The organism is Amycolatopsis nivea (assembly GCF_004522235.1).
Classification (GTDB): Bacteria; Actinomycetota; Actinomycetes; order Mycobacteriales; family Pseudonocardiaceae; genus Amycolatopsis; species Amycolatopsis nivea.
In genome coordinates this window covers 115344-171308 of record NZ_SDLT01000013.1, presented here as the reverse complement: position 1 = coordinate 171308, position 55965 = coordinate 115344, and the positions used below count along the sequence as shown (strand labels likewise).

Genomic DNA, 55965 nt, shown 5'->3' with positions numbered 1-55965 from the left:
ACTCGACACGATAGGGTAATCGCAGGCACATCCTGTAGAAGGTGAAGGAACGCGAATCATGGCGCAAAAAGTCCATGTCGAGATGGTGGACGACATCGACGGCAGCATCGCCGAACAGACCGTCCCGTTCAGTCTTGACGGCGTGAGCTACGAGATCGACCTGTCCGAAGACAACGCTGCCGCACTTCGGGAAGAGCTGGCCCGCTACGTCGCCGCCTCGCGCCGGGTCGGCGGCCGCAAGGTCCGGATGGCCGCCGGGCAGTCCCCGCGGCCGGCTTCGACCGCCGCGGACCGCGAGCGCAACAAGGCGATGCGCGAGTGGGCCGAGAACAACGGTTTCACCGTGTCCGACCGGGGCCGGCTCCCGGCGGAGATCGTGAAGGCGTACGAGGAGCGCGACACCGAGGCTCCGGCCAAGCCGGCTCGCAAGCGCGCGACGCGCAAGAAGGCCAGCGCCTGAGCGTTCTTTTCGGCAGCTGTGCCGCGGGGGCCGCGGCAGTTGATCAGCGGTGCGGGCGCCGCCGGGAATCCCGGCGGCGCCCTTCTGGCTGCCAGGGGGAAATAGCGCGTTCTCCCGGCCTCGACGCGATACCGAGGTCCGTGAAGGGCTCCTTGAAGGAATCAGATTCCCGCAAGGAGCCCTTCACGGACCACTTCGGGAACGGAGCCGGTGCCGGGAAAGAGCCGTGTCGACCGCTTCGGGGAATCGATTTCCCGGCGTTAAGACTTGCCGAGTCCGAGCAGCGTGTCCAGATCGATCTTGCCGCCCGCGGCGTCGCGGATCGCGCGCATCGCTTCGGCCGACGGGAGCTGTTCCCCGTGCTGGTCGGCGTGCGCGCGCAGCAGATTCCCGATGTGCCGTTCCGGGACTGTCCACGTGGGCCAGCGGCGGCGGGCGATCGTGGCGAGTTCGGCGAAGTCCGGCGTGCCCGCGCTCGCGGTCGCGTCGAGCAGCCAATGCAGATACGTGCGCAGCACCGCGACCGGGAAACTGCCCGGATGGCTGAGCCCGCCGTGTCCGGGCACGAAGGTGCGGACGTCCGGGAACATTTTGTCGAGCCAGTCCAATGCGGTCAGCCAGCCCGGGACCGAACCGTGCACGGCGAACGGCGTCGACCCGACCGACAGCAGGTCGCCGGTGAAGAGCGTGCCGGTGCGCGGTTCGAACAGCACGAGGTCGCCGTCGGTGTGCGCGGTCCCAGGAAATGGGACGACCTCCACGACGACGCCGCCGAGGTCCACCTCGACCGGTTCGATCACCGCGTGCACCGCCTCGGGCCGCGGCGCCTCGAGCTTGCCCCAGTTCGCGCAGGCGAAGATCTCCTCGTCGCACTGCGGTCCGGACCGGATGATCGGCACCGCGGTGGGCGCGGCGAGGATCCGGCCGCCGTTGCGCAGCGCGACCCCGGCCCCGTTGTGGTGGGTGCCGTGCGCGTGGGTCAGCACGAGCGTGAGCGGCATTTCGACGGTCGAGTACTTGCGGACGTCGCTGACCAGGTCGAGCGTGTCGCGTTCGGTACCGCAGGTGTCGACGAGCAGAACGCCTTCCCGGCCCCGGATCCAGCCGCAATTGGACACCATCCAGTCGCTCGGGCTGCGCACGTAAGCGACGACGCTCGGGTCGGAATACCGGAGCGGGACGATATTGCGCCTGATGACGGGCATGGGATCCCCTCGTTGGCCACCGGACGGGAAATGATCACCGGAATGGTATAGACCAAGTCACCTGCTGTCAGCGGGGTGGAGACCACGCTCACGCGCGGGGTCTCTCGCCTGTCCCGTTCCGTCCAGCTTCGCGCGCATCGTTGCCCCCGGCTCCGTCGGTGCCCGACAGCGTATACCCCGAGGCCACGGTTTTCTCGATGGTCCACAGAGGACTGGTTTAGGGGTTGCTCACGTCCGGTAGCCGGTGAATACCGGCAGTGAGGCCGGCCGCGCCCAGCGCCACGGATTTCGCCCCGTGCCGGGAGAGCCGGATCGCCACCGGTTCCCCGGACAGCAGCGGCTGTTCCGCCAGCGCTTCCCGCAGCGGTTTCTCCAGGAGCGCCCAGGACCGGACCACCGAGCCGCCGAGCACGCAGGTCGCGAGGCCGAGCAGTCCGGCCGCGTGCGCGATCGCCTGGCCGAGGAACCGGCCCGCGTCGGTGAACACCGCTTGAGCGGCTCGATCCCCGGCGAGCGCTTCCCCGGCGATCGCTTCCGCGGTGCGGGTCCGGCCGGTCGCTTCGGCATAACGGCGGGCCAAGGCGCGTCCGGACGCGTACGCCTCGAGATGTCCGATCTGCCCGCAGGTGCAGAGTTCCTCCCCGTAGCGGCCGACGTGCCCGATCTCGCCGGCCCCGGTCGCGCCGCCGTACAGCAGCCGCCCGTCGACGAACAGCGCGCCGCCGACCCCGGTGCCGACCGCGACGCCGAGCACGTTCCGCTCGCCCGGCAGCAACTCGCCGAGCAGGAATCCGTCCACGTCGTTGACGGTGCGCACCGGCACCCCGCCGAGCCGGGCGGACAGCTCGGCGTTGACCGGCGTGCCCGCCCATCCGGTGAACGAATCCCCGGTGACCAGCACTGTTCCGGTCACTGGGTCGACAACGCCCGCCGCTCCGACGCCGACCCCGGCGAGCGCCGCGTGGTCCGGCACCAACGAGCTGATCAGCTCCGCCGCGCGGTCGAGGATCGCCGCGCCGCCCCGGTGCGACTGCGACGGGGCGGACGCCGAACCCAGTTCCCTTCCTTCCTCGTCGCACACCACCACCAGGGTTTTCGTCCCGCCGATGTCGACTCCGGCCCGCAATCCGGTCACGCTGCGGGGTCCGCGCCGGCCAGCGCCTCGCGCCGGCTCCGCTGCAACTGCGGATCCGGCACCGGCGAGGACAGCAGCAACGCCTGCGTGTACGGATGTTCCGGCGTGCGCAGCACCGTTTCCGCCGGGCCTTCCTCCACCAGTTCGCCCGCGCGGAGCACCGCAACCCGGTCGCACAGGCTGTCCACCACCGCGAGGTCGTGGCTCACGAACAGGCAGCCGAAGCCGAACTCGCGATGCAGCCGCCGGAACACCTCCAGCACCGCTGCCTGCACGGATACGTCCAGCGCGCTCGTCGGTTCGTCGGCGATCAGCAGCTTCGGGCCCAGCACGAGGGCGCGGGCGAGGCTCACGCGCTGCCGTTGCCCGCCGGACAGCTCGTGCCCGTACCTGCCCAGCAAGCTTTCCGGCAGCTCCACCGCGTCGAGGAGTTCGCGCACCCGCCGCTGCCGCTCGGCGCGACCGGCCGAGGTGTGGACCACCAGCGGTTCGGCGACGGTCTGCGCGACCGTCATCCGCGGGTCGAGCGACGACGCCGGGTCCTGGAACACCGCGCCGATCTGCCGCCGGACCGCCCGCGCCGAGCGGCCGGTGCCTTTCGGCAGCGGTCCGCCGAGCACTTCGACGGTGCCGGATTTCGGCGTGACCAGGCCCAGCGCACAGTTCCCGAGCGTCGTTTTCCCGGAACCGGATTCGCCGACGAGCCCGACAATCTCACCGGCTGAGACGGACAGGGAAACGTCGTTCACCACCTGGCGTCCGCCGTACTCGACCGCCACATTCGACAGCGCGAGCACCGGCTTCGGGGTTTCCCCGGCCGCCGGTTCGTGCGCGAACGAACCCAGTTGCGGAACCGCGGCCAGCAGTTCCCGGGTGTAATCCGCCTTCGGCGACGAGAACAGTTCCGTCGCCGGGGCTTCTTCCACGAGCTTGCCGTTCCGCAGGACCGCGACGCGATCTGCGACGTCGGCGACGACCCCCATGTTGTGCGTGATCAGCAGCGTCGCGGTGCCCTCGTGTTCGCGGATGTCGCGCAGCAGGTCGAGAATCTGCTGCTGCACCGTGACGTCGAGCGCCGTGGTCGGCTCGTCCGCGATGATCAATTGAGGCCCGGCCGCGAGTGCGATCGCGATCATCACGCGCTGCCGCAGACCGCCGGACAGTTCATGCGGGTACTGCTTCAGCCGCGCGGCCGGTTCCGGGACGCCGACGCGGTCGAGCAGTTCGGCGCACCGGTCGTAGTAGCGGCGGTGGCGCAGCTTCTCCGGGTCGTGGTTGCGGATCGCCTCGGCCAGCTGGAAACCGATGGTCCGCAACGGGTTCAGCGCGGTCATCGGTTCCTGGAACACCATCCCGGCGGCCGGGCCGCGCAGTTTCCGCAGGTCCTCGCCGCGCAGATCGAGGACGTTCTGCCCGGCCAGCTCGATCGACCCGGTGACCCGCGCCGAATCCGGCAGCAGCCCGAGCACCGCGAGCGCGGCCGTGCTCTTGCCGGAACCGGACTCGCCGACCACCGCCACGATCTCGCCGGGCGCGACCGAAAGGCTCAGCCCGTCGACCGCCGCCGTACCGCCGGAATACGACACCCGCAGGTCGCGGATGTCCAGCACTGCTTCGCTCATCGTCGCCCCTTCACCGCGAACGCGTCGCGCAGCCCGTCGCCGAGGAAGTTGATCGCGCACACCACCACGACGATCGCGATGCCCGGCGGCAGGATCAGCCACCACGCGCCGTCGAAGGTGTAGGTAATTCCTTTGGAGAGCATGGCTCCCCAGTCGGTGTCCGGCGCCGGAACGCCGAGGCCGAGGAAGCTGACGTACGCCACGAGCAGGATCGCGTCGGCGATCTGGAACGTCGCGTTCACCACCACGGTGCCGATCGCGTTCGGGATGATGTGCCGGAACACCACGCGCGTGCGGCTCGCGCCGAGCACGGTGATCGCCCGGATGTAATCGCGTTCGCGCAGGCTCACCGTTTCCGCGCGCATCAGCCGCGCGGGCACCAGCCACGACACCGCGCCGATCAGCAGTGCCAGCACGCCGACGCTCGGCGTCACCAGCGTCGCGGCCACCAGGAGCAGGAACAGCGCCGGGATCGCGACGCCAGTGTCGACGATCCGCATCAGCACGGTGTCCAGCCAGCCGCCGGTGTACCCGGCGACCGCGCCCCACACCGCGCCGATCGCGGTCGCGATGAGCCCGGCGAGCACGCCGATGATCAGCGACGTCCGTCCGGCGACCATGAGCCTGCCGAGCACGTCGTACCCGAGGTCGTCGGTGCCGAGCAGATGTCCGCCGCCCGGTCCGAGGCGCGCCGAGGCGAGGTCGGTGTGCGACTGGTCGGTGCCGTAGAACACCGGTCCGAGGAAACAGAACGCCACGACGAGCAGCAGCAGGACCGCGCCCACGACCGCGGATTTGCGGGCAAACAGCCGCGAAAGGACAGTCACGACCGCGCTCCCTTCACCCGCACCCGCGGGTCGATCGCCAGCTGGACCAGGTCCGCGAGCAGGGAGCCGAGCACGGTCGCCACGGCGATCACGAGCACGACGCCCAGCAGCACCGGGAAATCGGCGGTGCGGGTCGCGGTCCAGAACAGCAGGCCGATGCCGGGGTAGTTGAACATCGATTCGACGACCAGCGAACCGCCGAACACCACCGGCACGTAATAACCGAGCATGGAGACCACCGAGGTCAGCGAGTTCGGCCAGACGTGCCGCCAGATGATCGTGCGCTCCGGCGTTCCCTTGGCCCGCGCGGTGCGCACGAAGTCCTCGGACAGGCTGTCCAGAGTGGACGCTCGCATGTACCGGCTGAACGCGGCGAGCGCGGCTCCGGTCCCGGCGAGCACCGGCAGCACCAGCGCACCTGGCTGGGACAGCAGTTCGCCGATCGTCTCGCCCTGTGCGGCCTGTGCCGGGAACCACGGCAGGACCTGCGCGAACAGGATGATCAGCACCAGGGACAGGAAGAACACCGGCGTCGCGTAGAGCACGAAGGTGATCGCCGTGGTGAGGACGTCCGCGGTGCGGCCGCGGCGGACCGCTTGCCACACGCCGAGCGGCAGCGCGACGAGGATCGCGAGCGCGGTGGACAACACGGTGAGCAGCAGGGTTTTCGGCATCCGCTCGGCGAGCAGGGTGCTCACCGGCGAGTTCTGCGTGTACGACTCGCCGAGGTCGCCCTGGAGCAACCGCAGCAGGTAATCCCAGTACTGCACCGGAAGCGGCTGGTCGAAGCCCTGTGCGTGGTTGAACGCGGCGATCTGCGCCTCGGTGGCCTTCACGCCGAGTACGCCGCGGGCCGGTCCGCCGGGCAGCAAATGCAGCAGCACGAACGTCACCACGGTGACCAGCAGCACGACCACGACGGCCAGTACGAGCCGGCGGAGGATGTAGCGCGTCATGTCCTCACCTCGTCCAGAACCAGCGTTGCGGGAGCAGCCCGGCCATCGGGTCCTGGGTCACGCCGTGCAGCGCGGTGTCGATCGCCGACACCTGGTACGGCGGATTCGGCAGCCACAGCACCGGAAGCTGCTCGGCCAGATAAGCGCTGTACTCGAGCATCGCCCGGTTGTCCGACGCCAGGTTGGTGGCCGCGATCAGCTTGTCCGCCTTCGGATCGGTGTAGCCGCCGAAGTTCGTGCCCGCGCCGGTCGCGAACAGCTCCTCGCCGCTCGGGTTCGCCGGGAAGTACCAGCTGCCCTGCGTGCCGAAGTAGGACAGCTGCCAGCTGCACGACGGGTCCTCCGGTTTGCACGTGGTTCCGTTGGCCAGCACGGTGTTCAGCGGCTGCGCGTTGATCTTCATCTCGATGCCGGCCTTCGACAGCTGCGAGCGCAGTTCCTGCATGGTGCCGTCGGTTTCGTCGGAACCGGACTCGGTCAGCATGGTCAGCGACAGCCGGGTGCCTTCGGCGATGCCCTCGCCGCATTTCGCCGGGTCCGCGCAGAGGAGGACGCCGTCGGAACCGGGTTTCCAGCCGTGGTCGGCGAGCAGTTGCCTCGATTTGTTCAGGTCGAACGGGTACGGATTGGTCTTTTGCTTGGGCGACAGGTACTTCGTGTCGTTGTCCTGCGGGACCGGGCCGTAGCCGACGCGTGCGGCGCCACGCCAGATCACCGAGGTGATGGCGTCCTGGTCCACCGCGTGCTGGATCGCCTGCCGCACGTACAGATGGGAGAACACCTTGCCCAGCTTCGGATTGTTGAAGTTGTACGGCGAATACGTGATGGACCAGCCGTTCCACGGTTCGACCCGGTAGCCCTGCTCCTCCAGCTTCGAGCGCTGGCCGAGGTTCGACGTCGGCAGGTACCCGTAGTCGAGGCCGCCGGCGCGGAGCACGTTGTACTCCGCCGACGGACTGGTGAAGGTCAGGAACCGGACAGTGTCGAGCTTCGCCGGATCCGGTCCGGTGTACTTCGGGTTCTTCCGCAGCGTCACCTCGCCGGACGTGCTGAACCCGGCCAGCGTGAACTGTCCGTTCACGACCTTCCACAGTGGATTCGTCGCGTACGTGCCGAGCTGTTTCGCTTGGCTGACCAGGAAATCGAAGACCTGTTTCGCACCGTCCGGGGTGCGGTCGTGGTCGCCGACCGGACCCGCGGCGCTCGTGCGGTCCCACGCGTGCGGCATCGGGACGATCAGGCTGAGCTGATTGGCGGTGAACCAGTCCGGGTTGTACGCCTTGTCCAGGGTGAACGTGAAGGTGCGGTCGTCCACGGCGTGGAAGCCGACGATGCTGTCCGGGATCGAGCCCTTCGAGTACTTGCCCCACTTGTCCTTGCCCGCCCGGGCGAGGTTGAGCCAGAACTCGACGTCGCGGCTGGTCAGCGGCTCGCCGGTGGACCAGGTCAGCGGCTTGAGCGTGATGGTCACGGTCTTGCCGTCGGGGGAGTAGCTCGGCACGTTCGCGGCGCTCGCGGCGTCGTCGAGGGTGACCGAGCCGGAACTGCCGTCGTAGCTGTACAGCGGCACGTACATGGTCGACCGGATCATGCCGTTGTACGACCCGCCGTAGCCGGGGAGCGAAAGCGGCATGATCCAGTTCGGCGTCGCCGACGGGGGCAGCGCGAACCGCACGGTCCCGCCGGTTTTCGGGGTGCCGGAACCGCCGCCGTGCGGTTCCCGGCTCGCCGCGCAGCCGGACAGCGCCAGCGCGGCGGCGAGCGTGACCCCGAGCGCGGCGCGCCACGGGCGTCGAGCCATTCGCATCACTTCCAACAACTCTGATGAAAGACCAGTGCCAGGTGCTATGCCGCGTCCTGACTGTCGGGTAATCTTGCACGCGAGACGGGAATTGCCAAGAGTCCTTTCGCACAGTTTAGTTACATCAATCGTGATGAAAGAGGTGACGCGGTGGATCCGGCCGGACCGCTGCGGGTGTTTTGGCTGGTCGCGCACGGCCACGCGAGGTCGCGCATGGACCTGGCGCGTGCGCTGGGCCTGCCGCAATCGACGGTGTCGGTGCGCACGCAGGCGCTGATGTCCGCCGGCGTGCTGAGCGAATCCGGCGAGGGCCGGTCCGCGGGCGGGCGGCGGCCGAAGCTGCTGTCGGTCAACACGGAGTTCGGTCATGTCTGGGGCGCTGACGTCGGCTCCCGGCACGTGCGGATCGGCGCGCTCGACATCGCGGGCAACCTCCTGGAAGTGCACGAGCGTCCGCTGGACATCAGCCAGGAGCCGCGCGAACTGGTCGCCGGGCTCGCCGCCGCGGTGCGCGATGTGATGGCGGGCGCGGATTGCCCGGGCCGCGCGCTCGGTCTCGGCGTCGCGTTCCCGGGTCCGGTGGATGTCGACGCGGGCACCATCACGCTGCCGTCGCGGATGCCCGGCTGGCGCGGGTTCGCGGTCCGGGACGCGCTGGCGGAGCACTTCGACCTGCCGGTGTTCGTGGACAACGACGCGAACCTGCTGGCGTTGGGCGAATCCGTGGCGGGCGCGCCCGGCCGGACGCTGCTGGTGGTGAAGGCCGGTACCGGCATCGGGTCCGGAATAGTGCTGGGCGGCGAGCTTTACCGCGGCCGGGCCGGAGTCGCGGGCGACATCAGCCACGTGCGCGTGCCCGCCGCCGAGGACCGGCCGTGCACCTGCGGGAACCGTGGCTGTCTGGAAGTGGTGGCCAGCGGCGCCGCGCTCGTCGCGCAGTTGCGGGCGCAGGGTTTGGAGCTGGAGACCACCGCGCAGGTGATGGCCACCGCGGAAGACGGACATCCCGAAGCGACCACGGCCGTGCGGCGCGCCGGGCTGCGGCTCGGCGAGGTGCTGGCCACGGTGGTCAACTTCAGCAACCCGGACGAGGTGCTGCTCGGCGGCGCGCTGTCCGGTTCGGAAGCGTTCGTCGCGGCCGTGCGCGGTGCGTTGTACGAACGGTGCCTTCCCTTGGCTACCAGGGAACTGCGGATCGACCGGGTGCGGTTCGGTGCGGACGCGGGACTTTGCGGCGCGGGCGCGCTCGCGCTGGACGCGGTGTTCGAGCAAGCGATCAAACGGAGTGGACGATGAAGAAGCTGCGGGTCGGGATCACCGGAATCGCCATCGAATCGAGCACCTTCTCGCCGCATCGGTCCACAGTGGACGATTTCCGGGTGTTGCGCGGGGACGAGCTGCTTGGCCGCTATGACTTTCTCGACGCGGACTGGGCGGCCGAGGTGGAATGGGTCCCGCTGATGGACGCGCGGTCGCTCCCAGGCGGTGCGGTCACCGAGGAGGCGTACGCCGAGCTGTCCGGGGAAATCCTGGACCGGCTGCGTTCGGCGGGTGAGCTGGACGGGCTGTTCTTCGACATCCACGGCGCGATGAGTGTCGTCGGACGGTCCGATGTGGAGGCTTCGCTCGCACAGGAGATCCGTTCGATCCTCGGTCCGGACGTGCTGGTGTCGGCGTCGATGGACTTGCACGGCAACGTTTCGCGCGAACTCGTCACCGCGCTGGACCTGATCACCTGCTACCGGATGGCTCCGCACGAGGACGCGTGGGAGACCCGCGAACGTGCCGCGCGGAACCTGGTGTCGCGGTTGCGGTCCGGCGATCGGCCGAAGAAGGCTTGGGTGCAGGTTCCGGTTCTGCTGCCGGGGGAGAAGACCAGCACCCGGCTCGAACCGGCGAAGAGCGTTTACGCGGCAGTGGATTCCGTCGAAGCGCTGGACGGAGTTCTGGACGCGGCGATTTGGGTCGGCTACGCGTGGGCGGACGAACCGCGCTGCCAGGCCGCGGTGGTAGTGATGGGCGACGACGTTCCGTTGATCACGAAGGAAGCCGAGCGACTGGCTCAGTCCTATTGGGACGCTCGCCACGACTTCGCTTTCGTCGCCCCGACCGGCACCCTGCAGGAATGCCTCACGCAGGCGGTCGCTTCGACCTCGAGGCCGTTCTTCATCAGTGATTCCGGGGACAACCCGACCGCCGGCGGTGCCGGGGACACGTCGTGGAGTCTCGACGTCCTGCTGAACACACCGGCCATTGTGGACTCTTCGCTGACCACTTTGTACGCGGCCATTGTGGACCCGGAAGCCGTCGCTACGACGGTCGAAGTCGGCATCGGCGCGACGATTTCTGTTGAACTGGGCGGAAAAGTCGACTCCGGTCCGCACGGTCCGGTCTCGCTCACCGCACAGGTGGCCGCGATCGACGTCGACGACCCGGTCGCCGGAACCGCGGTGGCGCTGGCTGTCGGCGGCCTGCGGGTGATCGTGACCGCGCGCCGCAAGCCGTACCACCTCGAATCCGACTTCCACGCGCTCGGCCTGCGCCCGCGCGAGGCGGACGTGGTGATCGTGAAGATCGGCTACCTCGAACCGGAGCTGTACGACATGGCCGCGGACTGGCTGCTGGCCCTCACCCCCGGCGGCGTCGACCAGGACCTGCTCCGGCTCGGCCACTCCGGCATCGTCCGCCCGATGTTCCCCTTCGACGCCGACATGGCGGCCCCCTCGCTCACCCCAGAGGTCTTCTAAACACTCTCCGTAGCAAGCGCCGAGGCGGTCTGTAACTCGCCTCGGCGCTGACCTGTGTTTCCTGCTGCAGGCTTGACAGGCAGGCATTTGCCTGCCTTACTGTAAGTGTGCAACCTGACCTGGACAAAGTGTTCAAGGCGCTGGCGGATCCGACCCGCCGGTACCTGCTCGACCAGCTGCGCGAGGACAACGGGCAGACGCTGGGCGAGCTGTGCCGCCGGCTGGAGATGACGCGGCAGTCCGCGACCCAGCACCTCGCCGTGCTGGAGGCGGCGAACCTGGTGAGCAGCGTGCGCCGCGGCCGGGAAAAGCTGCACTACCTGAATCCGGTGCCGCTGCACGAGATGCAGGAGCGGTGGGTGGACCGGTTCGAGCAGCCGCGGCTGCGGATGCTCAGTGCCGTCAAACGTCGAGCAGAGGAAGCCATGAAGCCGAGTTTTGTGTATGTAACCTACATTCAGAGCACGCCGGAGCAGGTGTGGCACGCGCTCACCGACCCCGACCTGACCGGGCAGTACTGGGGCCACCGCAACGAATCCGATTTCAAGCAGGGTTCGCGCTGGGCGCACGTGCGGACCGACGGGTCCGGGATCGCCGACGTCGAGGGCGAGGTGCTCGAGTCGGTCCCGCCGAAGCGCCTGGTCACCACCTGGTACGACCCGAACGGCCCGAAGGACCAGGAGCCGTCCCGCGCGACGTTCGACATCGAACAGCACGAGGGCATCGTCCGGCTGACCGTGACGCACGAGGACCTGCCCGACGAGAAGGCGCACCAGGACGTGTCCGGCGGATGGGCGGCCGTGCTGTCGAACCTGAAGTCGCTGCTGGAGACCGGGCACGTGCTGCCGCAGGCTCCGTGGGAGATGCCCTGACCGACGCGCGGGAATAGACCAGGGGCGAGGTGCGTTGGGGTCTCGTGAGTGGCAATGCCGGTTCTAACCGGGATAAACGCTCACGAGGCCCCTTTCGCTTGTGCGGCCGGAACCGATGCGCTACTCTCGGCGCATACCCCAGGAAGTCGGCCCCGCCGCCCCGGGGTTCCGCCCTCTCCGTCAGCGTGAGTCAACGCGACGGGAATCGGCGTCTTTCCCGAAGCCCGTCGCCTGACCCGCTTCGTCTCATCCGGCGGTCCGCTTTCCGCGTCGACTGTCACTGCTCAAGGAGCCATAAACCATGACACAGCAAGGAATTCTCGATATCCACGGCAAGACCGCCACCCTGGGCTACGCCCCCGGCGGCCCGTCCGTGCCGCTGTCCCTGATCCGCACGCACGGCCTGCGCCGCGGCGACGAACTCGTCCTCGACGACGGCGAACTCGTCTCGGTCAACGGCCGTCCGCCCGGAGAACGCCGTCCCGATTTCGACCGGCTCACCCCCGTTCACCCGGATCAGCGACTGGTCCTCGAAACCAGCAGGCACCAGCTCACCACGCGCGTCCTGGACCTGGTCGCCCCGCTGGGCAAAGGCCAGCGCGCGTTGATCGTCGCCCCGCCGCGCACCGGCAAAACCACTGTGCTGCAAGCGATCGCGCAAGCGGTCGCGGTCAACCACCCCGAGGCACACCTCATGGTGCTGCTCGCCGACGAACGCCCCGAAGAAGTCACGGACATGACCCGCTCGGTGCGCGGCGAGGTCGTAGCGTCCACTTTCGACCGCAAGCCCGCCGAACACACCGCTGTCGCCGAACTGGCTCTGGAACGCGCGAAACGCCTGGTCGAAACCGGCCGCAACGTCGTGCTGCTGCTGGATTCCCTGACCCGCCTGGGCCGCGCGTACAACCTGGCAGCCCGCACCTCAGGTCGAATCCTGTCCGGCGGCGTCGACGCCAGCGCACTGCACCCGATGAAGAAAATCCTAGGCGCGGCAAGGAACATCGAAGGCGGCGGCTCGCTCACCATCATCGCCACCGCACTGGTCGGCACGGGTTCTTTGGCGGACACCGTGTTCTTCGAGGAACTGAAAAGCACCGGCAACTCGGAACTCCGCCTGGACCGCATGCTCGCCGACCACCGCGTTTTCCCCGCGGTAGATTTCTTCGGCTCCGGCACCCGCCGCGACGAGCTGATCGTCCCGCCGCAGGAACTGGCCGTGATGAACGAGGTCCGCCGCGCACTGTCCACTCAGGACCCGAAGCGGGCCGCGGAACAGTTTCTGGAACAGGTCCGCACGACGAAGTCCAACGCGGAATTCATCGCCCGGGTGAACGCTTCCCTGGCTGTTCCGACTGCCGCGGCCGCCTGAGTTGGAGACCGAACGCCTCCGGCTCACCCCGATCGGTCCGGCTCTTGCCGACGAGCTGTACCGGCTTCACTTGGACCCTGGCATCGCCCGCTGGTACGGCCAATGGACCCGCGCCGACGCGGAAGCCCACGCCGCGGAGATCGGCCGAAGCTGGCAACGCGACGGCGTAGGCAAATGGCTGGCATACCACCGAGAATCGGGAGAACTCCTCGGCCGAGGCGGACTGTCCTATCAGGACGTCGACGGCGCGCGACGGCTGGAAATCGGCTGGGCGGTGCGCGAGGAGCGCTGGGGAAACGGCTATGCGACCGAGATCGGCCTCGCTGGCCTGGCCCGCGCACGAGACCTCGGCGCAGCGGAAGTCGTCGCCTTCACCGAGGTGTACAACGCCCGTTCCCGCGCGGTGATGGAACGGCTCGGCTTCGCTTACCGCCACGATTTCCCGCACCGAGGCGAGCCCTTCGCGCTCTACGCAATCTCCTTCGGCAGCCCCGCCTAGAAAACGGCGAACCATCCTCAGTCGTGAGCAGATGGCCGCCCCTCCCGCGCGACCATCTCCTCGAGCCGACCGAAGCACTGCGCCCGACCAACCTGTCCGTCCTCACCAGAGCACAGGTCAGGGAATTGTCACCAGCCACCGATCCGACCGCCGGCGCAGGTAGCCCCACCAGTACGCGGCCGAAACCACCAGCACCCCGGCCGTGATCGCCAGGTCCAGCAGGCTCTGCGACACCAGCACGTAGCCGAGCGCCAGCACCGCGACCACGGGCACCACCGGCCACCCCGGCATTCGCCATACCTGCGGACGCCGGTGCGCCGGTCGCCGCGCCCACAGCACGCTCACCGAGATCGCCAGGTACAGCGCGACCACAGCCACCCCGGTCACGCCGCTCAGCGTTTCCACCGGCACGAAGCACAGCACCGCTTCCGAGACGCCGACCACGAGCGTCGCCACCCAAGGCGCGCCGAACCGCGGGCTCACCACGCTCAACGCGCGATTCACCGGCTCCGGCCAAGCGCGATCCCGGCCCGACGCGTACAGCACGCGCGAGTTCTGGATCACCATCACGATCACCGCGTTCACGATGGCCGCCGCGATGCACAGGCTGATGATCGTGCCGAACGTCGAACTGCTCCAGCTCACCACGAGCGCGGTCAGGTCGAGGTCCTGCAGCGTCGCGAGATCCGGCACGCCCAGCGTGATCGCGATGACCGGCACCAGGATCACGACCGCGCTGACGCCGAGCGTCCAGAACACGGTCCGCGACACCGTCCTGTGCGGCTCCCGCATCTCCTCCGCCAGATACACCGCGGTCGAGAAGCCCTGCACCACGAACAACGCCACCGCCAGTCCGGCGATCACCGAGACCAGCGCGATCGGATGCACGCCGTCCATGCTAGGCCGCACGAGCACCGCGGCCGGCCGGTCGGTGTGCGCGAAGCCGAGCACGGACACCACCACGATCGCGACGATCTCGATCACCAGGAAGATCCCAGTCAGCCAGGCATTCGACCGCAGGTTCACGAGGCCCATCCCGGTGGACGCCAGCATCACCAGCGCGCCGGCCACCGACGGATCGACGTGCACGATCACCGACAGGTAGTCGGCCACCCCGATCGCGATGATCGGCGGCACCACCAGGATCACGATGAACGACAGCATGAAGGTGATCCACCCGGCGAACCGGCTGACCACGGTGGACACCATGGCGTACTCGCCGCCCGAACTGGGCACGAGCGTGCCGAGTTCGGAGTAGCAGAACGCGATGCCCACGCACAGCAGCACGGCGAGCCCGATGGCCAGCGCGGTGCCGGTGCCGAGCGAGCCGAACAACGGCGGGACGAGAACGAACAGGGACGACGCGGGAGTCACGCAACTCAGCGTCAGCAAGGTACCGCCGCCGACGCCGATCGATCTGGTGAGCGAGCGGGGCGCGGGCGAACCGGCGGCAGTGTCGGTCTGGACGGGGACCGGATGAGGCGGCATGGGGATCCCTCCGTCGGCGGCGCTGGAATTCGACGGATGGAACAGGACGGGTTTGCCGTTGTCAACGTCGGAAAGACGACGAAATCCGTTGTCGGGCACCCCGGGCGACGGGCCATCTGGACACTCAGGGCGACGATGTGCCACGCCCCCGGTTGCCCGCGGGAGGGTCGACCCGAGATGATCCCGGGATGCAGACCCAGGACCCGAACCGGCCGGTGCCGCCGGTGGTCGACGACATTTCGAAGCAGATCATCGCCCAGTTGCAAGAGGACGGACGGCGGCCGTACGCCACGATCGGCAAGGCGGTCGGGCTGTCCGAGGCGGCGGTCCGCCAGCGGGTGCAGCGGCTGTCCGATTCGGGCGTCATCCAGATCGTCGCGGTGTCGGATCCCTTGCAGGTCGGGCTTTTCCGGCAGGCGATGGTCGCGATCACCGTGGACGGACCGCTCGACCCGGTCGCCGACGCACTGGCCGAAATGGACGAGATCGACTACGTCGTGCTCTGCGCCGGCCGCTTCGACGTGCTGTGCGAGGTGCTCTGCGCCGACGACGAGGCGCTGCTCGACGTGATCTCCAACCGCATCCGGACGCTGCCCGGGGTGCGCACCGCGGAGACGCTCGTGTACCTCAAGCTGCGGAAACAGTCGTACCAGTGGGGCACGCACCGCCGGTGACGACGGAATCCGAAGGTCTGTCCCGATGAGACTGCTGAAATTAGTCGTTGTGGGTGGTAGCGACGACTGATCCGCTTGCCAAGTGACCTCGGCTCGTGCGATAACCGAGAAGTCCGGCCGGTGCGCCACGGTGCGTGCCGGCAGCTTCGAGGCCCGTTTCGAGGAGCCATGACCACGACCGCCGAACCCGCCGGGATCGCCACCGTCCAGGGCGCCGCCGCACACGACAACCTCTGGCTGCACTTCACGCGGCACAGCCAGGCCGAGCACTTCCCGGTGATCGTGCGCGGCGAGGGTGCCTACATCTGGGACGACACCGGCAAGCGTTACCTTGACGGGCTCGCCGGACTGTTCGCGGTGCAGGTCGGCCACGGTCGCGAGGAACTGGCCGAAGCCGCTGCGCGGCAAACGAAACAGCTCGCGTATTTCCCGCTGTGGGGCCACGCGCATCCGCCCGCGCTCGAACTGGCCGAACGCCTTGCCGCCGCGTCGCCGGGCGACCTCAATCGCGTGTTCTTCACCGTCAGCGGCGGCGAATCGGTGGAAACGGCGTGGAAACTCGCCAAGCAGTACTTCAAGCTGACCGGAAAACCCACCAAGCACAAGGTGATCAGCCGCGCGCTCGCGTATCACGGCACGTCGCAGGGCGCGCTGTCCATCACCGGAATCCCCGGCGCGAAGGCCGATTTCGAGCCGCTCGTGCCGAGTACGCTGCGGGTGCCGAACACCAACTTCTACCGCGCGCCCGAGCACGCCGACGATTACGAGGCTTACGGACGCTGGGCCGCCGACCAAATCGAGCAGGCGATCGAATTCGAAGGCGCGGACACGGTCGCCGCGGTATTCCTGGAACCCGTGCAAAACACCGGCGGCTGCTTTGTCCCGCCGCCCGGCTATTTCGAGCGGGTCCGCGAGATTTGCGACAAACACGACGTGCTGCTGGTGTCCGACGAGGTGATCTGCGCCTTCGGCCGGGTCGGCTACGACTTCGCCGCCAAGCGATACGGCTACCAGCCGGACATCATCACCACCGCCAAGGGCCTGACCTCCGGGTACGCCCCGCTCGGCGCGGTGCTCGCGAGCGACCGCCTGATGGAGCCGTTCGCCGGCGGCGAGGCGACCTTCATGCACGGCTCGACCTACGGCGGACACCCGGTTTCGTGCGCGGTCGCGCTGGCCAACCTCGACCTCATCGAGCGCGAGAACCTTTACGGCCACGTGCTGGACAAGGAAACCGCCTTCCGGGCGACCCTCGACCGGCTGACCGATCTGCCGATCGTCGGCGACGTGCGCGGCACCGGTTTCTTCTACGGCATCGAACTCGTCAAGGACAAAGCGACCAAGGAGACGTTCACCGCCGAGGAATCGGAACGCATTCTGCGCGGCTATCTCTCGAACGCACTGTTCGAGGGCGGTCTCTACTGCCGCGCCGACGACCGCGCCGAGCCGGTGGTCCAGCTGTCGCCGCCGCTGATCTGCGACCAGCCGCAGTTCGACGAGATGGAGCAGATCCTGCGCGAGGCGCTCACCGGAGCGTGGAAATTGCTCTGACGCCCGCTGCCGCCCGGGTTGTCCCGCTACGCTGATCTTCGTTGCCTACCAACGGGAGGAAGCGCGTGGCGCAGTGGAATGACCTGGTCGCCTACATCAGGCAGACCTACCGGGTGATCCGGGACGACCCGGGCGAAATCCGGATCCGGGTCCTGTTCGGCGACGACGCGGAGACGACGGGGCGCGCGCAGGTCGTGGTGATCGCCAGGGAGATTTTCGACCAGCGCGAGGACTGGGTGCAGATCGCCACCCCGTTCGCCCGCGTGGACGAGGTCGATCTGCACACCGTGCTCACGGAGGTAGGCCAGACGCTGGTGGTCGGCGGGCTCGTGGTGATGGGCGAGCACCTCGTGTTGCGGCATTCGCTGCCGCTGCTGAACCTCGACCTCAACGAGTTCACCGATCCGCTCGAACTCGTCGCCGGTTCGGCCGAGCTGCTGGAGCAGCAGTTCACCGGGCGTGACGACTACTGAGCGGCGGCAGCCACGAAAATGCGGGGCCCTGATCCGATCGGGGCCCCGCTTTTCGTTGGCTCAGTACGGTTGCGTGGCCGGCGGCCGCACACCGTCCATCCTGGACTGAACGCTCGGCTCGACCGCCGGGCAGTGCTTGCCGCGACCCGGGCTCGTGCCGTCGATCAGGAAGGCGTCCGCGGCGTCGATGACGCACTGGCTCTTCTTGAAGTACGCGCCATGGCCCCAGCCCTCGTAGGTGAGCAGCGGCGCACCCGACTGCTGCGACACGCGCACCGCCCAGCTGTACGGCGTGGCCGGGTCGTAACGGCTGTTCAGCATCAACAGCGGCACGCCGGCCCGGACCGACAGCGGATGCTGCGGGTTGCGCACCGGGCTCGGCCAGCCGGCGCAGCCCGTCGCCGCGCTCCAGCCCAGCGGCGAGAAGTGCAGGTCAGGCGACACCCTGGCGAGCGCGCGCCGGTAGCTGTCGAGCTGCGGGTAGCTGGTGACCGGCAGCCGCCAGTCGGAGCAGAAGATGCTGTTGAACGGGTTCGGAATGGGAATGTCGTCCTTGCCGAACGACGCCTCGGCCGGTTTCCCGTCGCGCAGGTCGACGAGGCTCTTCGCGAGCTTGTCCCAGGTGGGGCCGTAGAAGTTCTGCGAGATCAGCCCGACGAACGCCATCGGGTCGAGCCGGTCGTCCGGGGTGCCGAGCTCGCCGCGTTCGGCGCGGGCGTACAGGTCCGCCACCACCGCGCTGACGTCCTGCCCGTGCAGCGCGCACGACGTCGTCCGGTCGCACCAGTCGGCGAACTGCTCGAACAACTCTTGCGTGGCCTCGGTTTCCGTCCTCAGGAACTCCCAGGTGCTGCGGATCGAGTGGTCCATGTTGCTGTCGAGCACGAGCGCGCGCACCCGGTCCGGATACGCCTCGGCGTACTGCTGGCCCATCAGCGTGCCGTACGAAACGCCGTAGTAGGTGAGCTTTTCGTCGCCGAGCGCGGCACGGATCGCGTCCATGTCGCGCACGACGCTGCGGGTGTCCGAACGGCTGGCGAGCGGCCCGGTGATCCGGTCGCAGCTGCGCCCGAGCGCGCGGTTGTACGCGAGCAGCTGCTGGAATTCGCCGGAATCCTTCGGCAGCACCGGGTTTTTCGCGGTGAGCTCGTCGAGACCGCACTGGATCGCGGTGCTTTCCCCGACCCCGCGCGGATCGAACCCGACCGTGTCGAACTGCGCGGTGACCTTCGGCGACAGCGTCCAGCCGCTCTGCACCTCGCCCGCACCGGCACCGCCCGGCCCGCCGGGATCCATGAGCACCGAACCGATCCGGTGCGCGGGATCAGTGGCCTTGCGCCGCGCGAGCGCGAGCTGGATCGTGCCGTCGCCGGGACGGTCCCAGTCGAGCGGCACGGTGAGCTTGCCGCATTCGGCCCCTTGCCCGGTAGGACACGGTTTCCAGTCGATGGCCGCGGGAGCGGCGGTCGCCGGTGCCGCGGTGAACAACGCCGTCGCCGCGGTGACCGCGGTGATGGCGGCGGCCAGTTTCCTGCCCAGACCCAATGCCCTGCCCCTTCGGCGTGAACTGGAGACGTCGGAGCCCTCGATCTTGCCAGAAGGTGACAGGAGCCACTAGTGCGGGTTTACCGTCCTTTGTGGACGGTTCGGGTGCTGGCCAGGTGCACGGTGAAGTCGAGCGGGATCAGCCCGTCGGGCCGCGCCAGCGCCGGAGCCTGGGAGAGAAAGGCGGTTTCCAGCGCCTGGCAAGCGGGTTCGCCGAGCGGGAAGAGGTTGTAGACGGTCGAGACGAACTCCCAGACCTGATCCAGCGGACCGCTGAAGTCGATCTTCTCGGTGCGCCACTGAACGGGAGCGAACCCGGCCGGGACGAGGATGTCGTCCAGCCCGGCCTGAGTGCGGGTGCGCTTGTCGCCGAGCGGAGGCAACCGCTGCTCGGCCGGGACGTCGGCGAGGATTTCCCGCAGCAGCTTGCCGAACAGGGCGCGGGCCCCGCCTTCGGCCGCCCCGCCGCTGAGGACGAGCGAGAGCTGTCCGCCCGGCCGGAGCACGCGGGCCAGTTCCGCGGCCACCTCGTCGATGTCAGTCATCAGCATGAACGCCATGTGCGACACGCAGGAATCGAAAGAGCGGTCCGCGAACGGAAGTTGCTGTGCCAGGCCTTCCGCGACCGTTGCCGGACGCTGCCGGGCGAGGGCCAGGTCCACCCTCGACAGGTCGACTCCGATCGCCTGATGTCCCGCCGCGGCAAGGAGTTCGAGCAGGAATCCGTCGCCGCAAGCCAGGTCGAGTACGCGTCCCGGAGAAGCGAGCTCGTCCCGGAGAAGCTCGTAACTCGACCGCCCGTCGCCGCTTCGGCCGTCGCCGAACGCGCGCGACGTAACCGCCGGATGGCTTGCGTGGAAGGCACGAAAGAAGGTTTCTTGCGCGGACCTGGTCACTCTCCCAACTTACGCACCGGCGCGAAATCCCGCCCTCTGTTTGTAGAATCAGCGGATGGCGGACGTGGTGCCCGATCGGCGCGAGGCTGAGGTCTGGTGTTCCTACCAGCGCGTGCAGCGGGCGCTCGGCAGCGCGCTCGACCGGCAGCTGGAGCGCGACGCCGGGATCTCCGGAGCCGACTACGCCCTCCTCGTCCCGCTCGCGAACGAACCGGACGGCGTGCTGCGGATGCGCGAACTCGGCGCGACCGTCGAATGGGACCGCAGCCGGCTGTCGCATCACGTGAGCCGGATGTGCAAGCGCGGGCTGGTCACGCGGGAGAACTGCACCGAGGACGCGCGCGGGGCGAACGTCCGGCTCACCGAGGCCGGTCGCGCGGCGGTCGCGGCGGCCAGGGAGCAGCACGGCGAACTCGTGCGCCGGTATTTCTTCGACCAGGTCAGCGGCCCCGAGCTGGAGCTGCTCGGCCGCGTTTTCTCCCGGATGCTCACCCGGCTGGCGCAGGACTGACGGAGATCGTCAGCGCTCCGTGCGGGCGCGGTAAGCGGTGCGCCGCAGTCTTGCCGCATCGCCTACCGATCCAGGGGAGCAGAGATGACCAGCAAGACAGTTCTCGTGTCCGGCGCCAGCGTCGCGGGTCCGTCCGCCGCCTACTGGCTGCACCGTTACGGCTATTCGGTGACCGTCGTCGAGGCCGCGCCGCAGCTGCGGCCGGGCGGACAGGCCGTCGACTTCCGCGGCGAGCAGATGAAGCTCGTCGAAGCGATGGGCCTGCTCGACGACCTGCGGGAGCACGAGACCGCACTGCGCGAGCAGGTGCAGCTCGACCCGTCCGGACAGCCCGCCTTCACCCTGCCGAGCGGGTTCACCAACGGCGAGCTGGAGGTCCTGCGCGGCGACCTCGCCCGCGTCCTCTACGACCACACCAGGGACTACACCGAGTACGTCTTCGGCGACCGCGTCACCTCGCTGACCGAGACCTCCGACGGCGTCGACGTCACCTTCCGCCACGGCGCCCCGCGCCGGTTCGACCTGGTGGTCGGCGCGGACGGGATCCACTCCGGCGTGCGGACGGCCGCGTTCGGCCCGGAGGCGAAATTCCGCACCGACCTCGGCTACCACGTCGCCGGGTTCACCGCGCCCAACCACCTGCGCCTCGACCACGCGGGCCTGCTCTACAACGAACCCGGCCTCGGCGCGATCGTCACCAGCCACCGCGATCCGGAGACCGTGACTGTCGGCCTCACTTTCCGCGGCGACCCGGACGGATACGGCCGTCCCGACCTGGCCCGGCAGAAGGACATCGTCACCGAGGTCTTCGCCGGCGCCGGATGGGAACTCCCGCAGCTGCTCACCGCGGTCGCCGACGCACCTGACCTGTACTTCGACACCGTCGGCCAGATCAAGCTCGACAGCTGGTCGCGCGGCCGGGTCGTGCTGCTCGGCGACGCGGCCTGGTGCGCCGGGCCGGGCGGATCCGGCACCGGTCTCGCGATGATGGGCGCGCAGGTGCTGGCCGGTGAGCTGGCCGCGGCGGGCGGCGACCACGTGACCGCGTTCGCCCGCTACGAGCAGCGGCTGCGCAAGCCCGCCCGGGTGGGGCAGCGCAACGGAGCCGGTTCGGGCGATTTCCTGGTCCCGGCCACTGAGGAGAAGCTGCGCAAGCGCAACCGGATGTACCGCAAGCTGACCGGCCCGATCGGCCGCCGCCTCTTCGAGTACATGGGCAACCGCGCGGCGAACGCGGTCAAATACCGCGAATACCCCCAGCCCCACGCGCACGCCTTGCCTTGACGCTGACGACAACGTTTAACGTCGCAGGCATGCGCATCGGCGAACTGGCTCAGCGGACCGGGACCACCACGCGGGCCCTGCGCTTCTACGAGGCACAGGGCCTGCTCCTGGCGGCGCGCGCGGCGAACGGCTATCGGGAGTACGACGAGGACCACCTGCGGCTCGTCAAGGAAATCCAGACCCTGCGCACGGTCGGATTCAGCCTCGACGACACCCGCCCGTTCGTCGATTGCCTCCGCACCGGCCACGACGCGGGCGACGCGTGCCCGGCGTCGGTCGAGGTGTACCGGCGGAAGCTGGACGAGGTCGAGGCCTGCATGCGCGACCTCGCCGCGGTCCGGGCCGCTTTGCTCGACAAGCTCGCCGCCGCCACCGCGCATCCGGCCGACCCGTGCACTGCCGAACCCGAGGAGTCCTGATGACCACCGACGCCACCTTCGCCGCCGACGTCCTGGACCACGACCAGCCCGTCCTGGTCGATTTCACCGCCGACTGGTGCCCGCCGTGCCGGATGATCGCGCCGGTGCTCGCCGAGATCTCCGCGGAACGGCCCGGCCTCACCGTGCGCGAGCTCAACACCGACGAAAACCCCGAAACGATGCGCGCGTACCAGGTGATGGCCCTGCCGACGCTGATGCTGTTCCGCGACGGAACCCCGGTCGCGTCGTTCGTCGGGGCCCGGCCGAAGGCGAAACTGCTCGCCGAACTGGACAAGCTGCTGGGCTGAACCGGTGTCCTTCCCGGTTTGCCCGGTGCGCGGGTGACGGAGCAGGTACAAAGAGTGCACGACTTTCGGGGAGGCCGTGCCATGACCGCTTTCGTGCGCTCTTACCTGTTCCTTCGCCGCGCCATCGGGGTGCTCGGGATCCTGCTGCCGATCGTCGTGATCGTCGGGAAGGAACTGCTCGAGGGCGGCGGCCTGCTCGGTTCGCTGAGCGGCTATTACTACAGCGATCTCCGGAACGTCTTCGTCGGCACGTTGTGCGCGATCGGCGTCTTCCTGATCGCCTACCGCGGTTACGGCCGCGTCGACGACATCGCGGCCAACGTCGCCGCGATCGCCGGCATCGGCGTCGCGCTGTTCCCGACCCAGCCGGTCTCGCCGACGCCCACCGAGCACGCGATCGGCATCGCGCATCTGGTGTTCGCCGCGATCTTCTTCCTCACCCTCGCGTTCTTCTGTCTCTTCCTGTTCACGAAGGACGACGGCGCGCCGACCAAACGCAAACGTTCGCGCAATGCGATCTACCGGACGTGCGGCATCGTGATGCTCGCCTGTCTGGTGCTGATCGTGGTGAACGGCCTGTTCTTCAGCGCCGCCACCGCGGCCCTGCACCCGACCCTCTGGCTGGAGTCGCTCGCGGTGTTCGCGTTCGGTTTCGCGTGGCTGACGAAGGGCCAGACGCTGCTGGGCGACCAGCCGCAGCCGCGGCCCGCGGCTCAGGCCAGCTTGCCGTAAGCCTCCGACACCTGGGTGAGCCAGGCGACCTCGGCGGCGAACGTCTTCGCGTCGTGGTCGTCGAACGCGCCGTTGTCCTGGCTCTCCGCCGGGGCCAGGCCCGAGGTCTTCGCCTCCAGCGCCTGGCGGATCTTGCGGGCCTCGGCCATCGCCTGGTCGCTGTCCGGGGCGTCGGCGCGGTCCATGTACGGGCGCAGCGCGCGCCAGCCGTCGCGGATCTCGATCACCCGGCGATGCAGCCGGTAGTGCAGGTCCGACCAGCGCCGGTCGGTGTCTCCCTCGGCCGGCGGTTCCAGCGCGATTCCCGGCGACGATTCGTACAGCGAATGCCACAGCGGGTAGAGCGCGCGATAGGAACGGTAATTGCGCTGCCATCGGGCGACCGACGAGACGTGCTCGCCCCACGACGGCATGGTCAGCCCGAACGACACGATCACGATGCCCAGCGCGCTGAACACCGACGGGGCGACCGCCCACGCACCGAGATGCCAGCCGAGCGCCGGGCTCACGATGTTCACCGCGCGCGTGGCGCAGTAGCAGAACAGCACGACCGCGCCGACCGCGAGCGTCCGCAGCGTCCGGCGCAGCCACACGCGCGACGTGCTGCGCGCGTACGGAAGACATTGCAGGTAGATCGTCACGCACGGCACGGCCTGCGAAATGATGAACAGCAGCAGGTAGGTGAGGATCACCGGGTCGCTGCTGCCCACCGCGAAAGCGGTGCCGGGGGTGCCCGGTTTGTTGCCGATGAAGAACAGCACGGTCAGCACGACGAACAGCACCGCGCCGGAAACGATCCACGCCCGGATCCGCGTGCGGATTTCCGCCAGGGGATTGGCCCACAGCATCAGCAGGAGCTGCGCGCTGATGCAGTAGGCGACCGCGGCCAGGTGCAAGATCAAGATCGCCAGATTGGGGATCCCGAACAGCGAGCCGATGCTGAGCGAGAGGGCGCCGAGGGTGAAGGTGACGCACTGCAGGATCAGCGTCGTCATCAGCACGATGTAGGCCGGGTCGCGCCACGAACGACGCATCGAGAAAAGCTTGTACAGCAAAGCCGCGTACGAGGAGACCGCCGACAGCGAGAATAAGATGATCTTCAGAGTGTTCACTCGCGCCCCCGGAACGGCCTCAGCGCCCGGTGGGCGGAACGGTGTGCGCGGCACTCTTGGCGGAATTGTTCACGATCGGCGACCATACACCACCGCAAGTGCCGGAACTAGGGCCGGAAAACTGGTTCTGGCCTGGGCGAATTCCGGATGGATCCCGGGTGTCGGCCGCCTGCTCGAGCGCTGCCGCGGGTGATCTTCCGGTGAACGGCGGGCGACCGGGTCGTGAGCGGCCGCAACGGGGTGCGCCCGTCGCTAGGGTGTCGCCATGAGTCTCCAGGTGGTGATCGGGTACGGACCGGCGGGGGCGGCCACCGCCGCGCTGCTGGCTGAACAAGGGGAGCGGGTCCGGGTGGTCGGCCGGTCGCCCCGGGAGCCCGAACCGGGGCTGGAGCACGTCTCCCTCGACGCCGCTGACCAGGCCGCGCTCATCGAAGCGACCAAGGGCGCGACGGCGATCTACAGTTGCGCGAGCCCGCCGTATCACCGGTGGGCGGCCGATTGGCCGCCGTTGCAGGCCGCGATCTGTGCCGCGGCCGAAGCGAACGACGCGCTGCTGGTGTCGCTGGGGAATTTGTACGGTTACGGTCCGGTCGATGGTCCGCTCACCGAGAATCTGCCGCTCGCGGCCACCGGAACCAAGGGCCGGATCCGGGCATTGCTGTCCGAACAACTGCACGCATTGCACGACGAGGGCCGCATCCGCGCGGTCGAGGTGCGGGCTTCCGATTTCTTCGGCCCCGGAGTGACCGACGGCGGCCATCTCGCCGCTCGCGTGGTGCCGAACGTGCTGCGCGGGCAGAAGGTGCAGGTACTCGGCGATCCGGACGCCTCGCACAGTTGGACGTACATTTCCGATGTCGCGCGCACGCTGGTCGCGGCCGCGCGGAAAGAAAACGCGTGGGGCAAGGCCTGGCACGTGCCGACTGGTCCGCCGCGGTCCGCCCGGGTGATGGTCGCGCTGTTGTGCGAGGCGGCGGGAGTGCCTCCGGTGCCTGTGCAACGGCTTTCCCCGATGTTACTGAACGCGGCCGCGCTCGTTTCGCCGATGCTGCGCGAGCTGCGGGAGGTCCGTTACCAGTTCGACCGCCCGTTTGTCCTCGATTCCGGTGCGGCACAGGAATTTTTCGAGATCGCGCCGACGCCCGAGAAAGATCAATTCCCGGCCACTGTGCGCTGGTGGCGTGATCGGTTGGCTACCGTGAGTTGAGATGCCTGTGCATTCCTCCGCACCTTGCCCAATGCCCTTGAAAAACTGGGTAAGAACGGGCAATCTCGGTGTCGACTGGGTGGGAATCGGCACGAGGAAGTCATGCCATGGGGTCCGTAAGATCTGGGTGGGAAGAATCCGAAAATAGCCAGGACATCGCCGTTGTCGGAATGGGATGCCGTTTTCCGGGGGCGCGCAACGTCAACGAGTACTGGGATCTGCTGAGCGAGCCCAAACCGCAGTTTCGGCGGGTGCCGGATTCGCGGTGGCGGCGGGAGGCGTTCTACAACGAGGATTTCCGGGACAGCGGCGCGGTCTACTCCGACCGCATGGCGCTGCTGGAGGACGTCGGCGACTTCGACGCCGGGCACTACAAGATCCCGCCGCGGCGGGCCAAATCGCTCGATCCGCAGCACCGGCTGCTGGTCGACCTGACCCGCGAGGCGCTGCAGGACGCGGGATGGGAAGCCGAGGGCTTCGACCGCGAAGACACGTCGGTGATCATGTCGCTCAGCGACAGCGGCTACCGCGACATGAGCACACTGCACCTGCGGATGAAACAGCTGATCGGCGGCGAGTTCGGCCGGGCGGGCGATCCGGCGATGGCCGAGGCGGCGTCCGCGGTCAGCGGCCTGCACGCCACCGCGATGGCCGGGCTGCTGCTCAACATGGGTCCGAGTTCGATCAGCAACGTCTTCGACCTGCACGGAGAGAGCTACGCGCTCGATTCGGCCTGCTCCGGCGGGCTGACCGCGGTGGCGAACGCGGTGTTCGCCCTGCGCGCGGGCCGCTGCCGGATCGCCGTCGCCGGCGGCGCGCAGCTGGTACTGGCCCCGGACCTGTTCGTGGGCCTGTGCCGGATCGGCGCGATCTCGCGCGCAGGCGAATGCCGTCCGTTCGACCGCCGGGCGGACGGATTCGTGCTCGGCGAGGGGGCCGGCGTCCTGGTGCTGCGCCCGCTCGCGGACGCACGGGCGGCGGGCGACCGGGTGTACGCGGTGATCCGCGGCGTCGGGCTGTCCAACGACGGCACGGTCAAGGGCGGCATGATGCCGCAGGAGTCCGGGCAGCTGCGGGCGCTGCGGCGGGCGTACCAGGACGCGGGGGTCGACCCGGCGTCGGTCGGGTACCTGGAAGCGCACGGCACCGCGACCGCGGTCGGCGACGACGTGGAGATCAGCGCGCTGAGCGAGCTGCGCCGCGGCGCGGAGAACCCGGCGTACCTCGGGGCGGCGAAGTCGGTCGTCGGGCATTCCCTTGGCACCGCGGGAATCGCCGGTTTGATCAAGTCCATTTTGTCCGTCCACAAGGGACAGATCCTGCCGCAGCCGGATTTCGAACCGGCCGATCATCTGCCGCTGCGGGACGCCGGGCTCCAGGTGGCGGGCCAGGCCACGCCGTGGGACAGCGACGGACCGCGCCGGGCCGGGGTGAGCGCGTTCGGCTTCGGCGGCTCGAACGTGCACGTGGTCGTCGAGGAAGCGGCGCAGGAACCGCCGCCCGCCGAGACGCCGCGGCTGCTGCTGCTCACCGCACGGGACCGGGCCGGGCTCGCCAGGCACGCCCGCGAGGTGGCCGAGGCGCTCGGCAGCGAGAACCCGCCGCTGGCCGCCGTCGCGGGCACGCTGGCTCGCCGGACGCTCTTCCCGGAGCGGCTCGCGGTGGCCGCGGACGACGTCGCGGACGCGGTGTCCAAGCTCGTCGCCGCGTCGGTCGCGCTCGAATCCGGCCAAAGCGGCGAGCTCGTGCCAGGCGTGTTCGCTGGTGTGGTGTCACCGGGAGCGGAGCCGATCGAGGACGGGGTGCCGGCCGAGCTGGCTCCCCGCGCGGTCGCCGGGGCGGGCCTGCGTCCGGTGGCGGACGGCCTGCCGCGCTGCACGCTGCCGCCGAGCCCGCTCAGCCCGCGCCGGCACTGGGTGGTCGACGACGCGAAGCTCGCCAAGGCGCAGACGCTGGAGCCGCTCGGGGCTGCCGCGACGCCGGTCGAGGAGACGGAGGAGACGACGTCCGCGCGGGATGTGCTGGCGATCGTGCTCGAGGAAGTCGCGCGGACGACCGCGTTTCCGGTCAGCGAGTTGTATGCCGGGCAGTTGCTGGTGGACGATCTCGGCTTCGATTCGTTGATGCTCACCGAGTTGGAAGCGCGGCTGCGGAAGCGGTTCCCGGGGGCTCCGGTGGAGGTCGAGCAGTCGGGGTCGCTGACGGTGGGGGCGGTCGCCGGGATGCTCGCTCCGGCAACGGATTTGGTGCCTGCCGCTCCGGTTCCGGCTGCTCCGGCTCCGTCGTGGGATCCGGCCAGTGCGGCGATCGAGGAGTTCCCGGAAGCAGCGGCTATCGAGGCGCGGTTGACGGAGTTCGACGATCTCGGGGTGCCTAATCCGTACTTCCGCAAGCATCAGGGGCGGATGGACGCTACGACGTCCGTGTCCGGGCGGGAGTACCTGTCCTTCTCCAGCTACAACTACCTTGGGCTGGCCGGGCACCCTGCGGTGACTGCGGCGGTGCACGACGCGGTCGAGCGGTACGGGACTTCCGTGTCCGGCAGCCGATTGCTTGCCGGGGACCGGGATTTGTCGCGGGACCTGGAGACGGAGCTGGCCGCGTTCCTCGGGGTCGAGGACAGTCTCGTCCTGGTGAGCGGGCACGCCACGAATGTCGGGGCGATCGGTCATCTGGTCGGGCCCGGGGATTTGATCGTGCACGATTCGCTGGCGCACGACAGCATTCTGCAAGGGTGTGCGCTGTCCGGGGCTACGCGGCAACCGTTTCCGCACAACGACACAGCACGGCTGGAGGACGTGCTGCGTCGGACGCGGTCACGGTTCCGGCGGGTGCTGATTGTGGTTGAAGGCGTTTACAGCATGGACGGGGATCTTGCGGATCTGCCTGCGTTGATTGAGCTTAAGCGGCGCTATGGGGCGTTGCTGATGGTTGACGAGGCGCACAGTATCGGGACGATGGGTCCGCGCGGGGCTGGGGTTGGGGACCACTTCGCGGTGGATCGGTCCGGGGTTGATCTCTGGATGGGGACGCTGTCGAAGTCGCTCGCCGGGTGCGGAGGGTATCTGGCTGGGTCGGCTCGGACTGTGCGGTGGTTGCGGTATTCGTTGCCTGGGTTTGTTTACAGTGTGGGGATTACTCCGGCTAATGCTGCGGCTTCGCTTGCGGCGCTTCGTGTGTTGAAGGAAGAGCCGGAGAGATTGGTGCGGTTGCGGGAGAATTCCCGGTTGTTCTTGGAACTGGCTGCTGCGGCGGGGGTGCCGACTGGGGTGGCTGGGGGGACGCCGATCGTGCCTTGCGTGGTGGGGAGTTCCCGGGTCGCGTTGAGACTGGCTACGGCGTTGTTCGAAAGGGGGGTGGTGGTGGATCCGATTTTGTATCCGGCGGTGGATGAGGAGTTGGCTCGGTTGAGGTTCTTCATCACCAGTGAGCATCGGGAGGATCAGCTGCGGTATGCGGTGGGGGTTTTGGGGGCTGAGTTGGGTGGGTTGAGGTAGGCGGCTCGTCGCCTGGCGGCGACATTGCGCCCGTTGGTTGCGTGGGGCACCCCGAAGCTTGATTGTGCTGACGGGCGGTGGGTGCTTGTCAAGGCGGGAAAGATGCCTTGACAAGCCCCCACCGCCCGCAGGGAGGCTTCGTATCGGGGTGCGGGGGAGGGGCTGGGTGCCTCGATAGCGGGTGCATCGGCTGCGGTTGGGTGCCTTGATGGTTGGGTGCATCGGCTGCGAGGGTGTGGCTGGGTGCTTCGATCGTTGGGTGCACTGGCTGCGGGTGGTTCGTGGTGNGCTTCGATCGTTGGGTGCACTGGCTGCGGGTGGTTCGTGGTGGGGGCTAGCGCCCCAATGTGGCATTGGGTGCGTCAGATGCACCCAATGTGGCGTTCGGTGCGTCCCCCGCACCCAATGCCACATTGGGGCGGCATCCCGGCCGACGGCTGCGAGCCCCGGCGGGGTGGTCCGTGAAGGGCTCCTCGAGGGAATCTAAGTCCGTGAAGGGGCCCCTCACGTACTTCGGCTGGTCGTGAGGGGAACCCTGAGGGAATCATCGTCCGTGAGGGCGGCCCTCACGTACCGGTGCGCTAGAGGAGCGAGCGTTCGATGCGGTCCATCGGCTTTTCCCCTGCTTTGGGGGTTTCGGCGATGGGTTTCGACGGCGTGCCCATGCGTTCCGACAGCAGGAAGGCGATGATCTCCGCTTCCTGTTCCTGTGCGTCGTCGTAAGTGGCGCGCATCAGCATGTCCCGGACGATGTCCGGGTCCAGGTTGGGGAACAGCGAGCGGGCGCTCTCGTCGTCAAGGAGACCCGAGCCGCGATGACAGCAGATGATGTGGCCCAGCTCGTGCAAGATGATGTGCTCCTGGTGCGCCCCGGTGGTGTTGGCGTCGAAGAAGATCAGATCCTCGCCCCGTGCGGCTACCCACATGCCGCACGGGTGCGACGCTGGCATCGGCAGCGGCACGAGGGTGATCGGCCGTTCGCGGATTTCGCCCAGGCGGGCGCAGAGGGTGGCCAGGTCGTACTTCGGCGGGAGGTCGAGTTCGGCGATTCGCTGGGCGCCTTCGTCGCGCATCCGTCGCAGCTGCTCGCGCCGCTGCGGGGCTTCGGACGGGGTGCCGGTCACCGCGCCGCTTCGTCCGTGACCGGGGGCAGCCCCTGCATTTTGCGGTATTGGTCCATGATCGTGGTGATCGCCTGGAGGTTTTCCTCGCGCATGCCCGCCGCGCGCATGGCGACCGCGCGGACGCCTGCCTGGCGCATCGCCTCCACCGCGGCCAGCTCCGACAGCACCGATCCGGCCACCTCGTCGTCGAAGAAGTACGCGACGGAGACGCCGAAGAATTTCGCCAGTGCGGCCAGCAGTTCCTGAGACGGATTGGTCCGTTTGCCCGTGCGTAGCTGAGACAGGTACACCGCGCCGACCTTCAGCTCCGGCGTGGCCCGCTTCAGTTCGGCTGCCACCTCGGCGTTCGTCCAGTGCCTCCCCTGCGGGCGCACCGTGCGGAACAGGTCGTCGAGTCTGGAGGCCAGGGTGGGCCGGGCATCCGCCGGCTGAGTGTCTTCGGACATGCTGCTACGCCCCTCCAGTTGCAGCTGATTGCTCTCAGCTAAGGCGACTATCTCAGATTAGCTCACAGTTGACAATCGCCGGAGGGCTCCACAAGACTGTGCCTCAACGAGATAGCTGGTGGCTAACTCGCCACACAAACCGGGCAAGAGCGGCAGGCGTAGTACCGGCCCGGGGCGACGCTGGGGGTGTCGCCCCGCTCGGTCCGCCGAGGCCGGGTCCGGAGGCAGCAGACGTGTCAGCGAACTGCCTCCGGGCCCGGCGCACTACGCCGCTGGTCGGACCGCGGAGCGCGCCAGCGCCGGGGGATGTGCGGAACTTCGGGAGCCGGTAGATGGCAGCGGCGGGCGCCGGACTGACGGATCACGCCTGTCCAGCAGCCGACTGCGCTGAGGCCGGAGGTGTTCCGGTGCGGAACCTCCGGCAAGCACCATGGCTGGCAGAGCTGTCAGCGAACCGCTTCCGGACCGGCGAACTGCGCCCATTCGTCAGCCCACCGCGCCGCGCGCCGGTGGTCGAGCACTCGCCGCGCGATCCAGAACGCGCCGCCCAGCACGCCGACCGCGCACAGCCAGCAGAAGGCCGCGACGAGCACGCCGTTGGTGACCGCGTCCGCGTGCGTCAGCGGGGCGGTGGTCTGCTTGCCGCTGTCGTCCAGCCAGATGTCGGTGGTCGAGCCCTCGGTCGCGGAGGCGGCGGGCACCGTGATGACGCCGGTCCGCTGCACGCCGTGCGGGGGCTTCCAGACCGCGTTCACGCGCGCGGTGTTCGCGATCGGCGCGCTGTCGCCGACTGAGGCGGCCGGCTGCGCGGCCGTCGTCAGCACCGTGGCGGTGACCTGGTGCCGCGACTGCAGCTGCGCGTCCGACGCGGCGGTCTCCGCGGCGATGTCCTCGCTGCCGATCATCATCGCGAAGGGAATCGCGATGAGCGCCAGCAGCGTGACGATCCCGGCGAGTACGCCTTCGATCCGGTCCGACCGTCGCACGAGCGGGTTGCGCACGGCGCCGAGCCGTCGGAGCAATCGTTTACCAGGGTGTGGTGGTCTGCCTGCCCGAGTCCTGTTCCGCATGCCTCTCATGGTCCTCTTTCGCGCGCGCGAGCGCTGTGTCCCGCACAACGTTTTTCATGTTTTTCCTGGGGATCCGGTGTGTTTTCGCTTACCTCCGGGCCCGGGGACTACCCGTGTGGGTGACGACGAGCGGAGGTTGCGCCTTGTGGGGGCAGGGTTTCGCGGGGCGCGACGAGTGGTCCAGGCCAATGTCTGGCGGCTCCGGTACGCGTTGCCCGGGTTGATCTTTCGCCGGGTTCGGCCGCGGATGGGTTGCGGTATCGATGGTTCGGTGCCGCGGTCGCTCGGTGGATCGTCTGATTCGCACGGTTCGCGTTGGCGGGCAAGCGATCTTGCCGCGTCGGCGTCCGGTGCGACTGGGTGCCGGGAGTTCGCCTGCGGGCAACCGGGCGTTTCCGCCGGGGACAGCCCGGGCAGACAGGTCCGCCCGGGCCGATCGGGAAAACGCTCATTGCCGTCCGGTCCGGAATCGGGGTATCGCCAAGCACAAACCGGGGGAACGCTCCCGATATCCGGGAACCATTCAGTCGACCAGTCGAATCGTCGCCGTCGGACTGTGCGAACGACGCCGGGTGATCCCGTGTTCGGCGACGATTCCGAGTTGGATGCTGCGATCGGCGGGCGCCCAGTAGCCCGTGCGCACGAAATAGCCGTCCATTGTGCAGAGCCGGTTCGCGCTCTTGCGGGAACTGATCGCTTCCCAGCCCCATTGCCGTCCGGTCTCCTCGACGCCGTTGCGCCGCACGTGCAGCCGCGGGTTCCCGATCTCCCGGCAGTACGCGCTGCCGTCCGCGATGTACAGCACGCCGTCGACCTTGTAGAACCGCTTGCCGTCCAACAGGCTCACCTGGCCGGACAGGGTGAAGTGCACCCTGCCGCCATGGGCCCCGTCCATCGTCCAGTCGAGACAGAATTCCTTCGTCGGAACCTCGAGCGACTGGGTCATGGCCGTGTCTCCTTTGCTCGCCTTCCGGAGCGTCCAGGAAAATATAAGGAAGAAACGCGTTCCCGACAGGTATCGGGAACCGTTTTCACCCGAAGAGGCCCGGCGGACACGCATCGTGGTCAAGCCCCGATTAATCGGTGGAATTACCGCCGATGGGGTATCGCGGATACGATCAGTGAATTCTCCTTGCCCGAAACCGGTGGCGGCGCACCGGCGCCGGGACCGGCGGGCCGTGCGGGTCGTGTCGGCAGCGTGACATCTTCCATGACGCTTGTCATAGTTCCGGCCGTGTGCCACCCTCGGGTTATGACGACTGTCATGACCGCCGTGCGACCGGCCACCGCCGGTTCCGTGGCCGACCTCGTCCGCGCCTGCTCGCCGGAATCGCTGAGCCGCCGGTTCACCCTCGGCGGCCCGATCGAGCCGGACGCGGTCCTGTCCAGGTACCAGCGATTCCTCCTGGTCGACACGGCCCTCGTCGCCGAGGTTTCGGGCGTGCCCGCCGGGCTGCTGAACGCGGTCCCGGAGGACGACCGCCGCGTCGAACTGGGGCTGCTCGTCGCCGACCGATGGCAGCGGAGGGGCATCGGCCGCGGCCTCGTCCGGCTGGCCGCGGAGCAGTGGCGCGGCTGGAAGCTGCACGCCACCGTGCAGGAGGGCAACGTCGCTGCGGAAGGATTGCTGCGGGCGTGCGGGTTCCGCTTCGTCCCGGGATACCGCGGCGAGAACGAGTACGAGCTGACGGTCACGGAGGAGACGCTCGATGACGGAACGGCCGGCGCGCGACCGGATGGTCTTCAGCGCTGCGCAGTTGCTGCGTACGCAGGGCTTGAGCGGCACTGGCATGCGCGAGGTGGTAGCGCATGCCGAAGCGCCGCGGGGGTCGCTTCAGCACTACTTCCCGGGCGGTAAGGAACAGCTGTTCGGCGAAGCCATCGATTGGGCAGGGCGCTACGCCGCGCGACGCGTGACGCGCGCGATGGACTCGCTGCCGGACCCGACGCCGTCCGCGCTCTTCGCCGCTGTTGTCGAGAACTGGCGCGCGGAGTTCCTCGAGATCGGCTACGACTACGGCTGTCCGTTAGTCGCCACAGTCACCGACACGGCGGCGTCGAGCGAGCCGTTGCGTGAGCGTGCGAACGACGCCTTCGCGCAGTGGCGGAAGCCCATCGTGTCCGCGCTGCAGCAGATGGGCGTACCGGCGGCGCGCGCTGCTTCGCTGGCAGTGTTGATGATCAGCGCGCTTGAAGGAGCGTTAGTGCTGGCCCGGGTCGAGCACTCGGTGACGGCGCTTGACACGGTTGTCGAGGAGCTAGGTCCAGTTCTCGACGCCGCTGTGGACAAGCGCCGCCGTCGCTAGCGCCTGTCGAGCTTCGCGCGCAACGTGGCGACAGTGTCCGGGTCGTGCAGCAGTTCGGCGAAGTGCTTGGACTCCGACTCCATGCGCTCTTCGACGCTCTCGTCAGTGCGGTCGTGCAACAGCGCGCGCGTCGCTGTCAGCGCGCGTACTGACCGCTCCGCGAGGGTCGCGACGCGTTCTGCGACGCGCTTACTGAGCGCTGTCTCGTCAGGGAGCACTTCGTTGACCAACCCGAGTTGCGCCGCTTCGACCGCAGGCAGGCGTTCTCCGAACAGCAGCAGCTCCGTCGCACGCTGCGGTCCGACTCGACGCGGCAGCGCGTAACTACTGCCGAACTCCGGCACCAGCCCCAACGGTACGAAGGGGAACTGCAGGTAGCTGCGTTCGGTGGCGTAGACGAGGTCGCAGTGCAGCAGCAGGGTCGCGCCGATGCCGACAGCGGGACCGTCGACCGAGGCGACGACTACTGCCTGCGTCGCGAGCAACGCCTCTTGGAAGACCCGCGCAGGCGTCTTCGTGCGGTCACCGGCTTCGTGCGCGAGGAAGTCGCCGAGGTCGTTGCCCGCGGTGAACGCACCGCTGGCTCCGCTCAGTACGACGATCGGCGTGCGGACAGCGTCGAAGGCGTCCGCGAGGGCGACGTACATCGCCTTCGTGAGCGCGTTCCGCTTCTCCGGACGGTTGATGGTGATGGTGGTGACCTGTCCGTCGACAGTCGTCTCGATGCTCATTCACAGCTCCGCAACAGCAGCGAGCAGCAGATCAACTTCCGCTGCAGTCGTGTACGGCGCGATGCCAGCGCGTACGGCACCAGTGTCGCCAAGACCGAGATGCCGAGCGCACTCGATGGCGTAGAACGTCGAAGCAGGCGCGTTGATCCCGCGCGCGCCGAGACGCTCGTACACCGCCTGCGGCGTCAGCCCGGTGACCGAGAACAACACTGTCGGCGTACGGCGACGCGTCGGCGAGCCGTATCGAACGACGCGCGGCAGTGCGGCGAGCCCGTCTTCCAGACGCTGCAACAGTGCGTCTTCGTGCTCTTCAAGCGCCGTAAGCGACGTACGCAAACGTTCGCGACGACTGCCTTCACTCGGCACGAGCCCGGCGAGGAAGTCGATAGCGGCGGTAGTGCCCGCGAGGAGCTCGTACGGCAACGTACCCAGCTCGAAACGCTCCGGAACCGCGTTGCTCGACGGCAGCAGCTTGTCCGGCTGCAACGTCTCCAGAAGATCCGGTGCGGCGGCGAGAAGGCCGAGGTGCGGTCCGAGGAACTTGTACGGCGAGCAGGCGTAGAAGTCCGCACCCAGCGCGGCGATGTCGACCACTGTGTGCGGCGTCAGGTGCACGCCGTCCACGTAGCTCAGCGCGCCTGCTTCGCGGACCGCGCCGGTAATCGCCGGGATGTCCGGACGCGTGCCCAGCAGGTTGGAGGCAGCAGTGACCGCTACCAGGCGCGTCCGATCAGTGAGCAGTTCCGTGATCGATGACGTCGGCAACTCGCCGGTCTCGGGATCGAAGTCCGCCCAGCGAACAGTCGCACCGCGCGCTTCGGCCGCCTGGACCCACGGCCGGACGTTGGCGTCGTGGTCGAGCCGGGTGACCACGACCTCGTCGCCCGGCCCCCAGTTCTTCGCGAGCGTGCGGGAGAAGTCGTAGGTCACCTGCGTCATGCTGCGCCCGAACACGACGCCCTCCGGTTGCGCGCCGAGCAGGTCAGCGACAGCTTGCCGGGCTTCGCGCACGACGCCGTCCGCGCGGCGCTCCGCCGCCGTGACGGTGCCGCGGTTCGCGATGGCGGCGCAGAGGGTCGAGGAGACCGCTTCGCCGACCACGTCCGGGACCTGGGAGCCACCGGGTCCGTCGAAGTGGGCAGCGCCGTTCTCGAGCGCGGGGAAGTGCTTGCGGATCGCGTTCACGTCGTAGGCCACGGCTGCCAGCTTGCCTGATCCCCGGGCGAGTGTCGTGCTCCGCGCGGGTGCGATCATGCCGCTGTCCCGTTGCCCTTGGAGAGGGGTTCGCCGGTGCTTGCCGAACAGGTCGAAAAACTGCTCGCCCAGCCGTTGCCGTGGCCGATCGTGCAGGCAGGCGACCCCGTGCTGCGCGCCGCCGCCCGCCCGTACGAGGGCGAACTGAGCGACGAGCTGCTGTCCGGACTGATCGCGGGCATGAAGGAGACCATGCACGCGGCACCCGGCGTCGGCCTCGCGGCTCCGCAGATCGGCCTGTCGGTCCGGATCGCGGTGGTCGAGGACGGTGCCCGCGAACGCCCCGGCGTCGCTGAGTCCACGCTCGCCACCCGCGGGATCGTCCCGCTGCCGTTCCGCGTGCTGGTGAACCCCGAGTACACCCGAGTGGGCGACGAAACCGCCGCGTTCTTCGAGGGCTGTCTGAGCGTGCGCGGATGGCAGGCCGTCGTCGCGCGCCCCCTGCGGATCCGGCTTCGCGGCACCGACGAAACCGGTGCGGCCCTGGACGAGGAAATGTCCGGCTGGCCAGCACGAATCGTCCAACACGAGACCGACCATCTGCACGGCATCCTGTACCTGGACCGAGCCGAACTGCGCTCGCTGTCCACCCACGAAGCCGTCGCCCGCCGCTGGACCCAGCCGACCCCCGCCGACGCCGCCCGCGAACTGGGCTTCGACCTCCCCTGATTTCTCGCCGGCCCGTTTTTGTCGGTGCCCGCTGATACGTTCCTCCGCAGTTGCCCCGCCCGGGGCTCGCCACTGGGGAGGACCCTGATGAACTCGTTGCAAGACAAGGCAAATCTCTTCCGCGAACTGCACGCGGCTGATGTTCTCGTGCTGCCGAACGCCTGGGACGCAGGCAGCGCAGTCGCCATCGAACGCGCCGGTGCCCCCGCGATCGCCACCACCAGCGGAGGCGTCTCCTGGGCCCTAGCCAGAGGCGACGGCCAGCACCTGTCGCGGGCGGAAATGCTGACCGTGATCGCCCAAATCGCCGCAGCCGTAAAAGTCCCAGTAACCGCCGACGTAGAAGGCGGCTACGGCCTAGCCCCCTCAGCGGTCGCCGAAACCGTGCGAGGCGTGGTGGAGGCGGGCGCAGTCGGCGTGAACCTGGAAGACTCCCGCGCCGGAACCGCCACCCTCTTCACCCCCGATGAACAGGCAGAACGCTTCACCGCAGCCCGCGCCGCCGCCGCGACGGCCGGTCTGTCGGAACTGTGGATCAACGCCCGAACGGACGTGTACCTCTTCGGAATCGGCGAACCCACCGGCCGCTTCGACGACGTCCTGACCCGAGCCCGCGTCTACGCCGACGCCGGAGCGGACAGCATCTTCGTCCCCGGCTTGACGGACGTCGAAGTCCTGGAAGAACTGGCAAAGTCCTCGCCGATCCCGGTAAGCGCCATGGCAGGCCCGGGTGCGCCCCCAGTGTCCGATCTGGCTGCCGCTGGGGTGCGCCGAGTGAGCGTAGGAACGTCCATCGCCCAGGCGGCTTACTCCCTGGCCCACCATGCTGCGGCAGAGGTGCTGAAGCAGGGGACTTACGGGGAGGTGACCGGTGCGTTGGACTTTGGGACGGTGAACGGCTGGTTCAACTGACTCTCGGCGGAGGACGGGAGCCGCTGGAGTGGGGCGCCGCGGGCAGGCGATCTGAACAGGCGGGCGAGGCGAACTGGAGAGACAGGCGAGGCGAGCTGGGGCAGACGGGGGAGGTGAGCTGGGGCAGACGGGCGAGGCGGGACGCTGGCTTGCCCTCAATCCGAGCCGCCACTCACCCCACCCAAACCGCGATCCGGCCGCCCGGCTCGACTGCAACTCATCCCGCAACCAGCCACCCAGCCGCGGCCGACTCACCTCGCAACCAGCCACCCAGCCGCGGCCGACTCACCTCGCAACCAGCCACCCAGCCGCGGCCAACTCACCCCGCAACCAACCGCCTGCCCCGCTCCAGTTCCAGCAACCTCCGCTTGCACTCCACCCCAGCCGCGTAGCCGGTCAGCGATCCGTTGCTGCCCAGCACCCGGTGGCACGGCACCACGATGCCGATGGGGTTCCGGCCGTTCGCCAGGCCGACCGCGCGGGACGCCGTCGGGCGGCCGATCGACTCGGCCAGTTCTCGGTAGGTCGTCGTCTCGCCGTACGGGATCCGCAGGAGCGCCCGCCACACCGTCTCTTGGAAAGGAGTGCCGCTGAAAGCTAACGGAAGGTCGAACTCGACCCGGTCGCCGGCGAAGTACTCGTTCAGCTGACGGGTCGCCGCGGCGAACGGGCGGTCGTCCCGGTCGCCGAAGGCGGCTCGGGGCGGGCGGTACTGCTCGTCGCCGATGTAGAGGCCAGCCAGGCCGCCGTCGCGGGCCATGAGGGTCAGCGGGCCCTCGGGGCTGTCGAGGACGGTGTGCACCACGGTCATGCCGATTCCTCCGCGGGGATCCGGTTGATCGGGTGGTCGCCGGTCGCCCACAGGTGCTGGACCGCGTACGCACGCCAAGGCTGCCAGCGGGCGGCGTGCGCGATCAAGGCGGCTGGACTTGGTGGCAGGCCTAGGTTTTCGGCCGCGATCTTGACGCCTAGGTCGGTCGCGACAAAGGCGTCCGGGTCACCGAGGGCGCGCATGGCGATGCTCTCCACCGTCCACGGGCCGAAGCCGGGCAGGGCGGCCAGTTGTGCGCGGGCGTGGACCCAATCGCCGCCTGCGGTCAGGTCGACGTCGCCGGAAGCCAGGGCCGACACGAGACCCAGCAGGGTTGCGCGGCGGGACTTCGGCATGGCCAGCGTTTCCGGGTCCAGTTCCGCCAGCGATTCGGGGGACGGGAACAGGTGCGTCAGGCCGCCTTCCCGGTCCTCGATCGGGGTGCCGTGTGCCAAGACCAGGCGCGCTGCGTGGGTGCGGGCGGCCGCGGTCGAGACCTGCTGGCCGAGGACTGCTCGCACGGCGAACTCGGCCGAGTCGGTCGTGCGCGGGACGCGCCTGCCGGGTGCGGCGGCGACCAGGGGAGCGAGGGTCGGGTCCGTGGCGAGCTGTTCGTCGACGGCTACCGGGTCGGCGTCCAGGTCCAGCAGCCAGCGGCAACGGCTGATCGCGGCGGCCAGGTCGCGCAGGTCGGTTAGGCTCAGGCGGCACGCGACGTGGTCCGGCTCCGGGCGGAGCGACACCACGCCGTGGCCGTGCGGCAGTCGCAGGGTGCGGCGGTACGCGCCGTCGCGCCATTCCTCGACGCCCGGGACCGCGGTGGCGATCAGGTGCCCGAACAGGTTGTCCGGACACAGCGGCCGACGGAACGGGAGCCGCACCGACAGCACTCCCTGCGACTTGGTCCGCTTGCCGCCGCGGACGCGGGAGCGCAGCTCGCTCGGCGTCAGGGCGAAGACTGCCCGCACGGTTTCGTTGAACGTCCGGATGCTCGAAAACCCGGCCGCGTGCGCGATGTCGCTCATCGGCATCGTCGTGGTTTCGATCAGCAACCGGGCGGTCTCGGCACGCTGGGCCCGGGCGAGGGCGAGCGGGCCCGCGCCCAGTTCGGCCTGCACCTGGCGTTCCACCTGCCGGACGCTGTACCCGAGTCGCGCGGCCAGCCCCTGCACGCCTTCGCGGTCGACGATCCCGTCGCCGATCAGGCGCATCGCGCGCGCCACCATGTCGGCGCGTTCGTTCCACAGCGGCGAACCGGGCGACGCGTCGGGCCGGCAGCGTTTGCAGGCGCGGAATCCAGCGGCCTGCGCGGCGGCGGCGCTCGGGTAGAAGCGCATGTTCTCGACCTTGGGCGGCACCACCGGGCAACTCGGGCGACAGTAAATCCCCGTGGTCAGCACCGCGGTGAAAAACCATCCGTCGAACCGGTCGTCTTTCGACTGCACCGCGCGGATACAGCGTTCGGTGTCCTCGTACACGCCGACCAGTCTGCCCCGCCTCGCGCGCGAAACCTCGCGAAAAAACGACATCACCCTGGCGGGGCAACCTGCTCCCGGTCCACCGCCCGCGTGTCGACGACCGACAATCCGCACACCAGCCCGGTCAGGCCTCGGTGTCCGCGAGTGAAGACCATGAACACCAGATGCGCCAGCAGCCACAGCGACGTCCACCCGGAATCCAAGCCGACCAGGATGAAATAGCCGCCCGAACCGACCAGGAACCGGACGATCGACTGCAGCATCGACGGCGGCCGCCCGTCCGCGCGCACCACCGTCAGCAGAACCGCGCGCTGACCAGGCGTCGCGCCGTTGCCCGCCAGCGGCACGAGCAGCAGCAGGACCGCGGTGGGCACCCAGCGGCCGAGGACGTCGTCGATCAGCGTGTTGTTCTGCAGCGTGCCCTTCGTGACGTACTGGACCGCGAGCGCGATCATGCTCAGCACGACACCCACCAGCGTGACCGAAATCAGGTCGAGCACCATGCCGAGCAGCCGTCGCCGGGCGAGGACCGGGCGCGGTTCGTCGGCCGGGCGCAACCGTCCAGAGCGCCGCAGCACGGGCGCGAGAAGTGCGCCGACCCCCGCGCCGACGGTGTTGGACAGCAGGTCGCCGGTGTCGAACAGCCGGTACGGGCACTCCATCAGGAACCACACGCCAGTCAGCTGGGTCGTCTCGATGGCGAGCGACACGAAAAACCCGCTGACGATGGCGAAACCGATGCTCCGCCCGAACAATCGGCGCACGAACACGCCCCACGGCACGAAAAACGCGACGTTGAACAACACCTGGCGCAGCGCGGGATTGTCCAGCAACCCGGTGTTGAACTGCCGCATGTCTTCCAGGAACTGGAGCGGATTCCACACCGGGTGCCGCAGCGCTTCGTGCGTCGCGCAGTACGCCGCGTCGACGTCCGGCAGCGGCAGCAACGTGTAGGTGACCAGCGCGAAGCAGTACACGAGGAACGCAGGCGCGGCGATCGCGCGCAGCAGGCCGAGTTCGCCGCGTTTGCGATAGCTGATCGCGACGTACGGAACCACCAGAACGAACGCCAGCCCGAACCCGGCGAACACGGCGATCAGCGTGGGACCGCTCCACTGAGTCATCGTTCCTCCACCCCGCGTGAGCGCACAGGCTAGCGGGCGGCAGTAACCTGGGCACGCGGGAAGGAGGAGCAGTGGACGACGACATCGAAGACAACGCCGACACCGGCGTGCTGGATCCTGAAGACACCCTGGAGGACGGCGACCCCTACGACGAGGGTTATTCGCCGCCGGAACGTCCACTCGCGACTCGCGACTGGGGCACCACCGCCGCGGAAGAAGCCGCCGGGGAAAGCTGGGCGGGCAGGCTGGCCCGCGAACTCCCGGACATCCGGGCGACCGACGGCGACGGTCTCGGCGACACTGACGACACCGACGGCGAACTCGTGGACGACGAGGTCGGCGACTTCCGCGCGGGCCGCTTGGTGGCCGCCAACGCGGGCTTCGGCCCGGACACCGAAGACGAGTTGTATGCGTCCGACATCGGCATCGACGGAGGCGCGGCCTCGGCGGAGGAAGCCGCGGTGCACGTCGTCAACCCGCGGGATTTGTGACCGGCCGGCAGCACCGGGACTAGTCCGCCGGATCCCCGATCCAGACCGACGCCGGAAGCACATACGGCCGCAGCAGCTTGACCAGTTCCGGGTCCCCGCCGCCGTGCAGGGTTTCCTCGGTGAGCCGCCGGGCGACTCCGGCCAGGAAATCGGCCAGCTGGACCCGCGGTTCGGACCTCGAGTCGACGAATCGCCACCGCGGCACCGGATCGAGCAGCTGGGCGAGCCGGGCCGGAGTGAGGGACGGCTGCTCGTCGTGGATGACCAGCTCCGGACGCCAGAACGCGATCGTGTCGGCGAGCGCGGGCATCAACGGGTCGATCGGCGAGACGAGACCAGGGTCGGCGAGGAGTTCGTCGCGCAGTGCGGTCACCTGCGGGCGAGCCGCGACAAGTTCGCCGAGGACGTCCGTCTGGGCGAAGAACTCGGCGGGGGTGGTCGCGGGGAGGCGGCGGTTCGAGGTGCGCAACAGCCCGGTGAACGAGCGCAGGAATTCGGTCCAGCGCCGGGTGCCGTGAATGCGCGGGCCGTCTCGGTGCAAGGCGCGGGCGCGGCCGTCCGGACGGTGGCGCAGGCATTCCGGGTAGGGGGTCCGGTCGACGAGCAGGTCGACGATTTTGCCCGCGAGGAACAGGGTTTTGTCGACGAGCAGGACGCTGGCGGCGTCGGCGAGGGGTTCGGTGAGCAGCCATTCCAGGGCCGCGCGGTTCTTGGCGCGCAGGAGGTGGTTGGCTTTGTACTCGAGCGCGGGCGAACCGATGAATTCCCGCAGCCGCGCAACGCATTCCGCGGCAGCCGCGGGCTCCAGCCGGACGGCGGCGTGCGCGAATACCGCGGTGTTCGCGCCGACCAGGTTCACGCCCTCGGAGCCGGACTCGTCGCACGCGATCGTCGGCGGCCGCACATGCTCGATCCTGCCAGGTCCGCGGGGCGGAGGCGACCCCATTTCTCCAGGGAACCCCTGAGGTGGATTCCCGGATGTGCGGGCGGCCCCGGACGTTTCACCATGAAGGGGACGGAGGGAGCCGGTCATGGTGCTCGTCGAGGAGGACGTACACGCACTGGACGACGTCCGGCGCGGGCTGGTGGTGGTCCACAACGGATTAGCCGGGGAGTGCTACCTGTGGTCGGTCGGCGGGCGGGTCCCGCTGTGGGAGACGCAGGCGATGGACCGCTTGCGCCGCCGGGGCCTGGTGAGAATCGCCCGCCGCCGAGGGGCACCGGCGAGCCCGGTCGTGCTGACGGATCTCGGTGTTGCTGCCGCTTGAGTCCTTTGTGGACTGACTGGCTCGCGGGGGCAGGCCGGTGGGGCTGGGCGGTTGAACGGCGGACGTGGAGAACGTGCCGGTTTGAGCGGCGGCTGGGGAGAAGGTGCCGGGCTGTGGATGAACGCCGTCGTGCTCTGCCGAGATCCGGCCTGATGCGATGGCCGCCGGTGCGGCGAGTCCGGCAGCGGGGGTTCAAGATCGCGGCATTGTGAGAGTTGCCCGGATGCGATGGTTGCTGGCCGAGCGCCAGTGAGAGTTGCCTGTTCAGGGATCGCGGTGGTTGCGAGAGTCGCCTGAACGCGGCGGGGCCGGGCTGCGATGGTGGCGCAGCCACGGATGCCGTGGAGCGAATGGCAGCGAGAGTTGCCGTGGTCGAGGAACCCCAACTGCCCCGTAACGAACCGCAGCACAGCCCACCCGGACGTTGCCACCCATCCTCGTCGGAGCCGGAACAGCCGCGAGGGCCGGGAACGAAACAGGCCCAGGGTGCCCCGGAGCCGCCGGGAGGGCGGTGTGCGCAGCGCTCCCGGCGGCTCCAGGGCGGTCGGGCGGCCGGGGCGGTGATCCCAGTGCACGACACCGGCGTGCGCCGACCTGGTGAGCAAGCCTTCCGGCTGGATCAGTTGCGAACTTAGCCCAGGTCCGGGGCCCGCAGGCCGCGCGTTCCCCGATCGTGTCGGCGGAACCACGCTGGTGGGCGGGTATCGATCGGGGAGTCGCCGCGAGCACGGACGCGGTGCCGGGAGGGGCGGGGGACTGCACCGGTCGGGGAGCGGCTGTCCAGTGCGGAAGCGGCACCAGGAAAACGGGCCCGCACCGATCGGGGAGTCGCCGCGTGCGTGGACGCGGTGCTGGGAAGGGGGGCGCAGGCCGGGGACTGCCGCGATCGGGGAGCCCCCGCCCACTGCGGCAGCGGCACCAGGAAAACCGGGGCCCGCACCTATCGGCTAAGCGGCACCAGAGCCGCTCGGAGCATCAGGAACGAGCAGTCACCGGCACCGGGCAACAAGCAACACACCTCGGCTACGCGACAATCGGGCCCGACCGGGGGGATGATCGGGGCATGGCCGGGTTCAGGGCCCGTCACCGGCGGGCGGTTGCGGACGAGGCGCTGGTCCGCGCGCTTTTCGAGGAGCATGGGCGGGCGATGCTCGCCTACGCCACCCGGCTGCTCGGCGACCGCGCGGCGGCGGAGGACGTGGTGCAGGAGGCGCTCGTCCGCGCGTGGCGGAGTCCGGACAGCCTGGTCAACGGGCGCGGGTCGGTGCGCGGGTGGTTGCTCACCGTCGTGCGGAACCTGGTGATCGACCGGTTCCGGGCGAAGGCGGCGCGGCCGCAGGAGGTGGCCGAGTCGCCGTCGGGCGGGCCGGTCGAGCGGGATCATGCCGATCAGGTCGTCGACTCGATGGTGGTGCTCGCCGCGCTCGACGGGCTTTCTCCGGAGCATCGCGAGGTCCTCGAGCAGATGTATCTGCAGGGGCGCAGCGTCGCGGAGGCGGCGGAGCGGCTCGGGATTCCGCCGGGCACAGTCAAGTCCCGCTCGTATTACGGGTTGCGGGCGTTGCGGGAAGAGTTCCGGCGAGCGGAAGGGGTGGCCGGATGAACACAGCCGACGAGCACGTCGACCTGGCGGGGTACCTGACCGGTCAGCTCGCCTCGGGCGAGCAACGCGACGTCGAGGCGCATCTGGACGGCTGCGAGCGCTGCCGGGCGGAGGCCGCGTCTTTGCGGGAGGTGCAGAGTTTCCTCGGCGAATTGCCACCGGAGGCGTTGCTGGACGGGCCGCCGGTGGGGGCGGACCTGGTGTTGCAGCGGACCGTCGGCCAGGTCCGGGCGGAGTCGAGCGCGCGGGCTGGGCGGGGGCGGTCGATGGCGATCGCCGCCGCGGTCGTGGTGGCTGCGGTCGCGTTGGGCGTCGGGGTGATGGTGGGGCGGAGTTCGTCCGGGCCCGCGGTGGCGGTGCCGACTACGCCGCCGCCGACCAGCGCGGTTCCTGGCACGCGGGTCGTTTCCGGTGCGGATGCCAGCGGCAAGACCCGGCTGACCGCGAACATCGTGCCGCAAACCGGCTGGGTGCGCGTGGACGGTTCGGTGACGGGCATTCCGGCTGGACAGAAATGCCTGCTCGTCGTGCTCAGCAAGAACGGCGAGCGGCAGGTCGCGGGCGGCTGGATGGTCTCGGAGCGGGCGGCGCGGGACGGCGCGTACCTGTACGGCACGGCGGTGATCGATCCGGCGCAGGTGGCGGCGGTGGTCATCGAGAACACCGCCGGGCACCGGTTCGTCGAGGCGGACGTCAGCTGAACCGCCGGTCGAGCCATTCGCGGGCGGACTGCCACGGCTCGTCGGCCGGGTCGATCAGGCGGAAGTGGTCGACGCCGGGAAGCTCGACGTAGTCGACGTCGTCGCCGGCCGCTTTCGCCGCGGCTACATAGTCGCGGCTGTGCGCAACGGGGACCCGGACGTCGGCGTCGCCTTGCACGACCAGTTGCGGGCATCCGAGCGGGAGCTGCTGGATCGGCGACGCCGCGGGGTCGTCGCCAGTTAGGAACAGTCCGGCGGCGCCTTCGCCCAGTTCCTCGGTTCGGGCGCGCGGAACGTCGGTGATCGGGGCCAGCGCGACGACCCCGGAAAGTCCGCCGGCCAGCAGCGCCAGGTGTCCGCCCGCGGAGTGCCCGATCGCGACCGTCGGCAGCTCGGCCGGTCGGTCGACGGCGGCGATCGCGGCGCGCACGTCGTCCAGGGTTCGCGGCCAGCCGCCGGTGTCGCCGTCGATGCGGCGGTACTCGACGTTCGCCACGTACCAGCCCGCGGCGACCAGGTCGGCGGCCATCGGGTCGAGCTGGTGCAGGTCGTGCCGGGCGCGCCACCATCCGCCGTGCAGCAGGATCGCGGTGCCCCGCCCGCCCGGGGTGCCGCGGAGTTCGACGAACTGGCTGGGCTCGCTGCCGTAGCGGAGGGTCTCCATGCTGGCCATTAGATCACCATCGCGCCAGCCGTTCGTGCACTCGTGCCAGCCCTTCGTGCGCCGCGCGATACGCCTCGTACAGGCCGGTCAGGTCCGTGTCGGGCGTGAAGGTGCGCTCGACGGCGACGGTCGCGGCGGCGGCGGTTTCGACGTCCGGGTACCGGCCCGCGCCGACTGCGCCGAGCAGGGCGGCGCCGAGCGCGGCGCTGTCGTGCACGCGGAGGCGTTCGACGGGACGGGACAGCGCGTCGGCGTGGAGCTGGGTCCAGAGGTCACTGCGTGCGCCGCCGCCGGAGAACGTGACCGACGGAAGGGTTTCGCCGCAGGCTTCTTCGACGGTTTCCAGCACGTGCCGTGCGGAGAACGCGACTCCGGTGAGGACGGCTCGCGACAGGTCCGCGGTGGTGGTGGACGAGGTCAGCCCGAGGAAACTGCCGCGCAGATCCGGATCCCACAGCGGGGCGCGTTCGCCTTGCAGGTGAGGCAGGAAAACCACCCCGGGCCTGCCGTCCGCGGCGGAAGCGAACACGTCCGGCACGGACAGTCCGGACGCTCGGCTCCACCAGCGCACCGCGTCGCCCGCTGCTTGCGTTGGTCCGGCGTGCACGACGAGGTCGCCGCGGGGCGGGAAGGTGACCAGGCCGCGGACCGATTCGTGCCGGTGCGAGGCGGCCGCGACGACCAGCGACGTCCCGCAGGTGACCATGGCGCGGCCGGGTTCTGTTGTGCGGGTACCGAAAACGGCGCCGAACGCGTCCATGGTTCCGACGACAACCGGGGCGTCGCCCAGTACGGCAGCGTGACCGAGAGGTTCCTCGGGAGCGAGCAGTTCCGGCAGCCGGTCGCCGAGTCCGTCCACGAGGGCGACCGCTTCGGGCAGATAACCCGACGCGCCCGCGATGCGCACGCCGGACAGCAGGTCGGTCGCGACGCGTCCGGTGAGCCGCGCGCCGATGAAGTCCTTGGGGCTCAGCATCCATCGCGCACGGGACCACAGCTCCGGTTGCTCGCGCGCGAACCACACGGCGCGGGCCCCCGCGAACGACGCATCGAGCACGATCGGCCCGCCCCAGATGCGTTTTTTGTCGTCGTCGGTGAAGCGTGCGTCGAGTTCCGCGGCGACCTCCGCGCAGCGCTGGTCCTGCCAGATCACCGCCGGGGTGAGCGGCCGCAGGTCTCGGTCGACGAGGAGGTGGGTGTTGACTTGGCTGACTATCCCGGCCGCGCGCACCGCACCGGCGGGGAGTCCGGAAAGGACCGTGCGGAGCGCGGTTTCCGTTGCGTGCCACCAGTCTTCCGGGTCCTGTTCGGCCCAGCCGGGACGCGGCCGCGCGATCGGGTAGGGCACCGAATGCGCCGCGAGTTCCCGGCCGTCCGCCGCGAACGCCGCGACTTTCACCGCGGTCGTGCCGACGTCGATGCCGAGCAGAGCTTCTTCGTCCATGCCACAGGGGTACCAGGAATTCGCTACCGTCGGTGCATGACCTCTGCCGCGGAGAATTACCTGCGCGAGTACCACGATCGCAAACCGGACGCGATGTCCGTGCTGATCGAGTCCGGCCGGGTGACCGGGGACGGCCGGACGAGTTACGAGGTGCTGGCCGACCGGGTCGCGCCCGCGCGCCGGGTGCTCGATCTCGGCTGCGGCGACGGTGCGCTGCTGGCCGTTTTCGCCCGCCGTGGCGCGGAAAAGCTCGCTGGTGTCGACCTGTCCTCGGGGCAGCTGGACCTTGCCCGGCAACGGCCCGAGCTGGCCGACGCGAGGCTGCATCACGGTCGCGCGCAGGAGCTGCCGTTCGAGGATGACAGCTACGACGCGGCTGTGTCGCACATGGCCTTCATGCTCATGGACGACCCCGAGGCGGTCGCCGCCGAGCTCGCGCGGGTGCTGGTTTCGCGCGGGACCTTCGCGTTGGTCGTCGGCGGTCCTGAATCGACGGGCGCGACGCCGGTGTTTCTCGAATTGGCCCGGCCGTTGTTCCGCGAGGTGCCGGAGGAACGGCGGGCCACCTACACCGCCGAGCGGCGCACGTCGAACCGCGAGGGGATCGACGAGGTGCTCGCTCCGACCGGGTTCGCGCCGGTTTCCTGGGAGCCGTACGAGATCGACCTGACCGCCACACCGGACGAGGTGTGGACGTTGTGCTGCGAATCGTATTACTCGACCGACACCCTCGACGACGCCCAACTGGCCCGGCTCCGCTCGGCCTTCTTCGCCGAGACCGAGCACCTGCGCACTGCGGACGGCCTCCTTCCGGCGGGGCTGTGCGTCAACCTGGCGAAAACGGAACTGCTGAAGTGACCGTTCGCGCTACCGTCTCGGACATGATGACGCCTGCCGAAGAGTTCCTCCGCGATTTTCACGACCGGAACCCGGCAGCCGCGTCCGAACTGGCCGAGCGGGGCCGGGTCGACGGACGCTCGGTGTACGAGGCGTTCGCCGACCACGTCGGCAAGCCGGACAGCGTGCTCGACCTCGGCTGCGGGGACGGCGCGCTGCTGGCGGTGCTCGCCGGTCGCGGTACCGGAAAGCTCGCCGGCATCGACCTTTCCGCCAAGCAGTTGGAGGTCGCGCGCGCCCGGGCTGGGCTCGCCGACGCGGACCTGCGACCCGGCCGCGCGCAGGAACTGCCGTTCGAGGACGACAGCTACGACGCGGTCGTGTCGCACATGGCGCTGATGCTCATGTCCGATGTCGAGAAGGTGATCGCCGAGACCGCCCGCGTGCTGCGGCCCGGCGGCGCCTTCGTGATCGGCGTGGGCGGCGGCGGGACCGACGCCCTCGAGGTGTTCCTGAAGGTCGCCCGGCCGCTCTTCGCGGTGGTGGCCGAGGACCGGCAGGTGCCGACCTCCGGCGACCCGCGCAGCCGCACCCGCGAAGGCCTCGACGCGCTGCTCGGCCCGGCCGGATTCGCGCCGGTCGAATGGCACCAGCTGCGGGTGGACCTCTCCGGCACGCCGGATTCGGTCTGGCAGACCTGCCACGACACCTACTACCAGGTCGAAGCCCTGGACGAGACGCAGCTGCTGGGGCTGCGGACCGCGTTCAAGGTAGCGTCCCGGCCGCTGGTGACTCCGGACGGCACGCTCCCGGCCGGGGCGCTCGTCAACGTGGCGACGACACGGCTGACCTGACCGGTGCGCCGAACCACTGCGTGAGCGCGGTTCGGAGCGCTTCGACGTCCGGCTCGGCGTCCGTGGAGGACCAGGCGACATAGCCGTCCGGACGGATGAGCAGCGCGGTGGGTGCGTTGCCGGTTGCCGTGGTGGACACGGTGGTGACGCGGTCTTCCCATGGCGCGGCGACGTCGGCGAGCACTGCGCCGGGCGTCAGGTCCAGCAGTACCGGGCGCGCGGCTTGGTATGCGGCGGTCAGCGGGCCTGGGTCGGCGAGCGGCAAGTCGGGCGCCCACCGGCCGCTGTCCGGGTCGGTGCCGTAGTGGATGTCCGCGCCGGACATCAGGTCGGCGATGTGCTGCCGCGTATCCGGAGAGTCGAGCAGTTCGACGAAGAATTCGCGCAGCGCGGTGACTTCCGGGCCGGGCGCGACGAGCGCGCTCTGCGCCTGGGTGTGCATCACGACGCGCTCGCTCACCGGACGGCGCTCGGCCTCGTAACTGTCGAGCAGCCCCGGCGGAGCCCAGCCCCGCACCTCCGCGGCGAGCTTCCACGCGAGGTTCGCCGCGTCTTGCAGACCGAGGTTGAGCCCCGGGCCGCCGAGCGCGGAATGCACGTGGGCCGCGTCGCCGACCAGCAGCACCCGGCCCCGCCGGTAGGTCTCGGCGATCCGGGTGTTGCCGCCGGACAGCCTGCGCAGCAGGAACGGGCCGGGACCGGACGGCGGTTCGAGCGGCAGATCGACCCCAAGCACCCGCTGCACGCTCGCGCGCAGTTCTTCCATGGTCAGCGGATCGTCCTCGGCGAAATCGGCGGCACCGCTGTGTTCGGTGACCGACAGCGCCGGGTTCGCCGGATCGAACGGCGCGAACACGAACAACCCGGTTTCCGTCCGGTGGTGCTGGAACGGCGGGATGACGCCGGTCTCCAGCTTCAGCCCGCCAGTCACCGGATCGACGAAGGACTGCGGGATCCGCACATTCGCGCTGCGGGACACCGTTTCGTCCCAGCTGACCCCGGGAAAGTCGATTCCGGCGAGCTTGCGCACCGTGCTGCGTCCGCCGTCCGCGCCGACCAGGTACTCAGCGGCGAGTTCGTAGGGCCCGTCCGGTCCCTGCACCTGCACGGTCACCGAATTCTCGTCCTGGGTGAAGCCGGTGATTTCGTGGCCGCGGCGGAGATCGGCGCCGAGCGCGCGGACGTGCTCGATCAGCATCTGCTCCAGTTCGTGCTGCGGCTTCGGCAGGATGTACATCGGATTTCTGGGCAGGTCGGCGAATTCGACCGGGAACGCGCCGAAGACGAACCGCGGGACCGGCGTGGGTTCGGGGACCTCGGCGAGCTTCTCGAACAGCCCGCGCCGGTGCAGCAGCGGCACCACTTGGCCGACGAGACCGTTGGCACGGCGCAGCCCGTCAGGTTCGGCGAGCCGTTCCAGGACAATGGGGCGGACCCCGGCGAGGCAGAGTTCGGCGGCGAGCATCAGGCCGTTCGGCCCGGCGCCCGCGATGACGATGTCGGACATGGGGATCTCCTTGCGGGATCAGGGAAGCACCTCGGCGAGCGTGTCGAACGCCCGGTGCACGATGGCGGTCAGGTCCGCGGACGGGGCGGTGCGCAGCCACTCCTGGATGACTGCCCGCAGCACGCCGCCCGCGGTGGTGGCGATGAGCTGGACGCGGAGATCGTGGACGTCCGCGCCGAGGCGTTCCGCGATCGCCTCGGCCAGTGCTTCTTCGGCCGCGACATTGGCTTTGAGGAATTCGCCCGCCAGCGCGGGTTCGGCGATCATGACCTGGACGCCGGCCGTCCACTGCGGATCGTTGCCGCCGCCGGGGGAGGTGCCGCGGTCGGCGTCGAGCTGCATGAGCGACGCCTCCCGCAACGCGGTCCACAGCGGTTCCGACGCCGGGCGCGCGCGGAGGTGATCAGCGATCCCGCGAGCCCGGTCCTGGTGCCGGGCGACGATCGCTTCGGCCTTGCTGGAGAAGTAATTGTTGACGGTGCGCGGCGAAACTCCCGCTTCGCGGGCGATGTCCTCGATTGTCACGTTCGACAGACCGCGCTCGACTGTGAGCCGGACTGCCGCCCAGGAGATGTCGACCCGGGTCTCTTGGCGGCGGCGGTCTCGCAGGTTCGGTCGCTCGGTCATGAGACCACCATAGCGCGCCGCTTGCGCGACGCGCAAAGTTTGCGTGTTACGCAAGTTTGAGGGCACGAAGAAGCCCGGGGCACGGATGCCCCGGGCTTCGCCGACGCGTCAGTCCTTCGTGCTCTTGAACGCGTCCTTGACCTTCTCGGCGGCCTGCTTGAGGTTGCCCTTGCCCTGCTCCGCCTTGCCTTCGGCCTGCCACTGCTCGTTGTCCGTGGCGTTGCCTACGGCTTCCTTGGCGCGGCCCTTGAGCTCTTCGGCCTTGTTCTCGGCTTTGTCGTTCACGATGGGTCCTCCCTTTCGTGCCTCGCGCTTCGGCTACCCGCTCTGCCGGGCGCCAAACTCGCGAATCGGTGCCCGGCGCGAACCGCCTCGAAACCTCGCAACCGACGTCGGCGAAGCGGCGGGTTTCCCTTTGCGGTGAACGTGTTCTGTCCAGTTGCGAAGGAGTTCCGGGTCGCCGCACTGGTGAAATCGACCGAGGTCAGGCTCGGCGTCGAGTGATCTAGGGCAGCACCCGGCACAGCGCCGCCAGCGCGCCCGACCACGCGCTGGCCGACGGGGTGCTGTAGCCGATCACCAGGGCGTCGCGGTCCGCGGGCGCGTCGGGATGGCGGAACGCGCCGAGCCCGTGCATGGCCAGCCCCTGCCACGCGGACCCTTGCACCACCGCGTCTTCCTCCCCGGGCGGGACGTCCACCAGTACCTGCAAACCGGCGGACAGCCCGGTCACCCGCGTGTTCGGCGCGTGTTCGGCCAGTGCCGCGACGAGCTGGTCGCGCCGGCGGCGGTAGTGCAGCCGCATCGCGCGGATGTGCCGGTCATAGCTACCCGAAGTGATGAACTCGGCCATGGCGAGCTGGTCGAGCACGCCGGAGAACGGGTCGCGGTCGCCCTTGACCTCGGCGGCGGCCCTGGCGATCCGCGGCGGCAGCACCATCCAGCCCAGCCGGAGTCCCGGGGCGAGCGCTTTGCTTGTGGTGCCAAGGTAAATCACGTGCTCCGGGTCTAGTCCCTGCATCGCGCCGACCGGGCTGCGGTCGTAGCGGAACTCGCCGTCGTAGTCGTCCTCCAGCACCAGGCCGCCGGTCCGGCGCGCCCAGTCCACCACCGCGGCGCGGCGGTCCGGATGCAGCGCGACGCCGGTGGGGAACTGGTGCGACGGCGTCAGCAACACCGCGCCGACGTCGGGCAGGTCGTCGAGGCGTTCGACTTTTGCGCCGTCGGCGTCCACCGGCAACTGCGGAGTGTCGAGGCCGACCTTCGCGAGATGCGCGCGATGTACCTGCAGGCCGTACGACTCGACGGCGACTGCTCGCGTTTCACGTTGCTTCAGGACTTCGGCGAGCACGATGAGACTGTGCGACGTACCGGTACAGAGCATGATCTGGTCCGGGTGTGCGCGTACGCCGCGCGTACGGGCGAGGTACGCGGCTACGGCTTCGCGTAGCTCTGGACGGCCGTACGGACCGCCGTAGCCGAACGCGTCGTCTGGCGCGTCGGTCAGGGCGCGGCGCGCGGCTTTAAGCCAGTCTGCGCGGGGGAACGCGGACAGATCGGGTTGTCCGGGGCGTAGGTCGTGCACGATCCGGTGTCGCGAAGCAGGCTTCGGCACGGCCGGTGCGGGCGCGATCTCGGCGCGCGGGGCAACCCGGGTTGCGGCGCCTTGCCGCGCGGTGAGCCAGCCTTCGGCGACGAGTTCCGCATACGCTTGCGCCACGGTGTTCCGGGCGATTCCGAGATCCGCGCCGAGCGTGCGGCTGGACGGCAGTTTCGCGCCCGGGGTGAGCCGTCCGGTGCGGATGGCGTCCCGCAGGGCCTCCATCAGGCCGTCGCGCAGGCGAGGCCCGCGCAGGTCGAGGTGGAGGTCTTCACTCAGCGAACTGGCCCACTCCGTGCGCACGGAAATGGACCATAACAGAGTGCCAATCGCTCGTAGGGTCGAAGTTATGACAACGACAGAACGACTTCCGGTGCAACCGCCCCGCCTCAAGATGGCGGAACTGGCACCCGAGGCCTACAAGACGATGATCCGCCTCGACGCCGCGACCCGGCACGGCCTCGACCCGGCGCTGCGGCAGCTGGTGCTGATCCGGGCGTCGCAGATCAACCACTGCGCCTTCTGCATCGACATGCACTCGAAGGACGCGTTGGCCGCGGGCGAAACGAGCGAGCGCGTCATCCAGCTTTCCGCGTGGGCGGAGTCGAAGCACTTCTACACGGCGAAGGAGGTCGCCGCGCTGGAGCTGACCGAAGCGGTCACCGTGCTCACCGACGGCTTCGTGCCCGACGACGTCTTCGCCCGTGCCGCCGAGCATTTCGAGGACGCCGAACTGGCTCAGCTGATCGCGACGATCACCGTGATCAACGCGTGGAACCGGTTCGCGGTCACGACGCGGATGGTGCCCGGCGAATACGTTCCGGGGAAGCATTGACCTGGTGGTCTGGACCACTATGTGAGCAGGATCGCGGGACGGCATACCGCCGGTTTGCCCGGCGAAGGGAAAAAGGGCGCCCGGGGTTTCGGGTGCCCTTTTCCGGGATTGGTGACTTAACCGATCCAGCGTGATTACTGAGTGTGCTTGGCCGACCTGGTGCATCCAGGGGTGGCCAAGTAAGCAGCTGCTTAACTGCAAGGTGGACCATGGTTTGGTGTCTTCTTGACCGCTTGTGACGGCGACTACTGACGGTGAGATTTACCCGCGAGGGTGAGGTCGATTCCGGATGCCGTAGTTAGCGTGGTCGGCGCGATCCAGGGACGGTTTCCCGGATCGCGTCCGCTCTCGCTGAAATGGGGTTCCGTGATGACCCGGGGTGACGCACCGGTGGTCTGGCTGATTGCCGGCACCCGGCCGGAGGCGATCAAAATGGCGCCGGTCGTGCAGGAGATGCGCCGGTCCGGACGGCTGGACCCGGTGCTCGTCGCGACCGGGCAGCATCCGGACCTGGTCGACCAGGTGCTCTCCGCGTTCTCGCTGACCCCGGACCTGCGGCTCACCCTGAACCGGGTCGACGGCGGTCAGCCCGAGCTATTCTCGCAGCTGGTCACCGGCCTCGACGCGCTCGCCGCGCAGCGTCCGCCCGCGGCGGTGCTCGTGCAGGGCGACACGACGTCCACTGTGGCCGGTGCGATGGTCGCGTTCTGGCGCAAGATTCCCGTGGTGCACCTGGAAGCCGGGCTGCGCTCGTTCGATCTGCAGTCGCCGTTCCCGGAGGAGCTGAACCGGCGGCTGGTCACACAGACCGCGAGCCTGCACTTGGCCCCGACTCCGGCGGCCGCGCAGAACCTGCGTGCCGAGAGCATCGACGACAGTGTCCTCTTGGTTACCGGAAACACTGTGGTGGACGCGATTTCCCGGGTGACGGACCGCGGAGTGTCCTTTGCCGACGGCGCCGTTGCCGACGTGGTCGAGTCGGCGACGCGAGGCGAGTGCCGGTTGGTTCTGGTTACCGCGCATCGCCGGGAGTCCTGGGGCGAGCCGTTGACGCGCATTCTGTCCGCTGTGGACACGCTGCTGGCGCGGCATCCGGACGTTCGCGTGCTGCTGCCGATGCATCCGAATCCGGCTGTGCAAGAGGCGGTGCGCGAAGCGCTGGCTGGCCACCCGCGAGCGGTGCTTACCCCGGCGTTGCCGTATGAGCAGACCGCGGCGGCGATCGCGGCGAGTTCGCTTGTGCTGTCGGATTCCGGTGGCATTCAAGAGGAAGCGCCGACGTTCAAGGTTCCGGTGCTGGTGCTGCGGGACACGACGGAACGGATGGAAGCCGTCAACGCCGGGTGTGCGATGCTCGTCGGAACGGACGCCGACCTCATTGTGGACACCGCGTCGAAGCTGTTGACCGATCCGGCGCTGCGGGCGGCGATGAGCACGCGCGCCAACCCGTTCGGCGACGGCCGAGCCGCGGAACGCACCGAACAGGCGGTGGCCTGGCTGCTCGGCCTGACCGATGAAGCGCCGGAGCCGTTCGTCCCGGAGCGGGTTGAGGTTGTGCAGTGAAGCAACGATTCCCGGCGTGGTTGCGGCTCGGGATGATTGTCGTCGCGGTGGTCAGCCTGGTGGGCGGGATCGTCGTGGTGGTCTCGGACGACGGCTCCGGTTCGGAAGCGGCGTCTCCGATCGAACCGGTGCTGCGGCAGCCGAAAATCGGTCTGGCCGGTCCGGGCGGGCGGGACGACCGGCGCACGTTGGTGCTCTTCGACGACGGGCGGCGGTTGCGGCCGAGTCCGCCCGCGACCCAGGTCGCCGAGGAGGCGCAGGCCAACGCGATCCAGACGGCGAACCTCGTTTCCCGTTCGACTGCTTGGCGAATGCTGCCCGCCGCTGACTACCGGAGCGGCCAGCTGGACGAGTACCAAGCGGTCGTCTACGTCGGCACGGTCTACGACGCGCAGCTCCCGCCCGCGTTGCTGGACGACCTGAGCCGGACCCGGCTGCCGGTGGTGTGGATGGGCAGCAACATCTGGCAGCTGTTCGACCACACGCCGGCGCTCGCCGGAAAGTGGGGTTGGACGTGGGCTCCGTTCCGGGAGGACAAAGTCACGACGGTGTCCTATCGGGACACTGACCTGCGGCGAGATCCCAATGCTGGCGTCGATGTCGTGGGTGTGCGGGTGACGTCGCCGAAGGCGGAGGTGCTGGCGCAGGCGAAGTCCGCTGAGGGAGTGTCGTCGCCGTGGGCAGTCCACAGTGGATCGTTCACCTATCTCGCCGAAGTGCCGTATTCGTACGTCGGTGCGGGCGATCGCTATCTGGCGGCTGCAAACATTCTCCTTAGCGTGCTCGCGCCGGACGCTCCGGCGCGTCGACGTGCTCTCGTGCGGATCGAGGACATCGGCCCGCGCACGCCGCCTGC

At 69.2% G+C, this 55965-nt stretch carries 55 protein-coding genes (1 of these 55 cut by a window edge); 29 read left to right on the top strand and 26 right to left on the bottom strand.

Annotated elements, in window-relative coordinates:
* The first annotated feature begins 58 nt into the window (after nucleotides 1-58).
* Nucleotides 59-460, top strand: a complete 402-nt coding sequence (locus EIZ44_RS17960; RefSeq protein ID WP_037815144.1) for a histone-like nucleoid-structuring protein Lsr2 — start codon at nucleotides 59-61, stop codon at nucleotides 458-460.
* Nucleotides 461-720: 260 nt separating this feature from the next.
* On the opposite strand, the gene EIZ44_RS17955 is transcribed toward EIZ44_RS17960, so the two are convergent.
* The 6 genes from EIZ44_RS17955 to EIZ44_RS17930 all read right to left on the bottom strand — a co-directional run bounded on the left by EIZ44_RS17955 (nucleotide 721) and on the right by EIZ44_RS17930 (nucleotide 8006).
* The gene (locus EIZ44_RS17955; RefSeq protein ID WP_134667438.1) at nucleotides 721-1665 is read right to left on the bottom strand and encodes an MBL fold metallo-hydrolase; all 945 of its coding nucleotides are present in this window, start codon (nucleotides 1663-1665) and stop codon (nucleotides 721-723) included.
* Between the two features lie 217 nt (nucleotides 1666-1882).
* Nucleotides 1883-2800: an ROK family protein gene (locus EIZ44_RS17950; RefSeq protein ID WP_134729854.1), complete on the bottom strand. Its 918-nt coding sequence runs from the start codon at nucleotides 2798-2800 to the stop codon at nucleotides 1883-1885.
* Nucleotides 2797-4422 carry a dipeptide ABC transporter ATP-binding protein gene (locus EIZ44_RS17945; RefSeq protein ID WP_134729852.1) on the bottom strand — a complete coding sequence of 542 codons (1626 nt, stop codon included), beginning with the start codon at nucleotides 4420-4422 and terminating at the stop codon, nucleotides 2797-2799. Before EIZ44_RS17945 ends, EIZ44_RS17950 begins: the two co-directional genes overlap by 4 nt.
* Nucleotides 4419-5249, bottom strand: coding sequence for an ABC transporter permease (locus tag EIZ44_RS17940; RefSeq protein ID WP_037815136.1), 831 nt, complete (start codon nucleotides 5247-5249; stop codon nucleotides 4419-4421). The genes EIZ44_RS17945 and EIZ44_RS17940 overlap by 4 nt, the downstream gene beginning before the upstream one ends.
* Entirely contained in the window at nucleotides 5246-6205 is a 960-nt protein-coding gene (locus EIZ44_RS17935; protein ID WP_037815134.1) for an ABC transporter permease, read from the bottom strand. Before EIZ44_RS17935 ends, EIZ44_RS17940 begins: the two co-directional genes overlap by 4 nt.
* A gap of 4 nt (nucleotides 6206-6209) precedes the next feature.
* Nucleotides 6210-8006: a peptide ABC transporter substrate-binding protein gene (locus EIZ44_RS17930; RefSeq protein WP_134729850.1), complete on the bottom strand. Its 1797-nt coding sequence runs from the start codon at nucleotides 8004-8006 to the stop codon at nucleotides 6210-6212.
* A gap of 150 nt (nucleotides 8007-8156) precedes the next feature.
* On the opposite strand from EIZ44_RS17930, the gene EIZ44_RS17925 reads away from it, so the two are divergent.
* From EIZ44_RS17925 to EIZ44_RS17905, 5 genes are all read left to right on the top strand, one after another.
* Nucleotides 8157-9302, top strand: a complete 1146-nt coding sequence (locus tag EIZ44_RS17925; protein ID WP_240691341.1) for an ROK family transcriptional regulator — start codon at nucleotides 8157-8159, stop codon at nucleotides 9300-9302.
* Nucleotides 9299-10753, top strand: coding sequence for a M81 family metallopeptidase (locus EIZ44_RS17920; protein ID WP_134729846.1), 1455 nt, complete (start codon nucleotides 9299-9301; stop codon nucleotides 10751-10753). The genes EIZ44_RS17925 and EIZ44_RS17920 overlap by 4 nt, the downstream gene beginning before the upstream one ends.
* Before the next feature lie 107 nt (nucleotides 10754-10860).
* Nucleotides 10861-11625, top strand: coding sequence for an ArsR/SmtB family transcription factor (locus EIZ44_RS17915; protein WP_240691340.1), 765 nt, complete (start codon nucleotides 10861-10863; stop codon nucleotides 11623-11625).
* Between the two features lie 301 nt (nucleotides 11626-11926).
* Nucleotides 11927-12994 carry a transcription termination factor Rho gene (gene rho / locus EIZ44_RS17910; protein ID WP_134729844.1) on the top strand — a complete coding sequence of 356 codons (1068 nt, stop codon included), beginning with the start codon at nucleotides 11927-11929 and terminating at the stop codon, nucleotides 12992-12994.
* 1 nt (nucleotide 12995) lies between these two features.
* Complete coding sequence (locus EIZ44_RS17905) at nucleotides 12996-13493, top strand: GNAT family N-acetyltransferase (protein ID WP_205673199.1); 498 nt, start codon at nucleotides 12996-12998, stop codon at nucleotides 13491-13493.
* 117 nt (nucleotides 13494-13610) lie between these two features.
* Here EIZ44_RS17905 and EIZ44_RS17900 read toward each other — a convergent pair whose 3' ends face one another.
* Nucleotides 13611-14981 (bottom strand): APC family permease, encoded by a 1371-nt coding sequence (locus EIZ44_RS17900; RefSeq protein WP_106961400.1) that lies wholly within the window; start codon nucleotides 14979-14981, stop codon nucleotides 13611-13613.
* Nucleotides 14982-15169: 188 nt separating this feature from the next.
* Between EIZ44_RS17900 and EIZ44_RS17895 the strand changes: the two genes are divergently transcribed.
* The 3 genes from EIZ44_RS17895 to EIZ44_RS17885 all read left to right on the top strand — a co-directional run bounded on the left by EIZ44_RS17895 (nucleotide 15170) and on the right by EIZ44_RS17885 (nucleotide 17679).
* The gene (locus EIZ44_RS17895; protein ID WP_134667429.1) at nucleotides 15170-15655 is read left to right on the top strand and encodes an Lrp/AsnC family transcriptional regulator; all 486 of its coding nucleotides are present in this window, start codon (nucleotides 15170-15172) and stop codon (nucleotides 15653-15655) included.
* A gap of 168 nt (nucleotides 15656-15823) precedes the next feature.
* The gene (locus tag EIZ44_RS17890; RefSeq protein WP_134729840.1) at nucleotides 15824-17206 is read left to right on the top strand and encodes an aspartate aminotransferase family protein; all 1383 of its coding nucleotides are present in this window, start codon (nucleotides 15824-15826) and stop codon (nucleotides 17204-17206) included.
* A 65-nt stretch (nucleotides 17207-17271) separates the two neighbouring features.
* Nucleotides 17272-17679, top strand: a complete 408-nt coding sequence (locus EIZ44_RS17885) for a hypothetical protein (RefSeq protein ID WP_037815122.1) — start codon at nucleotides 17272-17274, stop codon at nucleotides 17677-17679.
* Nucleotides 17680-17739: 60 nt separating this feature from the next.
* Here EIZ44_RS17885 and EIZ44_RS17880 read toward each other — a convergent pair whose 3' ends face one another.
* Entirely contained in the window at nucleotides 17740-19224 is a 1485-nt protein-coding gene (locus EIZ44_RS17880; RefSeq protein ID WP_134729838.1) for an alpha/beta hydrolase, read from the bottom strand.
* Between the two features lie 80 nt (nucleotides 19225-19304).
* A complete protein-coding gene (locus tag EIZ44_RS17875) occupies nucleotides 19305-20120 on the bottom strand; it encodes a class I SAM-dependent methyltransferase (protein WP_043835011.1) in 816 nt (271 codons plus the stop codon).
* Between the two features lie 55 nt (nucleotides 20121-20175).
* On the opposite strand from EIZ44_RS17875, the gene EIZ44_RS17870 reads away from it, so the two are divergent.
* The 5 genes from EIZ44_RS17870 (at nucleotide 20176) to EIZ44_RS17850 (ending at nucleotide 23374) form a co-directional block, all read left to right on the top strand.
* Complete coding sequence (locus EIZ44_RS17870; RefSeq protein WP_037815113.1) at nucleotides 20176-20631, top strand: MarR family winged helix-turn-helix transcriptional regulator; 456 nt, start codon at nucleotides 20176-20178, stop codon at nucleotides 20629-20631.
* A gap of 84 nt (nucleotides 20632-20715) precedes the next feature.
* Nucleotides 20716-21915, top strand: coding sequence for an FAD-dependent monooxygenase (locus tag EIZ44_RS17865; RefSeq protein WP_134729836.1), 1200 nt, complete (start codon nucleotides 20716-20718; stop codon nucleotides 21913-21915).
* 29 nt (nucleotides 21916-21944) lie between these two features.
* Nucleotides 21945-22334, top strand: a complete 390-nt coding sequence (locus EIZ44_RS17860; RefSeq protein ID WP_043835005.1) for a MerR family transcriptional regulator — start codon at nucleotides 21945-21947, stop codon at nucleotides 22332-22334.
* Nucleotides 22334-22642, top strand: coding sequence for a thioredoxin (gene trxA / locus EIZ44_RS17855; protein WP_043835003.1), 309 nt, complete (start codon nucleotides 22334-22336; stop codon nucleotides 22640-22642). Before EIZ44_RS17860 ends, trxA begins: the two co-directional genes overlap by 1 nt.
* An 81-nt stretch (nucleotides 22643-22723) precedes the next feature.
* Complete coding sequence (locus tag EIZ44_RS17850; protein WP_037815101.1) at nucleotides 22724-23374, top strand: hypothetical protein; 651 nt, start codon at nucleotides 22724-22726, stop codon at nucleotides 23372-23374.
* Here EIZ44_RS17850 and EIZ44_RS17845 read toward each other — a convergent pair.
* Entirely contained in the window at nucleotides 23356-24486 is a 1131-nt protein-coding gene (locus EIZ44_RS17845) for an MAB_1171c family putative transporter (protein ID WP_134729834.1), read from the bottom strand. The two genes, EIZ44_RS17850 and EIZ44_RS17845, sit on opposite strands and share 19 nt — an antisense overlap.
* Nucleotides 24487-24751: 265 nt before the next feature.
* On the opposite strand from EIZ44_RS17845, the gene EIZ44_RS17840 reads away from it, so the two are divergent.
* The gene (locus EIZ44_RS17840) at nucleotides 24752-25693 is read left to right on the top strand and encodes an NAD-dependent epimerase/dehydratase family protein (RefSeq protein ID WP_134729832.1); all 942 of its coding nucleotides are present in this window, start codon (nucleotides 24752-24754) and stop codon (nucleotides 25691-25693) included.
* A 107-nt stretch (nucleotides 25694-25800) separates the two neighbouring features.
* Entirely contained in the window at nucleotides 25801-29190 is a 3390-nt protein-coding gene (locus EIZ44_RS17835) for an aminotransferase class I/II-fold pyridoxal phosphate-dependent enzyme (protein WP_134729830.1), read from the top strand.
* 581 nt (nucleotides 29191-29771) lie between these two features.
* Here EIZ44_RS17835 and EIZ44_RS17830 read toward each other — a convergent pair.
* From EIZ44_RS17830 to EIZ44_RS17815, 4 genes are all read right to left on the bottom strand, one after another.
* Nucleotides 29772-30314 carry a toxin gene (locus tag EIZ44_RS17830; RefSeq protein ID WP_037810612.1) on the bottom strand — a complete coding sequence of 181 codons (543 nt, stop codon included), beginning with the start codon at nucleotides 30312-30314 and terminating at the stop codon, nucleotides 29772-29774.
* Nucleotides 30311-30760 carry a helix-turn-helix domain-containing protein gene (locus EIZ44_RS17825; protein WP_043828603.1) on the bottom strand — a complete coding sequence of 150 codons (450 nt, stop codon included), beginning with the start codon at nucleotides 30758-30760 and terminating at the stop codon, nucleotides 30311-30313. Before EIZ44_RS17825 ends, EIZ44_RS17830 begins: the two co-directional genes overlap by 4 nt.
* 446 nt (nucleotides 30761-31206) lie before the next feature.
* On the bottom strand, nucleotides 31207-31761 hold the full coding sequence (locus tag EIZ44_RS17820) for an Rv1733c family protein (RefSeq protein ID WP_235146610.1): 555 nt from the start codon (nucleotides 31759-31761) through the stop codon (nucleotides 31207-31209).
* Nucleotides 31762-32353: 592 nt separating this feature from the next.
* A complete protein-coding gene (locus EIZ44_RS17815) occupies nucleotides 32354-32776 on the bottom strand; it encodes a hypothetical protein (RefSeq protein ID WP_037810609.1) in 423 nt (140 codons plus the stop codon).
* 318 nt (nucleotides 32777-33094) lie between these two features.
* On the opposite strand from EIZ44_RS17815, the gene EIZ44_RS45540 reads away from it, so the two are divergent.
* Both EIZ44_RS45540 and EIZ44_RS17805 read left to right on the top strand, forming a co-directional pair.
* On the top strand, nucleotides 33095-33688 hold the full coding sequence (locus EIZ44_RS45540; RefSeq protein ID WP_240690841.1) for a GNAT family N-acetyltransferase: 594 nt from the start codon (nucleotides 33095-33097) through the stop codon (nucleotides 33686-33688).
* Nucleotides 33621-34136 (top strand): TetR/AcrR family transcriptional regulator, encoded by a 516-nt coding sequence (locus tag EIZ44_RS17805; protein WP_238604558.1) that lies wholly within the window; start codon nucleotides 33621-33623, stop codon nucleotides 34134-34136. Before EIZ44_RS45540 ends, EIZ44_RS17805 begins: the two co-directional genes overlap by 68 nt.
* Here the strand turns inward: EIZ44_RS17805 and EIZ44_RS17800 are convergent.
* Together EIZ44_RS17800 and EIZ44_RS17795 are read right to left on the bottom strand one after the other, a co-directional pair.
* Nucleotides 34133-34867, bottom strand: a complete 735-nt coding sequence (locus tag EIZ44_RS17800) for an enoyl-CoA hydratase-related protein (RefSeq protein ID WP_134729828.1) — start codon at nucleotides 34865-34867, stop codon at nucleotides 34133-34135. The genes EIZ44_RS17805 and EIZ44_RS17800 overlap by 4 nt on opposite strands.
* Nucleotides 34868-36064 carry a cysteine desulfurase-like protein gene (locus EIZ44_RS17795; protein WP_134729826.1) on the bottom strand — a complete coding sequence of 399 codons (1197 nt, stop codon included), beginning with the start codon at nucleotides 36062-36064 and terminating at the stop codon, nucleotides 34868-34870.
* A 93-nt stretch (nucleotides 36065-36157) separates the two neighbouring features.
* On the opposite strand from EIZ44_RS17795, the gene EIZ44_RS17790 reads away from it, so the two are divergent.
* Complete coding sequence (locus tag EIZ44_RS17790) at nucleotides 36158-36790, top strand: peptide deformylase (protein WP_205673197.1); 633 nt, start codon at nucleotides 36158-36160, stop codon at nucleotides 36788-36790.
* 87 nt (nucleotides 36791-36877) lie between these two features.
* Entirely contained in the window at nucleotides 36878-37702 is an 825-nt protein-coding gene (locus EIZ44_RS17785; protein ID WP_134729822.1) for an isocitrate lyase/PEP mutase family protein, read from the top strand.
* A gap of 319 nt (nucleotides 37703-38021) precedes the next feature.
* On the opposite strand, the gene EIZ44_RS17780 is transcribed toward EIZ44_RS17785, so the two are convergent.
* The 3 genes from EIZ44_RS17780 to EIZ44_RS17770 are packed head-to-tail and all read right to left on the bottom strand — an operon-like array spanning nucleotide 38022 to nucleotide 41115.
* The gene (locus EIZ44_RS17780) at nucleotides 38022-38513 is read right to left on the bottom strand and encodes a methylated-DNA--[protein]-cysteine S-methyltransferase (RefSeq protein ID WP_134729820.1); all 492 of its coding nucleotides are present in this window, start codon (nucleotides 38511-38513) and stop codon (nucleotides 38022-38024) included.
* Nucleotides 38510-39991 (bottom strand): AlkA N-terminal domain-containing protein, encoded by a 1482-nt coding sequence (locus EIZ44_RS17775; protein WP_134729818.1) that lies wholly within the window; start codon nucleotides 39989-39991, stop codon nucleotides 38510-38512. The genes EIZ44_RS17780 and EIZ44_RS17775 overlap by 4 nt, the downstream gene beginning before the upstream one ends.
* A gap of 50 nt (nucleotides 39992-40041) precedes the next feature.
* Nucleotides 40042-41115, bottom strand: coding sequence for a VanZ family protein (locus EIZ44_RS17770; RefSeq protein WP_134729816.1), 1074 nt, complete (start codon nucleotides 41113-41115; stop codon nucleotides 40042-40044).
* Nucleotides 41116-41186: 71 nt separating this feature from the next.
* Between EIZ44_RS17770 and EIZ44_RS17765 the strand changes: the two genes are divergently transcribed.
* Entirely contained in the window at nucleotides 41187-41606 is a 420-nt protein-coding gene (locus EIZ44_RS17765) for a DUF5709 domain-containing protein (RefSeq protein WP_037810600.1), read from the top strand.
* Between the two features lie 19 nt (nucleotides 41607-41625).
* Here the strand turns inward: EIZ44_RS17765 and EIZ44_RS17760 are convergent, their stop codons facing one another.
* Entirely contained in the window at nucleotides 41626-42510 is an 885-nt protein-coding gene (locus tag EIZ44_RS17760; protein ID WP_134729814.1) for a hypothetical protein, read from the bottom strand.
* 127 nt (nucleotides 42511-42637) lie between these two features.
* Between EIZ44_RS17760 and EIZ44_RS17755 the strand changes: the two genes are divergently transcribed.
* The 3 genes from EIZ44_RS17755 to EIZ44_RS17745 all read left to right on the top strand — a co-directional run bounded on the left by EIZ44_RS17755 (nucleotide 42638) and on the right by EIZ44_RS17745 (nucleotide 45178).
* Entirely contained in the window at nucleotides 42638-42874 is a 237-nt protein-coding gene (locus tag EIZ44_RS17755) for a hypothetical protein (RefSeq protein ID WP_043836823.1), read from the top strand.
* 1063 nt (nucleotides 42875-43937) lie between these two features.
* Nucleotides 43938-44477, top strand: a complete 540-nt coding sequence (locus EIZ44_RS17750) for a sigma-70 family RNA polymerase sigma factor (RefSeq protein ID WP_134729812.1) — start codon at nucleotides 43938-43940, stop codon at nucleotides 44475-44477.
* Nucleotides 44474-45178 (top strand): anti-sigma factor family protein, encoded by a 705-nt coding sequence (locus EIZ44_RS17745; protein ID WP_134729810.1) that lies wholly within the window; start codon nucleotides 44474-44476, stop codon nucleotides 45176-45178. Before EIZ44_RS17750 ends, EIZ44_RS17745 begins: the two co-directional genes overlap by 4 nt.
* Here EIZ44_RS17745 and EIZ44_RS17740 read toward each other — a convergent pair.
* Together EIZ44_RS17740 and EIZ44_RS17735 are read right to left on the bottom strand one after the other, a co-directional pair.
* Nucleotides 45171-45842 (bottom strand): alpha/beta hydrolase family protein, encoded by a 672-nt coding sequence (locus EIZ44_RS17740; protein ID WP_240691338.1) that lies wholly within the window; start codon nucleotides 45840-45842, stop codon nucleotides 45171-45173. The genes EIZ44_RS17745 and EIZ44_RS17740 overlap by 8 nt on opposite strands.
* Before the next feature lie 13 nt (nucleotides 45843-45855).
* Entirely contained in the window at nucleotides 45856-47286 is a 1431-nt protein-coding gene (locus EIZ44_RS17735; RefSeq protein ID WP_134729807.1) for a xylulokinase, read from the bottom strand.
* Between the two features lie 36 nt (nucleotides 47287-47322).
* On the opposite strand from EIZ44_RS17735, the gene EIZ44_RS17730 reads away from it, so the two are divergent.
* Complete coding sequence (locus tag EIZ44_RS17730; RefSeq protein ID WP_134729805.1) at nucleotides 47323-48144, top strand: class I SAM-dependent methyltransferase; 822 nt, start codon at nucleotides 47323-47325, stop codon at nucleotides 48142-48144.
* A 23-nt stretch (nucleotides 48145-48167) separates the two neighbouring features.
* Complete coding sequence (locus EIZ44_RS17725; RefSeq protein ID WP_134729803.1) at nucleotides 48168-48977, top strand: class I SAM-dependent methyltransferase; 810 nt, start codon at nucleotides 48168-48170, stop codon at nucleotides 48975-48977.
* On the opposite strand, the gene EIZ44_RS17720 is transcribed toward EIZ44_RS17725, so the two are convergent.
* The 4 genes from EIZ44_RS17720 to pdxR form a co-directional block, all read right to left on the bottom strand.
* On the bottom strand, nucleotides 48949-50484 hold the full coding sequence (locus EIZ44_RS17720; RefSeq protein ID WP_134729801.1) for an FAD-dependent monooxygenase: 1536 nt from the start codon (nucleotides 50482-50484) through the stop codon (nucleotides 48949-48951). The two genes, EIZ44_RS17725 and EIZ44_RS17720, sit on opposite strands and share 29 nt — an antisense overlap.
* Nucleotides 50485-50502: 18 nt before the next feature.
* Nucleotides 50503-51111, bottom strand: a complete 609-nt coding sequence (locus EIZ44_RS17715; protein WP_037810592.1) for a TetR/AcrR family transcriptional regulator — start codon at nucleotides 51109-51111, stop codon at nucleotides 50503-50505.
* Between the two features lie 108 nt (nucleotides 51112-51219).
* On the bottom strand, nucleotides 51220-51396 hold the full coding sequence (locus EIZ44_RS17710; protein WP_009082264.1) for a CsbD family protein: 177 nt from the start codon (nucleotides 51394-51396) through the stop codon (nucleotides 51220-51222).
* Between the two features lie 220 nt (nucleotides 51397-51616).
* A complete protein-coding gene (pdxR, locus tag EIZ44_RS17705) occupies nucleotides 51617-53014 on the bottom strand; it encodes a MocR-like pyridoxine biosynthesis transcription factor PdxR (protein WP_134729799.1) in 1398 nt (465 codons plus the stop codon).
* 46 nt (nucleotides 53015-53060) lie between these two features.
* Here pdxR and EIZ44_RS17700 point away from each other — a divergent pair, with 46 nt between their 5' ends.
* The 3 genes from EIZ44_RS17700 to EIZ44_RS17690 all read left to right on the top strand — a co-directional run.
* Nucleotides 53061-53546 (top strand): carboxymuconolactone decarboxylase family protein, encoded by a 486-nt coding sequence (locus tag EIZ44_RS17700; RefSeq protein ID WP_134729797.1) that lies wholly within the window; start codon nucleotides 53061-53063, stop codon nucleotides 53544-53546.
* Nucleotides 53547-53915: 369 nt separating this feature from the next.
* Nucleotides 53916-55109, top strand: a complete 1194-nt coding sequence (gene wecB / locus EIZ44_RS17695) for a non-hydrolyzing UDP-N-acetylglucosamine 2-epimerase (protein WP_167754177.1) — start codon at nucleotides 53916-53918, stop codon at nucleotides 55107-55109.
* Nucleotides 55106-55965 carry the 5' portion of a DUF2334 domain-containing protein gene (locus EIZ44_RS17690; protein WP_240691337.1) on the top strand. 823 nt of this gene lie beyond the right edge of the window, so only the first 860 of its 1683 coding nucleotides appear in the window; the start codon lies at nucleotides 55106-55108; the stop codon falls past the right edge of the window. The genes wecB and EIZ44_RS17690 overlap by 4 nt, the downstream gene beginning before the upstream one ends.

Bases quoted from the DNA above. Each gene is read 5' to 3' on its own strand.
- EIZ44_RS17740 (WP_240691338.1), bottom strand. From the start codon at position 45,842: ATGGAGACCCTCCGCTACGGCAGCGAGCCCAGCCAGTTCGTCGAACTC.
- EIZ44_RS17745 (WP_134729810.1), top strand. From the start codon at position 44,474: ATGAACACAGCCGACGAGCACGTCGACCTGGCGGGGTACCTGACCGGT.
- EIZ44_RS17720 (WP_134729801.1), bottom strand. From the start codon at position 50,484: ATGTCCGACATCGTCATCGCGGGCGCCGGGCCGAACGGCCTGATGCTC.
- EIZ44_RS17730 (WP_134729805.1), top strand. From the start codon at position 47,323: ATGACCTCTGCCGCGGAGAATTACCTGCGCGAGTACCACGATCGCAAA.
- EIZ44_RS17870 (WP_037815113.1), top strand. From the start codon at position 20,176: ATGGCGGACGTGGTGCCCGATCGGCGCGAGGCTGAGGTCTGGTGTTCC.
- EIZ44_RS17785 (WP_134729822.1), top strand. From the start codon at position 36,878: ATGAACTCGTTGCAAGACAAGGCAAATCTCTTCCGCGAACTGCACGCG.
- EIZ44_RS17700 (WP_134729797.1), top strand. From the start codon at position 53,061: ATGACAACGACAGAACGACTTCCGGTGCAACCGCCCCGCCTCAAGATG.
- EIZ44_RS17725 (WP_134729803.1), top strand. From the start codon at position 48,168: ATGATGACGCCTGCCGAAGAGTTCCTCCGCGATTTTCACGACCGGAAC.
- EIZ44_RS17750 (WP_134729812.1), top strand. From the start codon at position 43,938: ATGGCCGGGTTCAGGGCCCGTCACCGGCGGGCGGTTGCGGACGAGGCG.
- EIZ44_RS45540 (WP_240690841.1), top strand. From the start codon at position 33,095: ATGACCGCCGTGCGACCGGCCACCGCCGGTTCCGTGGCCGACCTCGTC.
- trxA (WP_043835003.1), top strand. From the start codon at position 22,334: ATGACCACCGACGCCACCTTCGCCGCCGACGTCCTGGACCACGACCAG.
- EIZ44_RS17735 (WP_134729807.1), bottom strand. From the start codon at position 47,286: ATGGACGAAGAAGCTCTGCTCGGCATCGACGTCGGCACGACCGCGGTG.
- EIZ44_RS17865 (WP_134729836.1), top strand. From the start codon at position 20,716: ATGACCAGCAAGACAGTTCTCGTGTCCGGCGCCAGCGTCGCGGGTCCG.
- EIZ44_RS17890 (WP_134729840.1), top strand. From the start codon at position 15,824: ATGACCACGACCGCCGAACCCGCCGGGATCGCCACCGTCCAGGGCGCC.
- EIZ44_RS17900 (WP_106961400.1), bottom strand. From the start codon at position 14,981: ATGCCGCCTCATCCGGTCCCCGTCCAGACCGACACTGCCGCCGGTTCG.
- EIZ44_RS17945 (WP_134729852.1), bottom strand. From the start codon at position 4,422: ATGAGCGAAGCAGTGCTGGACATCCGCGACCTGCGGGTGTCGTATTCC.
- EIZ44_RS17850 (WP_037815101.1), top strand. From the start codon at position 22,724: ATGACCGCTTTCGTGCGCTCTTACCTGTTCCTTCGCCGCGCCATCGGG.
- EIZ44_RS17920 (WP_134729846.1), top strand. From the start codon at position 9,299: ATGAAGAAGCTGCGGGTCGGGATCACCGGAATCGCCATCGAATCGAGC.
- rho (WP_134729844.1), top strand. From the start codon at position 11,927: ATGACACAGCAAGGAATTCTCGATATCCACGGCAAGACCGCCACCCTG.
- EIZ44_RS17860 (WP_043835005.1), top strand. From the start codon at position 21,945: ATGCGCATCGGCGAACTGGCTCAGCGGACCGGGACCACCACGCGGGCC.
- EIZ44_RS17715 (WP_037810592.1), bottom strand. From the start codon at position 51,111: ATGACCGAGCGACCGAACCTGCGAGACCGCCGCCGCCAAGAGACCCGG.
- EIZ44_RS17935 (WP_037815134.1), bottom strand. From the start codon at position 6,205: ATGACGCGCTACATCCTCCGCCGGCTCGTACTGGCCGTCGTGGTCGTG.
- EIZ44_RS17835 (WP_134729830.1), top strand. From the start codon at position 25,801: ATGGGGTCCGTAAGATCTGGGTGGGAAGAATCCGAAAATAGCCAGGAC.
- EIZ44_RS17895 (WP_134667429.1), top strand. From the start codon at position 15,170: ATGCAGACCCAGGACCCGAACCGGCCGGTGCCGCCGGTGGTCGACGAC.
- EIZ44_RS17840 (WP_134729832.1), top strand. From the start codon at position 24,752: ATGAGTCTCCAGGTGGTGATCGGGTACGGACCGGCGGGGGCGGCCACC.
- wecB (WP_167754177.1), top strand. From the start codon at position 53,916: ATGACCCGGGGTGACGCACCGGTGGTCTGGCTGATTGCCGGCACCCGG.
- EIZ44_RS17770 (WP_134729816.1), bottom strand. From the start codon at position 41,115: ATGACTCAGTGGAGCGGTCCCACGCTGATCGCCGTGTTCGCCGGGTTC.
- EIZ44_RS17825 (WP_043828603.1), bottom strand. From the start codon at position 30,760: ATGTCCGAAGACACTCAGCCGGCGGATGCCCGGCCCACCCTGGCCTCC.
- EIZ44_RS17960 (WP_037815144.1), top strand. From the start codon at position 59: ATGGCGCAAAAAGTCCATGTCGAGATGGTGGACGACATCGACGGCAGC.
- EIZ44_RS17930 (WP_134729850.1), bottom strand. From the start codon at position 8,006: ATGGCTCGACGCCCGTGGCGCGCCGCGCTCGGGGTCACGCTCGCCGCC.
- EIZ44_RS17780 (WP_134729820.1), bottom strand. From the start codon at position 38,513: ATGACCGTGGTGCACACCGTCCTCGACAGCCCCGAGGGCCCGCTGACC.
- EIZ44_RS17805 (WP_238604558.1), top strand. From the start codon at position 33,621: ATGCGCGAGGTGGTAGCGCATGCCGAAGCGCCGCGGGGGTCGCTTCAG.
- EIZ44_RS17955 (WP_134667438.1), bottom strand. From the start codon at position 1,665: ATGCCCGTCATCAGGCGCAATATCGTCCCGCTCCGGTATTCCGACCCG.
- EIZ44_RS17815 (WP_037810609.1), bottom strand. From the start codon at position 32,776: ATGACCCAGTCGCTCGAGGTTCCGACGAAGGAATTCTGTCTCGACTGG.
- EIZ44_RS17755 (WP_043836823.1), top strand. From the start codon at position 42,638: ATGGTGCTCGTCGAGGAGGACGTACACGCACTGGACGACGTCCGGCGC.
- EIZ44_RS17800 (WP_134729828.1), bottom strand. From the start codon at position 34,867: ATGAGCATCGAGACGACTGTCGACGGACAGGTCACCACCATCACCATC.